At 37.0% G+C, this 57,671-nt stretch carries 54 protein-coding genes (1 of these 54 running past the window's edge); 27 read left to right on the top strand and 27 right to left on the bottom strand.

Annotation, left to right across the window (positions count from 1 at the left end; genetic code table 11):
* Positions 1-1,240 carry the 3' portion of an adenylate/guanylate cyclase domain-containing protein gene (locus ND812_RS00270; RefSeq protein WP_265373759.1) on the top strand. It extends 41 nt beyond the left edge of the window, so the window shows 1,240 of its 1,281 coding nt (coding positions 42-1,281); its start codon lies off the left edge, out of view; its stop codon occupies positions 1,238-1,240.
* Between the two features lie 94 nt (positions 1,241-1,334).
* Here the strand turns inward: ND812_RS00270 and ND812_RS00265 are convergent, their stop codons facing one another.
* Together ND812_RS00265 and ND812_RS00260 are read right to left on the bottom strand one after the other, a co-directional pair.
* Positions 1,335-2,174, bottom strand: a complete 840-nt coding sequence (locus ND812_RS00265; RefSeq protein ID WP_265373758.1) for a hypothetical protein — start codon at positions 2,172-2,174, stop codon at positions 1,335-1,337.
* A gap of 368 nt (positions 2,175-2,542) precedes the next feature.
* Positions 2,543-4,384 carry an SLC5 family protein gene (locus ND812_RS00260; protein WP_265373757.1) on the bottom strand — a complete coding sequence of 614 codons (1,842 nt, stop codon included), beginning with the start codon at positions 4,382-4,384 and terminating at the stop codon, positions 2,543-2,545.
* 109 nt (positions 4,385-4,493) lie between these two features.
* On the opposite strand from ND812_RS00260, the gene ND812_RS00255 reads away from it, so the two are divergent.
* The 4 genes from ND812_RS00255 to ND812_RS00240 all read left to right on the top strand — a co-directional run bounded on the left by ND812_RS00255 (position 4,494) and on the right by ND812_RS00240 (position 7,559).
* The gene (locus tag ND812_RS00255) at positions 4,494-5,657 is read left to right on the top strand and encodes an LLM class flavin-dependent oxidoreductase (protein ID WP_265373756.1); all 1,164 of its coding nucleotides are present in this window, start codon (positions 4,494-4,496) and stop codon (positions 5,655-5,657) included.
* Positions 5,657-6,559 carry an aldo/keto reductase gene (locus ND812_RS00250; RefSeq protein ID WP_265373755.1) on the top strand — a complete coding sequence of 301 codons (903 nt, stop codon included), beginning with the start codon at positions 5,657-5,659 and terminating at the stop codon, positions 6,557-6,559. Before ND812_RS00255 ends, ND812_RS00250 begins: the two co-directional genes overlap by 1 nt.
* A 143-nt stretch (positions 6,560-6,702) precedes the next feature.
* Positions 6,703-7,047: an ArsR/SmtB family transcription factor gene (locus ND812_RS00245; protein ID WP_265373754.1), complete on the top strand. Its 345-nt coding sequence runs from the start codon at positions 6,703-6,705 to the stop codon at positions 7,045-7,047.
* Complete coding sequence (locus tag ND812_RS00240; protein WP_265373753.1) at positions 7,044-7,559, top strand: SRPBCC family protein; 516 nt, start codon at positions 7,044-7,046, stop codon at positions 7,557-7,559. Before ND812_RS00245 ends, ND812_RS00240 begins: the two co-directional genes overlap by 4 nt.
* A 53-nt stretch (positions 7,560-7,612) precedes the next feature.
* On the opposite strand, the gene ND812_RS00235 is transcribed toward ND812_RS00240, so the two are convergent.
* Positions 7,613-8,317: an SDR family NAD(P)-dependent oxidoreductase gene (locus tag ND812_RS00235; RefSeq protein WP_265373752.1), complete on the bottom strand. Its 705-nt coding sequence runs from the start codon at positions 8,315-8,317 to the stop codon at positions 7,613-7,615.
* Between the two features lie 54 nt (positions 8,318-8,371).
* On the bottom strand, positions 8,372-9,442 hold the full coding sequence (locus ND812_RS00230; RefSeq protein WP_322113633.1) for an alpha/beta hydrolase: 1,071 nt from the start codon (positions 9,440-9,442) through the stop codon (positions 8,372-8,374).
* Positions 9,443-9,501: 59 nt separating this feature from the next.
* On the opposite strand from ND812_RS00230, the gene ND812_RS00225 reads away from it, so the two are divergent.
* The 6 genes from ND812_RS00225 (at position 9,502) to ND812_RS00200 (ending at position 16,436) form a co-directional block, all read left to right on the top strand.
* Positions 9,502-10,668 carry an acyl-CoA dehydrogenase family protein gene (locus ND812_RS00225; protein WP_108960839.1) on the top strand — a complete coding sequence of 389 codons (1,167 nt, stop codon included), beginning with the start codon at positions 9,502-9,504 and terminating at the stop codon, positions 10,666-10,668.
* Positions 10,669-10,895: 227 nt separating this feature from the next.
* A complete protein-coding gene (locus ND812_RS00220) occupies positions 10,896-11,366 on the top strand; it encodes a GNAT family N-acetyltransferase (protein WP_265373750.1) in 471 nt (156 codons plus the stop codon).
* A gap of 233 nt (positions 11,367-11,599) precedes the next feature.
* Entirely contained in the window at positions 11,600-13,411 is a 1,812-nt protein-coding gene (locus ND812_RS00215; RefSeq protein WP_322113666.1) for a PAS domain-containing protein, read from the top strand.
* Positions 13,412-13,458: 47 nt separating this feature from the next.
* Entirely contained in the window at positions 13,459-14,046 is a 588-nt protein-coding gene (locus ND812_RS00210) for a DUF6962 family protein (RefSeq protein ID WP_265373748.1), read from the top strand.
* A gap of 40 nt (positions 14,047-14,086) precedes the next feature.
* Complete coding sequence (locus ND812_RS00205) at positions 14,087-15,100, top strand: sensor domain-containing diguanylate cyclase (protein ID WP_265373747.1); 1,014 nt, start codon at positions 14,087-14,089, stop codon at positions 15,098-15,100.
* Positions 15,101-15,185: 85 nt separating this feature from the next.
* A complete protein-coding gene (locus ND812_RS00200) occupies positions 15,186-16,436 on the top strand; it encodes an NADH:flavin oxidoreductase/NADH oxidase family protein (protein WP_265373746.1) in 1,251 nt (416 codons plus the stop codon).
* An 11-nt stretch (positions 16,437-16,447) separates the two neighbouring features.
* Here the strand turns inward: ND812_RS00200 and arsB are convergent, their stop codons facing one another.
* From arsB to ND812_RS00165, 7 genes are all read right to left on the bottom strand, one after another.
* On the bottom strand, positions 16,448-17,482 hold the full coding sequence (arsB, locus tag ND812_RS00195) for an ACR3 family arsenite efflux transporter (RefSeq protein WP_265373745.1): 1,035 nt from the start codon (positions 17,480-17,482) through the stop codon (positions 16,448-16,450).
* Positions 17,483-18,043: a DUF6428 family protein gene (locus ND812_RS00190; RefSeq protein ID WP_265373744.1), complete on the bottom strand. Its 561-nt coding sequence runs from the start codon at positions 18,041-18,043 to the stop codon at positions 17,483-17,485.
* 10 nt (positions 18,044-18,053) lie between these two features.
* A complete protein-coding gene (locus ND812_RS00185; RefSeq protein WP_265373743.1) occupies positions 18,054-18,470 on the bottom strand; it encodes an arsenate reductase ArsC in 417 nt (138 codons plus the stop codon).
* 1 nt (position 18,471) lies between these two features.
* Positions 18,472-18,813 carry an ArsR/SmtB family transcription factor gene (locus ND812_RS00180; RefSeq protein WP_265373742.1) on the bottom strand — a complete coding sequence of 114 codons (342 nt, stop codon included), beginning with the start codon at positions 18,811-18,813 and terminating at the stop codon, positions 18,472-18,474.
* A 106-nt stretch (positions 18,814-18,919) separates the two neighbouring features.
* Complete coding sequence (locus tag ND812_RS00175; RefSeq protein ID WP_265373741.1) at positions 18,920-19,726, bottom strand: hypothetical protein; 807 nt, start codon at positions 19,724-19,726, stop codon at positions 18,920-18,922.
* A 29-nt stretch (positions 19,727-19,755) separates the two neighbouring features.
* Entirely contained in the window at positions 19,756-20,718 is a 963-nt protein-coding gene (locus ND812_RS00170) for an NAD-dependent epimerase/dehydratase family protein (protein WP_265373740.1), read from the bottom strand.
* Positions 20,715-21,893 carry a DUF445 domain-containing protein gene (locus ND812_RS00165; protein ID WP_265373739.1) on the bottom strand — a complete coding sequence of 393 codons (1,179 nt, stop codon included), beginning with the start codon at positions 21,891-21,893 and terminating at the stop codon, positions 20,715-20,717. Before ND812_RS00165 ends, ND812_RS00170 begins: the two co-directional genes overlap by 4 nt.
* A gap of 285 nt (positions 21,894-22,178) precedes the next feature.
* On the opposite strand from ND812_RS00165, the gene ND812_RS00160 reads away from it, so the two are divergent.
* The gene (locus tag ND812_RS00160; RefSeq protein ID WP_265373738.1) at positions 22,179-25,907 is read left to right on the top strand and encodes a Cna protein B-type domain protein; all 3,729 of its coding nucleotides are present in this window, start codon (positions 22,179-22,181) and stop codon (positions 25,905-25,907) included.
* A gap of 42 nt (positions 25,908-25,949) precedes the next feature.
* On the opposite strand, the gene ND812_RS00155 is transcribed toward ND812_RS00160, so the two are convergent.
* The gene (locus tag ND812_RS00155) at positions 25,950-26,732 is read right to left on the bottom strand and encodes an ABC transporter ATP-binding protein (protein ID WP_265373737.1); all 783 of its coding nucleotides are present in this window, start codon (positions 26,730-26,732) and stop codon (positions 25,950-25,952) included.
* On the bottom strand, positions 26,725-28,197 hold the full coding sequence (locus ND812_RS00150; RefSeq protein ID WP_265373736.1) for an HDOD domain-containing protein: 1,473 nt from the start codon (positions 28,195-28,197) through the stop codon (positions 26,725-26,727). The genes ND812_RS00155 and ND812_RS00150 overlap by 8 nt, the downstream gene beginning before the upstream one ends.
* A 134-nt stretch (positions 28,198-28,331) precedes the next feature.
* On the opposite strand from ND812_RS00150, the gene ND812_RS00145 reads away from it, so the two are divergent.
* Positions 28,332-28,511, top strand: a complete 180-nt coding sequence (locus ND812_RS00145) for a hypothetical protein (protein ID WP_265373735.1) — start codon at positions 28,332-28,334, stop codon at positions 28,509-28,511.
* On the opposite strand, the gene ND812_RS00140 is transcribed toward ND812_RS00145, so the two are convergent.
* Together ND812_RS00140 and ND812_RS00135 are read right to left on the bottom strand one after the other, a co-directional pair.
* Positions 28,508-29,734 (bottom strand): 6-hydroxymethylpterin diphosphokinase MptE-like protein, encoded by a 1,227-nt coding sequence (locus tag ND812_RS00140; RefSeq protein WP_265373734.1) that lies wholly within the window; start codon positions 29,732-29,734, stop codon positions 28,508-28,510. The genes ND812_RS00145 and ND812_RS00140 overlap by 4 nt on opposite strands.
* A 203-nt stretch (positions 29,735-29,937) precedes the next feature.
* Positions 29,938-30,411 carry a DNA primase gene (locus ND812_RS00135; RefSeq protein WP_108960852.1) on the bottom strand — a complete coding sequence of 158 codons (474 nt, stop codon included), beginning with the start codon at positions 30,409-30,411 and terminating at the stop codon, positions 29,938-29,940.
* 146 nt (positions 30,412-30,557) lie between these two features.
* Here ND812_RS00135 and ND812_RS00130 point away from each other — a divergent pair, with 146 nt between their 5' ends.
* Genes ND812_RS00130 through secA form a run of 3 tightly spaced genes read left to right on the top strand, consistent with a single transcriptional unit; the run spans position 30,558 to position 34,595 of the window.
* Positions 30,558-31,139, top strand: a complete 582-nt coding sequence (locus ND812_RS00130) for a TlpA family protein disulfide reductase (RefSeq protein ID WP_265373733.1) — start codon at positions 30,558-30,560, stop codon at positions 31,137-31,139.
* Positions 31,136-31,825, top strand: coding sequence for a type 1 glutamine amidotransferase (locus tag ND812_RS00125; protein ID WP_265373732.1), 690 nt, complete (start codon positions 31,136-31,138; stop codon positions 31,823-31,825). Before ND812_RS00130 ends, ND812_RS00125 begins: the two co-directional genes overlap by 4 nt.
* Before the next feature lie 10 nt (positions 31,826-31,835).
* The gene (gene secA / locus ND812_RS00120) at positions 31,836-34,595 is read left to right on the top strand and encodes a preprotein translocase subunit SecA (RefSeq protein WP_265373731.1); all 2,760 of its coding nucleotides are present in this window, start codon (positions 31,836-31,838) and stop codon (positions 34,593-34,595) included.
* 120 nt (positions 34,596-34,715) lie between these two features.
* Here the strand turns inward: secA and ND812_RS00115 are convergent, their stop codons facing one another.
* The 4 genes from ND812_RS00115 to ND812_RS00100 all read right to left on the bottom strand — a co-directional run bounded on the left by ND812_RS00115 (position 34,716) and on the right by ND812_RS00100 (position 39,786).
* Positions 34,716-35,573, bottom strand: a complete 858-nt coding sequence (locus tag ND812_RS00115; protein WP_265373730.1) for an LIC_13355 family lipoprotein — start codon at positions 35,571-35,573, stop codon at positions 34,716-34,718.
* Between the two features lie 56 nt (positions 35,574-35,629).
* Positions 35,630-36,211, bottom strand: a complete 582-nt coding sequence (locus ND812_RS00110; protein WP_265373729.1) for a hypothetical protein — start codon at positions 36,209-36,211, stop codon at positions 35,630-35,632.
* 356 nt (positions 36,212-36,567) lie between these two features.
* Positions 36,568-37,509, bottom strand: coding sequence for a cytochrome-c peroxidase (locus tag ND812_RS00105; RefSeq protein WP_265373728.1), 942 nt, complete (start codon positions 37,507-37,509; stop codon positions 36,568-36,570).
* Between the two features lie 237 nt (positions 37,510-37,746).
* Positions 37,747-39,786 (bottom strand): methyl-accepting chemotaxis protein, encoded by a 2,040-nt coding sequence (locus tag ND812_RS00100; RefSeq protein ID WP_265373727.1) that lies wholly within the window; start codon positions 39,784-39,786, stop codon positions 37,747-37,749.
* A 116-nt stretch (positions 39,787-39,902) separates the two neighbouring features.
* Between ND812_RS00100 and ND812_RS00095 the strand changes: the two genes are divergently transcribed.
* A complete protein-coding gene (locus ND812_RS00095) occupies positions 39,903-40,349 on the top strand; it encodes a hypothetical protein (protein ID WP_265373726.1) in 447 nt (148 codons plus the stop codon).
* A gap of 95 nt (positions 40,350-40,444) precedes the next feature.
* Here ND812_RS00095 and ND812_RS00090 read toward each other — a convergent pair whose 3' ends face one another.
* The 6 genes from ND812_RS00090 to ND812_RS00065 all read right to left on the bottom strand — a co-directional run bounded on the left by ND812_RS00090 (position 40,445) and on the right by ND812_RS00065 (position 45,125).
* Entirely contained in the window at positions 40,445-40,918 is a 474-nt protein-coding gene (locus ND812_RS00090) for a hypothetical protein (RefSeq protein ID WP_407658410.1), read from the bottom strand.
* A gap of 4 nt (positions 40,919-40,922) precedes the next feature.
* A complete protein-coding gene (locus ND812_RS00085) occupies positions 40,923-42,440 on the bottom strand; it encodes an outer membrane beta-barrel protein (protein WP_265373724.1) in 1,518 nt (505 codons plus the stop codon).
* Between the two features lie 179 nt (positions 42,441-42,619).
* Complete coding sequence (locus ND812_RS00080) at positions 42,620-43,915, bottom strand: CCA tRNA nucleotidyltransferase (protein WP_407658408.1); 1,296 nt, start codon at positions 43,913-43,915, stop codon at positions 42,620-42,622.
* On the bottom strand, positions 43,897-44,319 hold the full coding sequence (locus ND812_RS00075) for a Fur family transcriptional regulator (protein WP_100727306.1): 423 nt from the start codon (positions 44,317-44,319) through the stop codon (positions 43,897-43,899). The genes ND812_RS00080 and ND812_RS00075 overlap by 19 nt, the downstream gene beginning before the upstream one ends.
* Positions 44,320-44,352: 33 nt before the next feature.
* Positions 44,353-44,715 (bottom strand): hypothetical protein, encoded by a 363-nt coding sequence (locus tag ND812_RS00070; protein WP_265373722.1) that lies wholly within the window; start codon positions 44,713-44,715, stop codon positions 44,353-44,355.
* Positions 44,712-45,125, bottom strand: coding sequence for a ribonuclease HI family protein (locus ND812_RS00065; protein ID WP_265373721.1), 414 nt, complete (start codon positions 45,123-45,125; stop codon positions 44,712-44,714). The genes ND812_RS00070 and ND812_RS00065 overlap by 4 nt, the downstream gene beginning before the upstream one ends.
* A gap of 207 nt (positions 45,126-45,332) precedes the next feature.
* Between ND812_RS00065 and ND812_RS00060 the strand changes: the two genes are divergently transcribed.
* Positions 45,333-46,319 (top strand): class I SAM-dependent methyltransferase, encoded by a 987-nt coding sequence (locus tag ND812_RS00060; protein ID WP_265373720.1) that lies wholly within the window; start codon positions 45,333-45,335, stop codon positions 46,317-46,319.
* Between the two features lie 7 nt (positions 46,320-46,326).
* Here the strand turns inward: ND812_RS00060 and ND812_RS00055 are convergent, their stop codons facing one another.
* Both ND812_RS00055 and ND812_RS00050 read right to left on the bottom strand, forming a co-directional pair.
* Positions 46,327-47,070: a motility protein A gene (locus ND812_RS00055; protein ID WP_265373719.1), complete on the bottom strand. Its 744-nt coding sequence runs from the start codon at positions 47,068-47,070 to the stop codon at positions 46,327-46,329.
* A complete protein-coding gene (locus ND812_RS00050; protein ID WP_265373718.1) occupies positions 47,067-49,250 on the bottom strand; it encodes a hypothetical protein in 2,184 nt (727 codons plus the stop codon). The genes ND812_RS00055 and ND812_RS00050 overlap by 4 nt, the downstream gene beginning before the upstream one ends.
* A gap of 120 nt (positions 49,251-49,370) precedes the next feature.
* Between ND812_RS00050 and ND812_RS00045 the strand changes: the two genes are divergently transcribed.
* The 9 genes from ND812_RS00045 to ND812_RS00005 all read left to right on the top strand — a co-directional run.
* Positions 49,371-50,912, top strand: coding sequence for a cellulose synthase family protein (locus tag ND812_RS00045; protein ID WP_265373717.1), 1,542 nt, complete (start codon positions 49,371-49,373; stop codon positions 50,910-50,912).
* 78 nt (positions 50,913-50,990) lie between these two features.
* Complete coding sequence (locus ND812_RS00040) at positions 50,991-51,269, top strand: hypothetical protein (RefSeq protein WP_002973362.1); 279 nt, start codon at positions 50,991-50,993, stop codon at positions 51,267-51,269.
* 168 nt (positions 51,270-51,437) lie between these two features.
* Positions 51,438-52,436, top strand: coding sequence for an ATP-binding protein (locus ND812_RS00035; RefSeq protein ID WP_265373716.1), 999 nt, complete (start codon positions 51,438-51,440; stop codon positions 52,434-52,436).
* Positions 52,437-52,448: 12 nt separating this feature from the next.
* Positions 52,449-53,339, top strand: coding sequence for a hypothetical protein (locus tag ND812_RS00030; protein ID WP_265373715.1), 891 nt, complete (start codon positions 52,449-52,451; stop codon positions 53,337-53,339).
* 35 nt (positions 53,340-53,374) lie between these two features.
* Positions 53,375-53,836, top strand: a complete 462-nt coding sequence (locus tag ND812_RS00025; protein ID WP_265373714.1) for a PTS sugar transporter subunit IIA — start codon at positions 53,375-53,377, stop codon at positions 53,834-53,836.
* Positions 53,837-53,888: 52 nt separating this feature from the next.
* Positions 53,889-54,731, top strand: coding sequence for an ABC transporter permease subunit (locus ND812_RS00020; RefSeq protein ID WP_265373713.1), 843 nt, complete (start codon positions 53,889-53,891; stop codon positions 54,729-54,731).
* Positions 54,721-55,491, top strand: a complete 771-nt coding sequence (locus ND812_RS00015) for an ABC transporter permease subunit (protein WP_265373712.1) — start codon at positions 54,721-54,723, stop codon at positions 55,489-55,491. Before ND812_RS00020 ends, ND812_RS00015 begins: the two co-directional genes overlap by 11 nt.
* A complete protein-coding gene (locus ND812_RS00010; protein ID WP_265373711.1) occupies positions 55,481-57,124 on the top strand; it encodes a PEGA domain-containing protein in 1,644 nt (547 codons plus the stop codon). The genes ND812_RS00015 and ND812_RS00010 overlap by 11 nt, the downstream gene beginning before the upstream one ends.
* 93 nt (positions 57,125-57,217) lie before the next feature.
* A partial coding sequence (locus ND812_RS00005) for a GNAT family N-acetyltransferase (RefSeq protein WP_265373710.1) occupies positions 57,218-57,671 on the top strand: 454 nt, incomplete at its 3' end.

Genomic DNA, 57,671 nt, shown 5'->3' with positions numbered 1-57,671 from the left:
TTGGTATTTGGTAGAACTTCCTAAAATTGATTCTCCGGCTGTTTTATTCCATTCTTATATTCAATACTTACAATCTTTAGGTTTTGATATTATGAGAGGGAATATGGGAACAAAAACTTTACACCCCCAAGTCGAGACGATGGCATATCTTTGGGCACCAAATTCCCAAAAAGAACTATTTGATGTTCAGGTAAATTCGTTATTCCATTCAAGTTCACTTTACGAATTTCCAGATTCTTCCATTCGAGTCACCAAATTTAGATTAGGTTCTATACAGTCTTCACAATTTACAGCAAGTCCTATACATTATGTTTTAACTTCCAAAAAAACATATTATTATCAGTTTGATCCTAGTAAAAAAGGCGATTATCCTTATCCTATTTTGGAAGAATTAGCACCTTTAGGTGGAACTGGGTATTTGGCAGTACCTGTCATCCAAAAAGGAAATAGTTATGCTTTTTTAAGTTTATTAACGAAAAAACCAAATGGATTTAATGAAACAGAAGTAGATTTTTTAACAAAATCTTTAAACCTAATTGCGTTGAAGTGGTGGACTTTTATCCAATCAGAACTCACAGAATCCTTACTCAGTATTTATTTGGGGAAAAGAACTGGTTCAACAGTATACTCTGGCAAAATTTATTTAGGTGAGTTAGAGAATATCCAATCAGTAATTTGGTTTTCAGATATTCGAAATTATTCTGGCATAAGTGAAACCCTTCCACCTGAAGAAGTTATCAAGTTATTAAATGATTATTTTGGTGTAGCGATTCCTCAAATTGAAAGATTTGGGGGAGAAGTGTTAAAGTTGTTAGGGGATGGTGTCCTTGCAGTATTTCCCTACAATGAGAAAAACAAATTGGTTGTAGGCAAAAAAGTGTTACTCGCAATTCGTAAGTTAGGTGAATTGTTAAAGCAATTAAACCAAGAAAGAGAAAAAGAGGGTAAAATTTCAATCCATCATGGTGTCGGTTTGCATTCTGGTGAAATCTTGTATGGAAATATCGGATCTATGGATCGTTTGGATTTTACTGTGATTGGAGAAGCTGTTAATTTGACGAGTCGGATCGCAGGTATGTGTGGTGAGTTAGGAAAAGCAGTTCTTGCCTCCGAAAACTTGGCCAAACAAATTCCGGTTAGGTGGGAAGAGCTTGGCGAACATAAATTGAAAGGAATTAGCTCTCCAAAAAAAATCTATGCAATTTCGGAGAAGAAAAAATCAGTTCGGGAATCAAACTAATCTTAAGCTGAGGGAGAAATACATTTCTCCCCTTGGTAGTACTTTTTAGATAGGTTCTTATTTCATGTAATTTATCATCAATGGAAATAAGATACTAACGAACAATGACCCATTTCCCTGCAATCCGACTCAAATAAACGGGAATCGCTGCACCTTTTTTGGAAGTGATAATCGGGTCTCCTTTTTTGTTTGTGATTTCAAGAATTTGATTGTTACAAAGTAATTTAAATTGAGTTTCTGATGGATTGAGTTTCCATGAGGACCCGATTGATTTAGTCATTCCTTGAATTGATTTTAATTCATCAGCTTCATTATAAGGGTAGTATCTAACTTCGGATGTATCTTTTGCTCGAAAGGAAGTCGCAGACAAAATCTTTTTTGCATCTTTTGTATTGAGTACTTGGGTGAATTCTTTTAAAAAAGAGATAGCGGAATCCTCCAATTCTTTTGATAGACTTAAAGTTTCTGCTTGTTTCCACAGCTCACTAGGTGGGGAGAATGGGGTTTGAAACGGAATTTCAATCCATAAGCCCATTTGTTTTGGATTTGATTGGTTGTGTTCAACTTTTTCAAGTAAAACACCTTCATCAGGGAATTGGCCTTTCTGACCAATGATGAGTTTTACTTCAGCTTCACTTGGTAATCCTGAAGTTTGTTTTTTATTTTGTTTTCGTTCTGTGAATCGGATTCTAATTTTATTATCGCTAGGTAAGATCCAATAGTTGATATCAGCTTGTCCTGATGAATCCTCGTTCGATAAACCACTCCGAACATCATATCCATTCACTTGTATTTCTAAATTTACGGAGTAGTTTTTATAAGTGATGATGTAATATCCTTCCTTAGGTGGACCTGGTGGAACAGGTTTGTCTTCCGATAAAATTGGTTGTAAGCTTAAAATCGATAAGAGTAACAAAGTTGCGATTCGTTTCATTCTTTAGTCTCCATGAATGGTAAGGGAGAATTTTACTGAAACACTAAGTAATTGTCGATGTAAAAAAAATAATAGAACAAGAAATCTAGGTGGTGTTCCCAATTTTTTGCAGTTATGGAAGGAATTTTTTACCTTTTCGATCAAAGAAAAAATTGGTTTGGACGACGTTACAATGGAATCTTCCATATTTTTTGGCAGGGATCGGGTGGTTACAAGAAGGGCAAAGAACCGTTTTGTTTTGGAATGTAGTCAATCGTAAATTATGTTCCAGTCTATCCAGATGCTCAAACTAAAGTAGATGGGCACATCTTTGAATGCTATTTTTCAAATACTAATGTATTTTACTTGCAGCTGTTAGATTATTTTTTCTAAAACCATAAATAAAAGAAGAATGTGAAACCTAATAAAATTCCATACAACCATTCATCTCGTTTGCGAAATACAGAAATAAGGGTTTGTTTCTTTGATTTTTTGCGATAGGTAAGTATCAAAGAAGAGAGGATAAATAGTAAAAATCCCAATACCGCGATCAGGAATTTTGAATTAGCGAATTGGACACGAAAAAAAATAATGAGAAAAAATAGGATGGAAAAGACGGAAAGACTAATCAAAAAGAAATGTTGATTTTGTTTTTGTGGGTTTTGGTTGAATGGATTGAATTGAATCAGTCCTTGGAGTGAATTGTCCTTTGGATTCTTTTTGTATTGGAGGAATGCGGCCAATGCTAAGACAAAAAAGGCAAAGTGAAAGATCAGAAAGACTCGGTGTAAAAAATTTAATTCTTCGCCAAATGTGAGTTTAATGAAATCAGGTGCATAGTTTGTATATAGATAGGGGCTTAATAGGGAAAGGAAAGGAGTGAGAAGGATTGTCCCGCAGATTGCTTTGGTGTTGATTTTAACATTAAAAATTCCAAGTAAAAAAACAACCAGTAGAGCTGGTGTGAAGTGAGAACTTTGATTGGATAACTCAATAAAGAAATTTTTCTTAGAATTGGGATCAATGAGAACGATTGCAAACACTGTTACCAAAAAAGAAAATAATAAAAGAAACATTCTACCCGATTTCATTTGTCTTTCATCAGAAAGTGATTCTCCTTTTTTTTCAAAGAGTGGTTTGTAAAAATCAATGGTGAATAATGTAGCCGCTGAATGTAACATGGAATCAATACTTGAAAAGATTGCTCCTAATAATCCCGCCAGGATGACTCCAATGAGTCCGTAACCAACAGGAACAACTAATACAACTAATTTGGAAAAAGCTTCATCAGGAGCTATATTTGTCGTTTCCCCAAGGGAAGACCAAATTTGATACGCAGCAATCCCGGTTAAGATCGAAAAAAAAGGGACGGTGAGTTTTAATAGTCCACCGACTAAAATCCCATAACGTGCTTCCCTTAGCGATTTTCCTCCTAATGTTCTTTGTACGACATATTGATTTGTATTCCAATAAAATGTATGTAATAAAAATAACCCACTCAGCGCTCCCGTCCAAGGAAGAGTAGGGTGGTTTGGAGGTAAGTACAAATTCATTTTACTCAGTCCGTCCATTCTACTTTCTTCTTTTGTAAAAAGCTCAAGTAACCCACCAACTTCGGGTCTTGTAATCGAAAGATAGGCGAGTACAAGACCCGATGCTAAAATTAAAAAGGTTTGGATCACATCTGTGTATACTACTGATTTTAATCCACCAAACCAAGTGTAGATGGTAGAAGTAAATGCAATCCAAATGACAAGTTCCGTGTAAGTAACCGACATACCAAGGTTTTGCAAAAATGGTAAAAAACTACGTGCTCCGATGTACAAGGCTCCAGTCAGTTGGATGGTAATGAGAATCAGCGAGATAGCGGAGTATATTTTTGCTGTTTCTTTTCCAAACTTTTCCTGTAAAAATTGGGAGAGAGTAAAAAACTTTTTTCTTCGGAATAGAGGTAAAAATACAAATGCCAAAAGTACAATTGCTGGAATGGATCCGAATTCATAATGACTTTGTGCAAACCCCACTGAAAAACCGATGCCTAGCATTCCTACCAAATGGTTTGCCGAAATATTCGTGCCAAAGAGAGAACCCGCAATTCCCCACCAGGGAAGGCTTCTTCCTCCAAGGAAATAGTCCTTTGATGAGGATTCTTTTCTACCTGCAACCATTCCTATCCCAAGCACAAGTAGGAAGGTAAACCCAAAGAAAAGGATATCAATTGTTGTGATCATTGTCAGGAATGGAACCGCCAGAATCGATTTTTTCTAAAAATAAAGCAAGCGATAGATTTTTTGAAATCCCTCTTGTCGTTTCTTGGTATCTCGGTTTCTATTGGCAACAATGAATCCGATTCCCAAAGCACCCGCCATTCGATCCGAAGACACGTCTGTGGAAGTTGCCTGGTTTTGTGACCTATGCAATGGAGATTATGAATTTTTAGGAGTTCCAGATGGGAACTTACGTTCGAGTTTCGAACATTGTGCCGACATCATCCGCATAGCAGATGAGTTGGGGTATCAAAATATTCTATTACCTTCTTCTTACCAAACAGGACAAGATACTTTAACATTTGCTGCTGCAGCATCTCAGTTTACAAAACAAATTTCTCTCCTAACGGCGATTCGGTGTGGAGAAATCCATCCTCCCATGCTTGCAAGAACCCTCTCCACTTTGGATCATATGCTAAAAGGAAGGCTCAACATCAATATCATCTCTTCTGATTTACCTGGAACAGTCCGTGATTCCAAAACGAGATATGAAATCTCAAAGGAAGTGATCCAAATCTTACAACAAGGTTGGACACGGGATCACATCAACTTTCAGGGAAAACATTACCAATTGGATTTAACGGCAGATCCAGTGAAGTCATACCAAACAAATGGTGGTCCCTTACTTTACTTTGGTGGGATTTCAGAAGATGCACGAGCATTATGTGCTGAGTTTTGTGATGTGTTTTTGATGTGGCCTGAAACGGAAGAGAAACTCGCTGAAACGATGAAAGACTTAAGTGAGCGTGCAGATAGTTTCGGGCGCAAAATTGATTTTGGTCTACGGATCCATTTGATTGTCAGAGACACTGAAAAGGAAGCAAAAGACGCCGCAAAACGTTTGTTATCAAAAATTGATATTGAAAGAGCTAATGATATCAAACATAGAGCACTTGATTCAAATTCCGCAGGTGTTTTACGTCAAGATGAATTACGTAAGTCTGCAGATTCTGATTTGTTCATCGAACCTATGATTTGGTCAGGGATAGGACTTGCACGATCTGGTTGTGGTTCTGCGATTGTCGGAACACCTGAACAGGTGTATGAAAAAATCCAAAGGTACATCCAGATGGGAATTCGCGCATTTATTTTTTCCGGTTATCCGCTCATTGAGGAATCAAAACTATTCGCGAACAAAGTGTTACCAAAATTAAAAACAGTGAATTTTGCAGAAGCACAAGGAAGGAAACCCAAGGGTATTCCTGTCACACCTCTGACAACAGGAGAAAGAAAATAATGGTTCCGCAAATTAATTTTCCCAAACATAATTTATCCATTTCTCGTTTGGTATATGGGATTTGGAGGTTACATGAAGACAAGCATGGGTTTGGTGAAGATCGAATTTATGAAAAAATCAATTTATGTTTGGAACTTGGGATCGATACATTCGACCATGCAGATATTTATGGAGATTTTGAAAATGAAGAACGTTTTGGAAAAGTATTAAAGAAACACCCAGACTTAAAGAATAAAATCAAAATCATTACAAAATGTGGGATACAAGTTCCAGGTGCCAAATATCCAACCAAACATTATAATACATCGAAAGAACATATACGATATTCGGTGGAACGATCTTTGCGGAAGCTGCAAGTTGATTCTTTGGATGTGGTGCTCATTCACAGACCCGACCCACTTATGGATCCAACTGAAATGGCAGAAGTTTTTGATTCTCTGGTTCTAGAAGGTAAGGTCAAACATTTTGGAGTTTCTAATTTTACTCCTACACAATTCCAAATGGTCCAATCAAAATGCAAACGTCCTCTTTTCACAAACCAGGTGGAGTTTCATCTATTTTACACTGAACCTATGTTTGATGGAACCTTTGACCAAATGATTGAATCTGGCATCCATCCTATGGTATGGTCTCCTACCGCTGGTGGAAAGGTATTCTCACCGCAAACGGAAACGGAAATCAAAACCTCAAACAAAATACAGGAAATTGCAAAACGATTAGGTGCAAGTATCGACCAAATTGTATATTCATGGTTTTTGAATCACCCTGCAGGACTTGTCCCCATTTTAGGAACCAATGATTTGGAACGTATCAAATCTGCAGCAGCATGTTTTTCTTATCCATTAACGCGAGTGGATTGGTTTGCCATTTTGGAAGTGGCAAGAGGTAAAGAAGTAGCTTAAACCCATTTGATTCGAAAAACAAAATTTCTGAGTCACTGAATCGAAACAAATATTTTAAGATCGTCAATTTTTTCATTTTCTCTTTAAAAAGGAGTTTGACATTTAAGTAATATATAACCAAATATTTATATAACTAATTAGATATGCAAACTCTGGACGCAACATTTTCCGCACTGGCTGACCCCACAAGAAGGGCCATTTTGATGCATCTGGCAAAAAAAGACCTAACGGTGATGGAACTTACGAAGCCGTTTCAAATGAGCCAACCAGCCATTTCGAAACACCTTAAGATATTAGAAGAAGCTGGACTCATTACAACAACAAGAAGGGCTCAGGAAAGGCCACGTAGGTTACAAACTGCCCCTCTCAAAGAAGCTGTGGATTGGATGGAGAAATACCGACAAATGTGGGAAACACGGTACCAGGCACTCGACGGGTTATTAGACGAATTACAAAGAATACAACCAAAAGGGGTGAAGAAAAAATGAATTCAAAACAAAATGAAGTGAAGATGATTCGGAAAGGTGACAATGAGGTTGTTTTCCAAAGGTATTTCGATGCACCTAGGGAATTGGTATTTGAGTGTCACACCAAACCTGAGTTAATGAAAAAATGGCTCATTGGACCAGAAGGTATGGTCCTCGATACTTGTGAACAAGACCTAAGAGTTGGTGGGAAATACCTTTATCTTTATGCAGATGAGAAAGGAAATAAATCAGGTGTGTATGGAACCTTTCGCGAAGTTGTTGTTCCAGAAACCCTCGCCAACACAGAAAATTACATTATGGATATGGCAACATTTGATGCAAATGCTCCGGAAGATCCAAATGCCACTTTCGAATCACGCACATTCACAACAGAAGGAAAACGAACTCTGATGACACATGTCTGTCGATACGCTTCACCTGACATTTGTAAAATGATGGTGGAATCGGGTGCCGCAGATGGGATGGCAGAATGTTATTTGGAGTTGGACAAATACCTCGCAACAATTACGTAGGGAAAAACTTTTATTACTAAAAACCAAGGCATTGGGAATCCCTTGGTTTGATTTTACCAAGGGATCTCTTTTTTATCACGAAAGAATTTCCCTGTGGGTCCACCATCGGGTAGGGTCGCTGCCCATACTATGGTTTCAGCACCTTTTTCCACTGGCCTAGTTGCATTTGTCCCACCCATATCGGTTTTCACCCAACCAGGGCAAACGGAATTGATTTTGATATTTTTTCCAACACCTTCTGTACTGGAAAGGTTTGTCAAAGCATTGATGGCCGTTTTGGAAATTCTATACGCTGGATAACCACCACCCATATCAGAAAGTTGTCCCATCCCAGAGCTAACATTGACTATACGACCGTAATTGTTTTGGACCATCATCGGTAAAAAAACTTGGATCAGCCGAAATGGACCAAATAGATTTACCATTAAGGTGCGGTGTAAGTCTTCCGAAGTGGTTTCAAAAAAGGAACCTGGGTCTGTAAAGATCCCTGCATTGTTAACTAAAATATCCAGACGACCAAAACTTCCGGTAATGATATCGTGAACTTCATTGATACTCTGTTCTTTGGAAACATCGAGAGAGATGATCTCTCCTTTGCCAAAGGATTTTACTTGTTTTAAAGTATCTTCTGCATCAGAAACATTTCTGGAAGCAATGAGAACATAAATTCCTTGTTTTGCCAAATCAATGGAAACTTGTTTCCCAATCCCTCTGTTGGCACCTGTCACAAGTGCAATTTTTTCTTTACTCTGGTTCATGGGAAACTCCTTCAAATCTTGTTTCGCGATCTACATCAAAAAAAGTTATTTAACTTATTTAGTTTTCAGTAATTCTTTTAACCAAACATCTATTTGTGATTCGATAAACACTTTATCAGTGATCACCCATTTAGACATAAGGACATGCATTCCGTTTTCGACTGCGACTTTTTTATTGAGTGGATTTGGTGTTTTATCTAAGCCAAAGTTGGCATAACCTTCCAACATTTTGGGAACACTTGCTGTTGGATCTTGTTCTTTTTCATTTTTGTAATAATATAATAATAAAGCGGGAGAAGTCACCTTTCGATATACATCTGGAACTGCTGCATAGTTTTTGAGATCATTTACTCCCACAAGTGCAGCAAAGTATTGTTCCGGATACCAATAGTTGTTTCTTTCAGGAAGCACTTTTGGATTGTTATGTGATGAAGCTCTTACTTTTCCTTTGAGTAAATGGATGAAACTAAGTCCACCTGGATAATTAAGAATATTCAAACTTCCATCCACAGGTGCATAAAAGGGATTGGCAAGTACAAGTCCATCCACTTCTTCAGGGTATTCGGATGCAAGCCATGTCGCAAGTAGTCCTCCCATAGAACTTCCAAACACAATTACTTTGTCTCCTTGTGATTGCATCATATACAATGCTTCACGTGATGCATCCAAGTAGTTATTAAAATTTTGGTCTCTTTGGTCTTCTTTATTTGTTCCATGACCTGGTAGCCTGAGTAAGTAAGTGTTGGCCTTATACTTTTTTGCCAATTTTTCCATTACCTCCTCACCTTCTGCACGAGACGCACCAAATCCATGGATGTATAAAAATGCGAGAGGAGTTTTTTTCCCAAAACTGATATAACGTTCTTCGTTTCCAGGTCTATGGTTTTTGCGTTTACTTTCGTTTAACTTTTCTTGGAAGTATACCTCAAAGTTCGCATAACTTAAGTTTGCTTTCGGTTGGTAATTGGGTCGTCCTGCGCAAGAAACAATCGCAAAGGTTATTGTGATAAGGAGAACAGAAGTGATCTGTCTCAGGTTGTGGAATAAAGAACACGATTTAGCCATACAAATGGAAAATTTTACAGTGTATTTGCTTTCTTGTAAAGAGAGAAAAACCCTTGGCACAGGAAGGGTCGTACGAAAAAAGGTAGTAAATACCCCATTCTTAGAAGGAACATCCCGGAATGTATAGCCAATTCACAGAGCAACAACTTGAAATCAGAGATTTAGTTCGTAACTTCGTCAAAAAAGAAATCCCGCATGAAGTAGCCTTGCACTGGGATGAAAAAAACCAACACCCAACTGAACTCATCAATAAAATGCGTTCCGAACTTGGAATCAACGGTCTGGTGATTCCAGAAGAATACGGTGGATGGGGACTTGGAGCCATTGAGCAGTGTTTAGCCATCGAGGAATTGTCTCGTGGATGCCTTGGAATCGCTCTAGGGTTTGCTTACACTGGTCTTGGTATCCTTCCTATCCTAAAAGGTGCTACTCACGAACAAAAACTCAAATGGCTTCCAGACATCGCTGAAGGTAAGTTCGGAGTTTCTTTCTGTTTATCAGAACCAGGTGCTGGATCTGACGTTCCAGGAATGACCACTCGTGCCGAGAAAAAAGGTGACAAATGGGTCATCAACGGTGCAAAACAATGGATCACTGGTGCATCTGATGCCCAAGCTTTTACTGTATTTGCTTATACTGATAAAAACCGTGGAACACGTGGAGTTTCTTGTTTCTACGTGCCACGTAATACAAAAGGTCTTACAGTCGGTAAAAAAGAAGATAAACTCGGAATCCGTGCATCTTCTACACACCAAGTTATTTTTGAAGATTGTGAAGTGAGCGAAGAACAATTAGTAGGAAAAGAAAACCTCGGTTTCGTTTACGCACTCCAAACATTGAATGCTTCTCGTCCATTTGTAGCAGTAATGGGTGTGGGTGTGGCGCAAGCAGCACTTGACCACGCAGCACGTTATGCTCGTGAAAGAGAGCAGTTCGGTGTGAAAATCGGAACTTTCCAGGCAGTACAACACATGTTAGCTGATATGTCTATCAAAGTTGAAACTGCAAGAGAAATCACTTACAAAGCAGCTCGTCTTTCTGACGCAAATGACCCTAACCTTCCAAAATACTCTGCAATTGCAAAAGCATACGCATCTGAGTGTGCTGTTCAGTGTGCAACTGATGCAGTTCAAATTTTTGGTGGATACGGATACACAAAAGAGTATCCTGTTGAGAAATTAATGAGAGATTCAAAAATCCTCACGATCTTCGAAGGAACAACTCAAATCCAAAAGAACGAAATTGCAGCTTACGTAATCAAAGAAGCAGCTTCGAAAAAAGACTAAGAGTTTCAAACCGAAATTCTGTTGAAAGGGAGCCTCCAGTGATGGGGGCTTTTTTTTTGGGGTGGTACAGGTTGGATGTAGGTATCCCCGCCCTGATTGGGTGGGGTGTGTCCACCCGCCACCCAATGACTCCCTCTTACACCACCCGCCGAATTCCTCTAGCGAAAAATTGAATTTGCAAATTTCTATTTTTAAAAGTTCATCTTTTGGCAATGAAGAAACCAAATATGAACTTCCGATGGATAGTCACACATGATTCAAAATCCCAATCTTGTATGGACCAACTTTGGTTAGAAATCCAAAATCGATATGGCTTCCAGGCACCAAATCCAATGGTATTCTCTGATTTTTTACCACCCAGAGGTAGATTCCTTTTAGCGGAAGAGTTGGGAACAAATGCGGTAATGGGATCTGTCGCCTATACCAAGTTTAGTGATACACAATGTGAATTGGATTCCGTTTTTGTATTTCCCAGTTTTCGTAAATTGAAAGTCGCATCATCTTTGTTAGTAGAGTTGGAAAAACAATCTGCAAAAGATGGCTATACTTCCATGATTTTACGTGCAGGTTCTCCGCAACCAGAAGCAATTGCGTTATATAAAAACTATGGTTTTTATGAAATCCCTGCCTTTGGAAAATGGACCACTGATCCAACGGCCATTTGTTTTGAAAAAAAAATTTCCCAAACAATTCTTTAAGATTCTGGCTGCCCGGGCGGGCTCTTACAGGGTGCGCTCACGCTCCCGTCCTTAGTTCGTTACCACTCACCAAGGACTAAACCCTCCAGATCCCTGGCAGGATAACCATTCTTATGAACTTTTTTTCCTAAATTCTATTTCTGATTCGGTAATCTGTAAAAAAGTGGCTGACTTAAGACTTCTTATATTAGAAACTCTAAGTCCCATTTGGACCGGTAATCAAAGTGACTAGTATCCCAAAAGAACCATTCCCTGGAAAATCGCGAAAAGAAGATCATTACCTTCGTATCCTTCGCCAAATGGAAACATTAGGGAAACTGGGTCATTGGGAATTTGATTTTATCACTCAAACCATACATTGGTCTGAAGGTATTTTTGTTATTTTAGAAATGGATCCAGTGGAAATGCCCATCTCACTTGAGTTAGGTTACAACTATGTCCATCCCGACGATCGAGAAAAAGCAAAACAACATATGGAAGATGTTTTTAAAAAAGGGATTCCATATAATTTAGAGTGTCGCCTTGTAACAAAAAATGGCACAGTTCGAACCATTCACAGCCAAGCAGAACTAGTTCGTGATGATTCGGGTAAGCCCATTCAAATTGTGGGAATATTCCAGGACATTACTGACCGAACTGAATCCTACATACAACTCAAACAACAAGAATTACGACTCAGTTCTATCTTACAATCTGAACCAGAATGTGTAAAGGTTGTTTCCCCTGATGGAATCCTCATTGAAATGAACCCTGCTGGGCTCAATATGATTGAAGCAGAAATTCCAGAGGATGCGATCGGAAAAAAAGTAGAAGCATTAATTGAACCATCTGACCTTAGATTCTACCGAAGTCTTCATGAAAATGCGTTAAAAGGAATCAAATCAAGTGCTCGTTTTCGGATCATTGGTATGAAAGGAACACATCGTTGGATGGAAAGTACCGCAGTTCCTCTAACAAACCAAAAAGGTGAAATTACATCCGTATTAAGTTTAACTCGTGATATCTCTGAAAAAGTGATCAATGAAGAAAAATTAATTCGTATCAAACGAAACCAAGAAGCACTCATCAATGGAACATCGGATCTCATTTGGTCTATTGATACAAACTTTTGTTTGGTGGCTGCAAACCAATCTTTTTTAGATGTCCTCAGTTTTTTACAACAATACCCCGCTAAGGAAGGTGATTCTGTTTTAGTAAAAACTGCTGGCGAAGAATTTTATTATAAATGGAAAGAATACTATGAAAGAGGACTCTCTGGTGAATCCTTCACTTCTTTTGAAAATTTCATAAGTCCAATCACTCATGAAGAAGAACATAGAGAAGTTTCATTTAATCCCATACGAAATGTAGACGAAAAAATAACTGGCCTTGCTTGTTTTTCTAAAGATATCTCCAGTTTAATGCGTAAGAGTAAGGAACTGATCTTAAATGAAAAAAGGTTCCGTGTTTTAGTAGAAAATGGAGCAGATGTCATCATGATTCTCAATCCGAGAGGCCAAGGGAAATATGTTTCTCCATCAATCACAAAAGTAATGGGTTATACAGAAAAAGAAGCGTTAAGTCTCAATTTGTTTGATGTTGTTCATCCAGATGATTCGCCAAGACTTAAAAAAAGATTATTTGATGTATTAGCATTACCTCTTGGAGGTTCTTTGGCAAGTGAAACCTTTCGTGCCAAACACAAAGATGGATCTTGGAGGTATGTGGAATCAACACTTACTAATATGTTATCTGATGAATCGATAGGTGGGATCGTTGACAATTTTCATGATGTGACCGAAAAAGAAACACAACTAGAAGCGATCAAAACTCAAAACAAAAAACTAAAATCAATTGCATGGACACAGTCACATGTTGTTAGAAGCCCGTTGGCAAGGATTATGGGTTTAACCCAACTCATTCGGACTGGAAGTTTGACAAAAGAGGAAGAGGATAAAAGTTTAGGTTATTTAATAGATTCTGCTAATGAGCTAGACGATGTCATTGGGGAGATCGTAAGAAAGTCCCAAGAAGTGATTCCTCCAGAATTTAATTCTAAAACATAAGGATTTTCACTTGCCACTCTTCTGAATTTGGTTCTAATTCTGTCACCATGGTTCTTTCCACATTTTTATCAGATTTGTTTTTGTCCTTAGTTTCGCTCAGTGTAGCGTATCGTTTTTTTGGTAAATCATCAATCCCATCTCGTTCCGCATTGTATGGGTTTGCGATCATAGGTATCTCCGCAGGACTTGGTTCCATTCACTTTTTAGGCATCAATACACTCGATCCAATCTATCGTTTTTTTGTAGGCCTCTCTGGTTGTCTCGGTGTTCCACTCATCGGGCTTGCATTTTTTCATTTTTCCTTTCGTTCCATTTCGGAAAAAACTTTTTTCCTATTCATTGCTGTCTTTTTTGTTTTGTATTTGGTCTTTGCTTACTTGGCTCCTCTGCCAATTTATTCGACAGTCGTCGGTGGAATTGCAATGGTCATCGTACTTGTCAGTTCCATCATACGTTTTCCGAAGCACAACCAAGCAGCTACGATGGGCATCGTGGGAGCAGTTTTGTTTATATTAGCAGGATTAGTGATTGGTACGAAGGGGTCATCAGGACCTTTCCTGAACGTTGATATCTTTCATGTGTTACTTGCGATTGCAAATTATTGTATTGGTGAAGGAATTCGAAAATTAAGCTAGATCAATATTGATCCTTTCTATAAGGTAACTCTGAAACGATATGGCCTCATCTCCTTCAGAGTCAACCTTAGAAAAAATACTAAAGATCCAAACAGAGCTTACTGCCGCTAATCCAGACATTCCACTTCTATTAGATCTGATCACACTACGATCCAAGGAACTTGTTTCAGCTGAAGGAGCAGTATTCGAATTAGTTGAGGGCGATGATTTAGTATACCGTGCTGCGAGTGGTTCTGCTTCCAATCAAATTGGATTAAGACTAAATGTTTCAGGAAGTTTTTCTGGACTCAGTTTACAATCAAAAGAAATTTTATACTGTGTCGATTCAGAAGAAGACAACCGAGTGAATCGTGAAGCTTGTCGTGTTGTGGGCTTACGATCCATGATTGTAGTTCCATTATACTTCGATTTGGAAGTGTTAGGTGTATTAAAAGTATTCAGTTCAAAAGCTGCATACTTTCATGAAAACGATCTTCATACGCTTAATATGTTATCGGGAACCATGGCAGCTGTACTCAGAAATGCATACCGCTGGGCAGAACGAGAAAAAAGATTACAATCCATGGCCTACTTAGCAAGCCATGATACATTAACTGGAATTTATAATCGTTCTGCATTTTATGACTATTTAAGGAGAGGAATCACTCGTTTACAATCCAATCCAATTTCACTGACTGTTGCGATGTTTGATTTGGATGGTTTAAAACAAGTGAATGATACATTTGGACATGCAGCTGGTGATTTTTATATCGCACAATTTGCAAAACGTTTATCTAACTTGATCCAAGACCAAGATGTATTGGCAAGGTTAGGTGGTGATGAATTCGGATTAATTTTAATGAGTCCAGATCCAAAAGAATCAGTTTTATCGTTTTTATCCAATATTATGAAAATCGTAGAAGGGGAAGTTTTATTTGAGTCCCAAACCCTTCAAATCAAAGCAAGTGTTGGTGTTGCTCATTACCCAGAAGATGGAGCTGAACTGGAATCCTTAATTGCAAAGGCAGATGAGAGGATGTATGAGAACAAACGACAAGGAAAAAAGAACCAATAACCTTAAGGTTCATTCTCTACCTCCCACGTTTCTTCCCTAAATTTTTCTTAAGTTAGTTATCACTTCTTCTTGTCTAAGGGAAAAGATGAATTCAAACTCCCCAATATTTACAACCCTCACATTACCAAATGGAATCATACTTCCGAATCGATTGGTGAAAGCCGCTATGGAAGAAAATTTATCCAATGAAAATTTAGAACCAGATTCTGCACTTTGGAATTTATATGAAGCATGGGCAAAGGGAGGAGTAGGGACAATCATTACTGGAAATGTAATGGTAGATCATAGGTCTATGACAGGGCCTGGTGGGGTGGTCCTTGAGGCTGGGAGTAAGTTAGAAGGATTTAAAACCTGGGCGAACAAAGCAAAATCTTCGGGTGGAAAAATCATTATGCAAATTAACCACCCTGGTCGGCAAATATTAGCGAAGTTAGGTGGAAACGTTTGGGCTCCCTCTGCGCTTGCGGTAAATATTGGAAATCTTTCAAAACTTTTGGGCAAACCGAAAGCAATGGATGAATCGGAAATTCTTGAAACTATCCAAAGGTTTGCACTGACTGCAAAACTCGCGGAAGAAGTTGGTTTTGATGGCGTACAAATTCATGCAGCCCATGGGTATTTGATTAGCCAATTCCTTTCACCTTTGGTAAATCAGCGAACAGATATTTGGGGGGGAAGTCTCGAAAATAGAGCAAAATTTTTAATAGAAGTGATTCAATCTGTTCGTAAGAGTGTAAAACCGAATTTTATAGTATCTGTAAAAATCAATTCTAGTGATTTCCAGAAAGGTGGATTTCAATTTGAAGATGCAACGACTGTCATCAATATGATACAAAAGTTAGGTGTTGATTTTATTGAAATTTCTGGTGGGAATTATGAAGCTCCTGCCATGCAAGGTATTTCAAAAGATGGTTCCACCTTAGCAAGAGAAGCGTACTTTTTGGATTTTGCACGAGAAGTGACAAAAGTAGTATCTGTTCCCATAATGGTGACTGGTGGAATTGTTAGAAAACAAATTGCGGAGTCTGTCTTAGAATCAGGCGTGTCTCTCGTTGGGATTGCCACTGCCTTGGCTTTAAATCCAAATTTACCAATGGAATGGAAGGAAAATCAAGAATCCATTTTAAAATTGCCCATTCCCAAATGGAAATCTAAAACACTTACCGGTCTTGCAACAATGGCAATGGTGCGTTACCAACTCCAACGACTGGCGATAGGAAAAATGCCAAATGTAAACCTTACTCCCTGGTTTCGATTAATGATGGACCAAATCCGTTTGTCCAAATTGACAAAACGATACAGGCATTGGTTAGATCAAAAATTAGCTTCGTCTTAATCGGAGCTAACTTACATTTTTGGATAGAATCGGTCCCGAAAAGCAAGCGCCACTTTTACAAGTAGAATTAAAGTTGGAACTTCAATCAGGGGACCAATGACTCCAACGAAGGCTGCTCCGCTACTAATCCCAAATACTCCAATTGAAACTGCGATCGCGAGTTCAAAATTGTTTCCAGTAGCTGTAAAACTGACTGCTGCATTTTTTGAATAATCAACACCTAGTTTGTATCCCATCCATAAACTTAAGAAAAACATGATGATAAAATAAAAGAGTAATGGTATGGAAACTTGTATTACATCTTCCGTTAGTTCTAAAATCATTTCACCTTTTAAACTAAACATCACAATGATCGTAAACAAAAGTGCAATTAAGGTGATTGGCGAAATTTTAGGAAGGAATTTTGTTTCATAGAATTCCTTTTTGTTCAATGATTCAAATCCAAAACGTAATAAAAATCCAATTAGAAAAGGAATTCCTAAATAAATTCCTACTGTTTTTGCTATCTCGGAAATTTCAATTGAGACATTCGATGACGTGATACCGAAGTAAGGAGGTAAGATGGTAATGAATAAATAGGCATAAAAACTATAAAAGAACACTTGGAAAATGCTATTCAAAGCAACTAGTGCAGCTCCATATTCTCTATCTCCATTTGCTAAATCATTCCAAACGATCACCATAGCAATACACCTTGCCAAACCAATGAGAATCAATCCTGTTCTATATTCAGGTTCATTTTGTAAAAAGAGAATCGCTAGAATGAACATGAGAATTGGACCAATAATCCAATTGAGAAGAAGTGAAAGAAAAAGTAACCTTCCATCTCGAAAAACCTTTCCCATTTCTCTGTATTTCACTTTAGCAAGTGGTGGAACCATCATGAGGATAAGGCCAATAGCAATCGGGAGATTTGTCGTACCACTATTTAAAGAAGAAATGAAACCAACAAAGTTTGGAAAATAATTTCCAATGAGAACACCCAAGAGCATCGCTCCAAAAATCCAAACAGTCAAAAATCGGTCTAAAAAGGATAAATGTTTCATTTAGCAACAACCAACTTTTTCTAAACTGACATCAGATGGTTTTTTATTGCAACATGAGTTTTTTGACATTGGTTTTTCACTCACAAATTCTTCATTAAGAATAGGTAAGTTGGAATCTCTTTTGACACCACAACTTTCGGATGCCTTACATTCTGTTTTTCCATCAACCAATTCCATAACAAGCTCAGTACCAACAATCTGTAAATTGGAAACAAAATATTGCCTCATTGCAGATTTGGAATTTCCAAATTCAATTCTCAGGATTGCATCATCTGGAATCGATATTTGTTTAGAAACTTTTGTAAAAATTGAATTTATCTTTTTGAGTTCCATTGAACTAGTTTCGATTTTTTCGTTTGGCTCCAATACTTGTAATATGATTTCTTTCCAAGTATCATAGTTCCCTCCACAATCCACTGATTCGATCGTGGCTAGTTTAAATTCAGTGATATGGTAATTTGGATAGATTCTTTCTTGGTTTTGGTATAAAAATGTAAGTTGTTGTTCAGGATACAAATCCAAATTCTTTTTGAATTTAAGCCATGTCATTGATTGGTTCATATATTCCTCGTTAGTTTAATTCTTCGTTTACAAAATTTTCGCAATACTTTCGAATTTCTTCTCTAGTTTGTGCGAAGGCTTCTTTGATTTCGGATTCAGTTCCTATCTTTTTAGATGGATCACTGAAGTTGTGGTGGAATCGTTTTGCATCACTCGGGAAATAAGGACAGTTTTCTTTGGCGTGATCACATACAGTGATCAAATAATCAAAGGTAATGTCTTTGTATTCGTTGATATGGTTTGAGGTATGATTGGAAATATCAATTCCAACTTCCTTCATGGTAGAGATCGCTTTTGGATTCACTCCATGAGTTTCGATACCTGCACTGTACACATTGGCTTTCTCTTTTGCATAAAATCGCATCCATCCTTCAGCGATTTGGCTTCTACAACTATTACCAGTACATAAGATTAAAATATTTTTCATTTTAACAACAGCTCCCATTTTCCTTTTGGAATTCTTTGATCGTATTGAGTGATAAAATAAATGCGTCTGACATTTGATTGAAGTTTTCCCAGTTGATACAATAACAGGAACTTGTACCTTCAACTTCCCCTTTTACTAGTCCACCTTCCTTTAATTCTTTAAGGTGTTGCGAAACAGTTGATTGAGCGAGTGGAAGTTCATCAACTATCTCTCCACAAACGCAAGTTTGGCGTTTGGCCAATACTTCTAAAATCGCAATCCTTGCTGGATGTGAGAAGAGTCTGGCAAAGGAGGCAAAACTCTGGATGGGAGTCGGGAATTCTGTTTTTTTGTTCAACGCCATAGTATATCGTAAATATACGATAAATATTGTGAGCGAAAATCGGTCAAGGGAAAAAAACATCCATTCTCAAATTTAGCTCGAAAATGGATGATTGTTAGTCATTAGATTAGATTCCAGAACCGTCCGGGATGACCACTGGATCATCAGAAGTGGGAGTGTCTGGTTTGACATCGGCTGGGGTGTAGTTTTGGTCACTTGGTTTTGGTCTCGATTCAAATTCTGTACCATTTGGTTTATGGTTTCCTTCAACTGAAAATAACCAACCATCATCCTGTTTTTGAGAGATACCTTGTTCATGTGGAAAAGTTTCAATTGGACGGATTGTGATAGAAATATACTGGATGAGTCTTTCATCTTTGACAGGGTCGAGATACGCCAAACTATCGTTACGCCATCGATTCTTTGACCGAGGTTCCCTTCGAAAACTTTTCATCACCATATCTAAATCTTTGGCATATTTAGAAAACAAAACACGAGTGGTTTTGGCCTGGATTACATAATACATTCCACCTTTTCGGTGGAATAAAAAACGGTTTGAGATTGTTTGTTTATTTTCTGTATAATGCAAAACAACAAATGTTGATTCATCAAACCCAGCAATTTCATTTTCCAAAACCTTTTCTCGAACTAGTTTTAGATCAGGGTATTTTGTTAAAAACGTATCAACCGTTTCTTCAATAAAGCGATCGATGTCATAATCTTTTGTTCTGCGAGCCACATCAATTTGCAAAATGGCTTCTCGATTTGCTTTCGCAATTTGGATCCGAACCGTGTCCGTATATCGTAATACAGACTTTGCCCAACCTCTCGGGTATTCAAATGCAAATCCGAGTGAGTCTTCAACCCAAGTGGCAGCTTCCAATCCCGTGATAGTAAGACATAATATAAATACTAGGCAAAGTCGCTTTTTCATACTGAATATATCGGCTAAGTCTCCTACCATTATTGATAGTCAAGTAACCCTTTTCGTAAATCTGATTTTGGAAAAGTTCCAATCTTTTCCCAGGAACTCTCATCATAAATTGCCACAGATTCGAGAAGTGGTTGTAGGGGAGAACCGTGGTAAGGTTTTTTTCGGATCCAACTCATCAAACGAAAGACAAGTTCCACCAGTTTGGACCAAACACCCGAAACAGGAATGGGTAATAATCGTTTTTTTGTGATCCCTAATTCTTGGAAAGTTTGGATCACACCTTGGATCGTCACAAATTCAGGATGGGAAAACACATAAACTTTCTCTGGTTTTTTCCCAGCTAAACATTGTTTGGTCCAAAGATAAATTGCCTCAGTTGCATCCTCAATGTGTAAAATTGATTTTTTACGTACGGGTGGGATTTTCGGATACACTCCTTTTTTCATCAAGGATTTGAGTTTGGAGACAAAACTTTTGGTACCTTTTCCATAAATACTTGCCAGTCTCAGTACGGAATAGTTCTCACCACTTTGGAAAACAAAATCTTCGGCCAAAGCTTTTGTTTTTGCATAAATAGTGGTTCCATGTCTTTCACTCTGCAGATTTAAATTGATCTCTTTGGATCCATACACAGAAATACTACTCACAAATCCAAAGTGTGGGATTTTATTTTGAACTGCATAAGAGACAAGGTGTTTTGTAGCATTCACATTAATCTGGTAATAAGTAACTTCGTCTACCTTTGCTCCCGATACAACAGCCGCTAAATGGAGGATGAGATCAATCGATTCTGAAAGATTAAAATCTTTTGGATCATTGATCGTTGCTAAATTTCTTTCATAGAACTTAAAATGTTTATGATGCCGTATGGATTCAGGAAAATTGGCGTAGTTGGTTCCAATCGCTATGATTTTGTAATCAAGGATTAACTTTTGTATCAAAGCTTTGCCAAGGACTCCACTTCCACCAGTGATAAGAATTGTTTTAGTCATATAATAAATACCATTTGAAACCATCCAACAAGAGCACCAAGAGCTGCTCCCACTAGTATCAGTAACATTTCGTCTTCTTGGAATGCCGAACGTAAGATGGATTCAAATTCTTTTGGGGGAAGAGCTGACATTCGATCTCCCATCATTGTTTCAATCTGCAAAGATTCACCTAAGTACGATTCTAAATGGAAAGCATTTTCGATCGCATTATCCGCCATCGCCACAGCGATCCTTTCTTTTGCAGAATCAAATTCATTGATTTTACCAGTCGCATACAGAGCAGGTTTTGCAAGAAACGTAACTGTATCCACATGGCTACTCACTTCTTTGCGAATGATTTCGATGATTTCCTTGGAAGCTTTTCCAAAAATAAGTTCCGATAGTATATTTTTAGGTGTAAGGATTTTTTGACTTACAAGTTTTGCATACAACCTAGATACTTCATTTTGTCGTTTTAGAAACAATCCCTGGTAAGTCCAAAGCCCCAAAAATTTTTTTGGTAATAGTGGCCTAAAAATCATTTCAAGTGCTAAGTAATTTGTTAGGTAACCAACTATCACTCCTTGGATGGGAAGAGTCCATGCCATAGGAAAAAAAATCATAAATACCATTTGGACAAGGCCAAGTAAAAAACCAAAATAAAAACCAGATCGTTCAATGAATCGAAACTCGGGGGCACCAACTTCTTGGAAAAGTTCTACCACCAAACCTACGTTATTACCAGAAAGTTTTTTTAATACCAATGCTTTTACATCAAATAAGGAATCAATGTCTGCTTGGAGTTTCTTGATTACCTTTCGAATGGTAATCCCACTTTCTCTTCGTACTTTATGATATATTTCTTCTTTGACAATGTCAGGAATGATTTCCCAAAGTTTTGGATCTAAACTATCCGAAAATTCTTTTATCGTATAACGAATGCTTGAGTCTAGCGCTGGTAAAAAAACAACCTCTGCTTTTTTCGGATCTACTTTAAGGAAAACTTCTTTGATGTTGAGAAGGCGTTCTGTGATCACATCTACAGACTTACTGGCCATTTTATGTGCTTTTCTGGGTATGATCCCTTGCCACCCCAAATAGGGAGGAATTCCAATGAATTGGATTGGGTAAAAAGTCATTTTGAGTGCCAACCAATTGGTCACCCAACCCACAAACCCATAAGTGAATGGGATCATGAGTAATTTCCAACCGCCTACCGAAAGCCAAAAATCCCACATATTTCGCTAGGAGTAGGCTTTGTGGCGGAAAGGAATGGGCAATCGAAATTCATTTTCCTGTCTATTTTTGGCTCAAAAGCGATGAAAATGGAAATTTTTATCCGATACCCCTAAAAAAGGTTTGCTTTCTGTACGAAAACAGACTACAAATGGTACACTTTGGGAGCTCTTAGGAATTTCCCGAAGTCATTTGAAAGGAAGTGGCAAAACGCCACAAAGCGAATTTGATTAGAGGGTAAGTCTATGCGCGTTCGAGGGTTGTTCACCATTCTCGTACTCATTTCTGTTGTCTCCGTGGGTTGTTCTCGTAAGAAAAAATCCATGCCATTCTGGTTGTTGTTAGGTACCGGCGGTGCCGTTTCTGATAACAGTGGACAAACTGATCTCCCTCCCGATTCCAACGGTGTTCCCCTCCCTCCTTCTGGTGGTTCCATCATCGTCACAGATCCGGATGAAGTTCCGAGTAATGGTTCCGAACAAGAAGTTCCAAACCATGGACCAGCACGAGTCATTGGTTCGATTGTTCCAGTGGTGGCAGGAGTTCCTGCCAATGTGATCTGTGGTAATCCTGGAGCACCTGCCATTCCAAATTGTGTTGATCTCACTTTAATTTCTGTCCGCATCGAAGTAGCGAATGGGGATGTAAGCACACTTGTTGCCGCAAAATTTGCAGAAGCAAATGGAAGTTTCCAATTTGACTTAGCTGATCTTCCTAATAACAATTATCGCGTTCTCATTAACACTGGTTATGGTTTAAATTATACCTACCAAGACTTTTCATATGTGTATAACCCAACACAAACTCCATTTACCTTAGTGAATGTAGGCAATTTACTTGCAGAAAGAATGTATTATGCCCAAGGACCAGCACAGTTCACAGGTGTTGTCACAAGCCCTGGATTTTCTGGTGGTGGGGTAACAGTTCCATCTGGACCTGTAGCAGGGATTGTGGTGAATATCCTTGACTCCAATGGAAACACAGTTGGGACGGGGATTACAAATGCCAATGGGCAATATGTGATTTCGATAAGTCCCCTCCCTAACGGAAATTATACGATTGTTTATGTTGGAGATTCTGTTGTAGTTTCTGGCCAACCTTATGCAACTACACAAGAAAGTGTACATTTTACCTTTCCTGGTACCAATCCAAATACAGTGGCTGTCATTGATTTAGGAGTTACCAATTTACCTTGGATGGCGGCAACAGAAAGTGATCTTTTACTTTCTGGACTGATTCGTAACGGAGCATTGTCGAATGACCAAACTTCCGTTTTTACCATCAAACTAAAAAATGAGCAAGGTGCGATTTTACAAACAGTTCAAATCACAGGAAATGGAAATTTCTCCATCGAAGGATTTGAATTAACAAATGGAGTCTATTATTTAGAAGTTTCTAACCCTTCTTTTTACACAGTCACCCAATCCTTTCTTTTCACAGCAGCTCCTAATGGTGGTACAAAATCTGTAACTATAAATGATCCAATTCTCATTGTTGCAAAACCATCCTTAGTGGTTGGGTATGTAAAAGATGCAAATAATGACCATGTTGCTGGCGCTGTGATCAACGTTCGACCATCTGCCAACCAAGCACCATCTAATATTGTCTATTTGAAAGATGATGCAATTTTAGGGAATGCAATCAAACTTTGGATTCTTGAATCCTTAAGTGCCGTTGCAGGGACAAATTGTGCATTGAATCCAACGGGTTCTATTTGTTCCTGTGCTATCAATCCAACAGCTTCTTGTTTGGCAAATGTGCAAGGGAATGGTCCATGGACTTACCAAACATATGCAAACAAGGTTTATGAAGTAAATCCAACTTCCAAAGAAGTGTCCTTCCTAGGTGCGAGTGGACTTTGGGCATATTATATTTCTGCACCAGGATTTGAAAACTATTGTGGCAATCATCCGACTCCTTGTTCTTCGAATCCATTACAAGTGAGCCTAAATGGCGCAACGTACAATGCAGGAACGATTTCGATGACTTCAATCGCTACTCGATCGCAGATTGCCGGGTCCATTTCGGTTCGGGATGCTGCACCTAACGCAAACTCACTCCATACAACTCAATCTGGATTGTATGTTGTGATGTTAGGAAATACGAATGATGCAGGTGCATCACTTGTTCACATCACAACAACAAACTCTGGCCAATTTAGTTTTGGTGGTAGTTCTTATGTTGTGACATTACCACAAGTATTACCAGCTCCTTTCACAAATGATGATGCAGGAAAAGTAACCTATGCGCTTTACCAATTGGGAACTGGATCCGCAACGACACTCGCAACGACTCCGAGTGTTGCACGTGCGAATGATAATACAGCTTCTGTCGACATCATTGATGGAACCGATTACAATTTCCGACAAAGTTCTTACCAAATCATTGTTGTGGACCGAGTGGCTCCATCGTATCAGTCTAGTTACTTGTCCTCTAATAGCCTTCGTGTTGACACTTCATCAGTTGCAACCAATTTATACGCTTCCAATCCTGTTGTTTACCAATTGAATGGTGTTGTCCTCCATAGCCCACGTGCAACAGTCACTGGTGTTGTTACCGATGCGGTTTCAACTTCCGTTGTCAGTGGGGCAACGATCACATTGGGTCGGTTAGTTGGTGGAAATTTCACTCCAGATGTGAAAAGAGACTGCTCTGGTGGGTTTGATGCTCCGAATTGTTCGGTCTCTTCCACAAGAACTGCTGGTAATGACCAAACAGTTGGATCTGTTTCTTCCCAAGCAAACGGTAGTTATAGTTTTCCTTTCCTTTCCCCAGGTTCTTACCATTTACGAGTCGAAAAAAATGGAATCACCACATACTTCCCAGTCGAAGTAGGAACAGGTGGCGGAACTGTTGTTGTGAACACTCCAGTGATTACAAATGACGGACGCGGAAACCTTTCTGGATCAGTGCGAACTCCTGGTGGATTTGCTTTCCTTGGAACTTATTCTTTGGAAATTGTAGATCCAAATGGAGGAACATTACGTCCATCTGCAGGTGTCCAACCAGCATCCATCGCAACTGGCTCTACAATTTTCTCAAATTCAAGCCAATACACAATTTTTAATATCAATGCGGGTCGTTGGAAAGTTCGATTTGTATCGGCTGGATACCAAACCGTAGAAGGGATTGTAGACATCCAAGCGGATGTAACAACTAACTTTGATATCATTACCTTTGTTCCTGGAAGCCAAACGAGTGGAACAGTTTCTGGTCGAGCTTTATCTGCCCTTTACAATACGGGAGTTTGTAACCTAACAGCACGTATCCGTCCAGGTGTGAATGTGAAGTCGGGCCCTTATGCGATTGATGCCAATGGAGTGACAATTCCAGCTGTCAAAACCTCGACGGATGGGTCCTATGCCATTCCATCAGTTCCTCCAGGAAACTATACTCTCGAAGTATCAGGTGCTGGAAAACGTGGTGATTGTACTTCTATCCAAGAAAACTATTCCACAACTTACAGAACCGTTGTTTCCGCTGGATCGGAAACCCCAGCTAACCAAAACATTTTAGTCACACCAATCCTTGGTGATAACGAGATGAGAGTTGTCCTCTCTTGGGGTGCAAAACCAAGAGATTTGGATTCACACATGCAATATGGAAACCAAGCCAACGACCGCATCGTATGGAACAATAAAACTCCGTTAGGTGCAGGGAATGGAAGTTTGGACTATGATATCACAACTGGATATGGTCCAGAAACCATTACAGTGCAAGGTTCTATATGGAACCAACCAAATCGTTATTACAGCGTTTATAACTGGTCAGGTGAAGCAAGTATGGGAATCTCTGGCGCAACGGTTAGAATCTTCAAGGGAAGTGTTGGTGAAGTGAGAAATTATTCAATCGCACCAAACTATTCCAATCGTTGGTGGAAACTATTCTGTATTGCACAAGACAAATCTGTCACTGATGTTGGGGTTGGAAGTTGTAAAGCAACCAATTTCATTGAAAGATCGATGTATCAATAGAGAGCGATTTATCGTCTTATCATTAGCAAATAGAGTGTAACATTATGAAAGGACAGTAAGTTGATACTGTCCTTTTTTTTCGCTTACAGCGAGATTTAAATCATACAACTTTGAAAGATTTGCATCCGTAAAAACGGATTGTTTTTCTCCAAAAGCCAAAACCTGTCCTTCTTTTAACAAAAGAATTTTATGAAAATCTTCTGGGATTTCTTCGATTCGATGTGTGATCAGAATTCTTGTGAGTTTCGGATTGTTTTGTTTTAATGAATATAACGATCGGCCAAAATCTACTCTCGCTGTCACATCAAGAGCAGCAGTAGGTTCATCCAATATCAGTAATTCTTTTCCTTCACCAAACGCACGTAACAAGAGAATCTTCATTTTTTCACCAGAAGAGAGTGTTTGGTACTGTTGGTGGGCTTTATTCTCTAAACCAATTGATTTTAATAATAAGGATGCAGATTTTGATTGTTCCGATGTTGGTTCTTTGTACAAACCTAAAGTTCCAATTACACCTGTTAGCACCATTTCAAATGCAGTGAGTCTTTGTAGTAAAGTTTCCTGGTGTCCTGGTTGGACAATGCCCATTTTACTTTGTAAGGGAGCCATGGGTGTGTCACCATATGTTTCACCAAAAGTTGAAACATTCCCTGATGTAGGCCATAGGTAACCAAATAGTAAATTGATGAGTGTTGTTTTTCCGGCTCCATTACGCCCAACGATTGCCAAGGACTCTCCTTGCGAGAGTGAAAAGTTGACATCCTGTAAAATGGTTTTATCATTTCTAACAAACGAAACTGACTGAAACCGTACCACCTCACTCATTCGTTTTTTTGTACAATACCTCTACCTTATTCACCGCTGCTGAAAAAACATCGATGTTGTCTAAATTAAACTTAGCTAACAAGTTTTTGTCAATGGCATAAAACCCTTTTTTCTGTTCATGGAAATCTGCCATCATATTGGCCATGTAGATCACTTCGACCAGATCTCGTAGTTCTGGTGGAGCTAAAAATGGTTTGTGGTGGTATTCAATCGCAACACGTAAGTCTTGTGGAAATTCCCACTTTTCAGCAAGTAATGCACCAAGTTGTGGATGGCTAAGTCCAATTGCCATCTCTTCTAGAAGAGTTGAGTTTCCGGAATCAGCACCTCTTTGGTAGGTTTCAATTTTTTTGAAAAACCCTCTATCAACAGATAACAATAAAAATTTTCCTATATCGTGTAACAGTGCACATACGGCAATGATATCCGCAATTTTATTGGTATGATTGTTTTCTGTTGCTAGATAACGTGCATAATAACTGCAACGGCTGGAGTGTTCCCACACATCCATCATTTTGCCGTACTGGCCATCCATAATCTTTCGAACACCAGAAACATAAAGAAGGTTACGGAGGTTTTTTAATCCAACTACTTTCACTGCTTGTAAAATGGAACTCACTTGGCTGCGATTCGCAAAAAAAGCAGAATTGGAAAGTTTGAGTAAATCAGCAGACAATGCAGGATTTCTTTCAATTTCTTGTGAAATCATATGAAGGTCTGAATCGGGATTGTTGCAGAGTTGGATGATTTTGGTCAATGAATGTGGTAGAGGAGGAAGGCCATCTATTTCATTTAATAACTTAGTTTTTAGGTCTGTTTGGATTTCGACTGGAGTTGTAACATCAGGAACGCTGAGTGTAGCGCGTGTTATTTTTTCGTTTGTAAATATTTTAAATTTATCAGAACCGATTCCAGAATTTTTTAAAAGTAATTGGATCAGTACTAATCCTAAACCTGCTGATTCGGTACTATCGGAAACATCAGTGAATGCATCGGATAAATCATTGTAATTTTTAGCGACTTCAATGCGACGATTGATCCTTGATAATTCTTCTTTTGTGATGGGTGCGTTATTTTCAACGGCGAAGTGAATGGATTTTCCTTCCACTTTCATGAGTAAACTTATGTAATAATTTCCACCATCTAACCGCTCTAATTGTTCGTTCCACTTCATGATGATGTTTTCTTGGAACCTTGACATCCCTTTTGCATAATCAGTGGAATTTTGGATGTCTAATTTTTCACGACTAAAGTAATCACGTTTTGCATTTGCCTTATTGGCGTTCATTAGGAGTTCTTTAAGGACTGTGAAAATGACTTCCACTAAATATAATTTGTCCATATACCCCATTACATGGACAAGTAATGCGTATATCTCCTGATTTTGTTCTTCAGTCACAAAATAAAAATTAATTCTGGATTCTTTGGAAGTTTCTAATTGAGAAATGATATCTTTAAAATTCACAAATGATTTTTCCCGTTACACTCTTATAAATTAAATTCCTTTGGAGGCAATAGATATTTTTTTCCAAAGCGGTTTCTATTTTGTCCCCCCCATCTGGTAATCTGTATTCATCAGTGGAGGAAAACACAATGGATATGTTAGACCAAATGAATTTACATTTGATGATGGAAGAACGGTTGGAAAAAATCTTAGAAGACTTAGAGAAAAGACCTAAGGGAAAAGCCAAAAAAACAAAAGGATTTGATAGGATCCCTGCGAATCGTGAACGCGCTGAATGGAATTTACAAGAAATACCGATTCTATTCGGAGCTTAACCTAGTGAAAACCGCAACCAAACATTGAGAGTTTTGGAATGGATGATACCAGATTGGTCTTGGTTTGCCCACTTAGCCAAATCGGAAATCCTTGGGGGAAAACCCTGAAATGAATTGAGTTCTACCGTTTGTTCGAATGGTTTGTTTGTATTGAATGCTGTTAACTCTGAATAATTTTGAATGTTCTCTGATGTTTTTGCAGATAACAATTCATCCCACACCTTTTGATTTTTTCCTTTTCTAACACCAGAATACAGACGTTTGGTGAAAGATTCCATACTTTGTTTTCTATGCAACTGAGGTAAATAGTATCGTTCGTATCCGGTGCCACCACAATGTGACTTCCCAAATTCTGATACAAAACTCACACCACTTAAAACTAAATTCCGATTCAATATTCCCTTTGTGATGGATATCATCATACCTAGTAAATTTAAACTTGGGTTTTGTATATGTGGCCAATGGAAACCCTTTTCATTTTCAAAATAAAAAGATACAATTTGGTCCAAAGGATGGCCTGTATTGACTAAAATTTTTGGATTCGGTAGTTCAAATATATAGGGAGAACCACCTAACCAAGTGATAATGGGTATTGAGGTCGGCAAATCAACTAAAAAATGATACAAAGTGCCTCTTCCAGAATCAAAGGAAAGAATATAATCGGGAAGAATGGAATGTTTTAAAAGGTAACCAATTGATGTATCACTAGCAAATAATGTGAAGGTATGACGGTGTTTTTTGATCGATTCTATGTTCCGTTCTAGACCTGGGCTGGCTCCTAAAAATAATACATTGCAGTTAGTTCCGCGAAAGGATTGAAACCAATGGATGGATGCTTTTGTTTCCTCGATGGTCACTTTGTTTTTTAAATAATTATGAGTCCATACTTTACGAAAGTGTTGGATTGTATTTTGATTTGTGTTTTGCGATTGAAACTGGGAAAGAAAGTTTTTCCGGCAATCTTCGATCAAATTTGGGAAATAACGCTCATAACTCGGTGTCACATACAAAGTCCATTTCACATTGGTTGGTACTTTTTCGCGAGTAGAGACAGATAGTTTTTCTTTGATTTCGTTCCAATTTGGAGTAACGCCAGTGACAAGAACCAAAGTGAAACCATTCTCTTTGGCTTTTCCCGAAAGTTTTAACATTTCTGTTTGGAATGCGGGAAGTTCAAATACCTCAGGCAGTGGTTCCCAAACAATGACAACTGGTTGGCCCATAGGTGATAAAACAAGGGAACGAACAGAATGTAAGGCACCTAATCCCAGAATGATGGGAATGGAATCTGATTGGATTTGGTTTAAGAATCGTAAAGCCTCCTTTTCAGGGGAGACTTTTGAGTGTAAATAAAATTGATCGGGGGTTTGGAAGTTGTAGAGAAGGTTGTTTTGAAAGAGGGGATGTAGAGGAATGGGGCTAACCTCTAATCCTCTTCTTCCTCATCTGAATCCTCTTCGTCATCAGAGTCGTCGTCGAAATCATCGTCGTCATCATCCTCTTCTTCCTCTTCAGTATCATCACCAAATTCATCTTCATAACCATCTTCAAATTCTGGTTTTTTAGCTTCTTCTTCAGGGATAAAATCTTCTTCGATGTCTTCTTCTGCATGAGGAGCAAATGATGTTCCCGCAGTGGATGTGACACCTGCAAGTTTGTCTTTTTCTGCTTGGAGGAGTGCTTTTTCTTCGGAAGAAAGGTATTTCCATTGCACTAAGTCGTTTGTGAGTGCATAAAGTGCTTGGACAGTGAGTTTACGATTTTTTAATTTTTTAGGAAGAGTGATTTTTTCGATTTTGTCGATCGCACTGAAACCGGCCACACATGTTTCGTATTTTTTTTCCCGGCAAAGTTCTATTAAGGATACGATATCGAAGTCTTCTTTCTGTGATTGGCTCATTTTTTATAAATTCCTGGGGAAGAGAGTGGAACGTTAGACCAGAGTGGGGCATGCGGGTCATATGTCAAGGGAAAGTTCGAAAACGGACTTTACAGACGTTCTCCTAGTCCAAACCATGGGGATGGACCGTCCAAAATATGGGATTTATGAAGACCCCCCTCAGTTTATTGATTAGTTTATGTCTCATTACTTGCGCACCTGCGAAATCCTCCTACTACGGAGAAACTTCGTTTGTTGGTGTCACCGCAGATGGGGAAGAAATCACCTTTGCAAACTTGGCAAAAGACCAAATTGCAATGAATGTGTATTCTCCAGACTGTGTGCCATGTTGGAAAGAAATTCCCGCATTGAATTTATTATACGCCGAAATCCAAAACAAATTTCCTACAAAAGCAATTTATATGGTCGTTGATCCATACCAAATTGTTCCTGATGTCACCGACGAACTTCCGTTTGGTCAAGTGTACCAATTGGCAAAAGAAAGAATGAAGGTTGAAATCAAAAATCGTAATATCCAAATTCCTATCATCTTTATGAAGAAACCTTTTCGAGTAAAAGAAGGTGGCCTTGTGACAGGAACACCCGAAACATTGCTTTTCGAAACAAAACCATTGAGATTGTATTATAACTTCTTAGGTTCAATCTCGGAGCTTACAACAAAAGAAACGATAGAGAAAGATCCTAAATTCAATTTCTTTCGTTACCAATTCGGAATGGAATCTATATGAGAGCAGTGATTATCAGATTCATTGATTGTGAAGGTCCTGGAATTTTAGAACCACTTTTACGAGGAAAAGGATATCGTATCAGTTACCATAATGCTTATGATTCTCGTGTCCATTTGATGCCAGAGATTCATTTGAATTTTGATTTGATAGTCATGTTAGGTGGTCCGCAGTCAGTTGCCGATCCTGATAAACAGGAATTTTTTAAACCATATTACGAAATTGTTGAAAATGTAATCTCTTTACCCAATAAAAAATTAATTGGAGTTTGTTTGGGGTCTCAAATCATAGCACGGGCATTAGGTGCAAATGTGAGGCCTGGAACAAAGGGTCCGGAAACAGGTTTTTCCGAACTTCAAATTTTAAAACCAGAACATCCTATCTTTTCTGGAATTCAAAAAGAATCTATCATGGCATTCCATTTGCACGAAGATATTTTTGATATTCCTGTTGGTGCCGATCATTTACTTGCCAGTGAGTTTTACGCAAACCAAATGTTTTCATACAAAAACAAAGTTTTCGCTTTCCAAACTCATTTAGAACCAACGTTGGGAATGTTACAAGTTTGGCAAAATGTCCATAGGGAGTTTATCTCTAAGGGCAATGGAGATTTTTCTAACATCGATTCTAAACAGAAAATCATGGAAGAAAATGCCAAAATCATATTTAGCAATATTATAAATTTATAACGGACAATACATGTTTCAAAAAATCTTAACTATACTATTCGGTAGCAAATACGAAAGAGATTTAAAAAGGCTCAATCCAATCGTAGAAGCAATCAATTCATTTGAAGTTTCAATCAAAGCGATGGACGATGAAACACTTTCCTCTCAAACACTTAAGTTTAAAGAAAGATTGGCAAACGGGGAAACTCTTGATGATATTTTACCAGAAGCATTTGCGACTGTAAGAGAAGTTGCGTATCGTACATTAGGTATGCGCCATTTCGATGTTCAGATGATGGGTGGAATTTCTTTACATTGGGGCAATATTTCTGAAATGAAAACTGGTGAAGGTAAGACATTGACATCTACACTTCCCATTTATCTCAATTCACTTTCTGGTGAAGGAGTACATGTAGTTACCGTTAACGACTATTTGGCGAAGAGGGATGCGAATTGGATGCGTCCTGTTTTTGAATTTTTAAAAGTGTCTGTTGGTGTCATTCAACATGATATGGATCACGAAGAACGTAAAGTGGCCTATAATTCCGATATAACTTACGGAACTAACAACGAATTTGGTTTTGATTATTTGCGTGATAATATGGTGAGTTACAAAGAACACCGTGTCCAAAGACAACATAACTTTGCCATTGTGGATGAGGTTGACTCTATCCTAATTGATGAAGCAAGAACCCCGCTCATAATTTCAGGTCCAGCAGAAGAATCCACTGACAAATACCTGAAGGTAAATAAAATCATTCCTAAGTTAATCGAAGGAGAAGACTTCGAGATTGATGAAAAGGCAAAAAATGTAATTTTGTCAGAAGCTGGTGTTCATCATGTGGAAAACTTATTGGAAGTGGAAAACCTATACCACGCTGAGAATATTGAGCTTGTACACCACGTACAACAGGCTCTAAAAGCACATAAAATCTTTTTTAAAGACAAAGATTATGTAGTGCAAGATGGTGAAGTGATCATTGTTGATGAGTTTACAGGCCGTCTTATGAAAGGAAGACGTTACTCGGATGGTTTGCATCAGTCATTGGAAGCTAAAGAAGGTGTTCCCATTGCACGTGAATCACAAACATTAGCATCCATTACCTTCCAAAATTATTTCCGCATTTATAAAAAACTAGCTGGTATGACAGGAACAGCTGATACGGAAGCCGAGGAATTTAAAAAAATCTATAACCTAGATGTCATTGTAATTCCATCTAATTTAAAAATCCAACGTCAAGATTTACCTGATCGTGTATACAAAACGGAACGAGAAAAGTTTGATGCAGTCGTAAAAGATATCCAAGAAAAAGTTTCGAGGAAACAGCCGGTGTTAGTTGGAACAATTTCAATTGAAAAATCGGAAGTTTTATCTAAACTATTATTCTCACATGGAATCCAACACAACGTTTTAAATGCAAAACAACACGAAAGAGAATCAGAAATTGTAGCCAACGCTGGTAAACCAGGAGCCATCACAATTGCTACGAATATGGCAGGTCGGGGAACAGATATTGTTCTTGGTGGTGCTCCTAAATACAAAGATGATTTAGAAAAATTAGATGATAAATGCGATTCATTAGGAATCAAAAACAAAAATGAATTAGAAGTAATCTATAGTTTTCGTGAATGTCTCATTAAACAAAAGTTTGATGAAGCAGAAGGAAAAATTGCGGACGTTCGAAATGAAACAATCAAAAAAGAATGTCTCAAAATTTTAACAGATGCAAAAAAATGGAAAGTAGACCATGATTTTGTCATTGGAGCAGGTGGTCTTCATATCATTGGTTCTGAACGACATGAATCAAGAAGGATTGATAACCAACTTCGTGGAAGGTCAGGTCGACAAGGTGATCCAGGATCCTCAAGATTTTATTTATCGTTACAAGATGATTTGATGAGAATTTTTGGTTCTGATCGTATCGCACGTATCATGGACACTTTAAAAATGCCTGAAGGTCAAGAATTGGAACACAGTATGGTCTCCAATGCAATTGCAAGGGCACAAAAACGAGTCGAAGGCCACAACTTTGATATCAGGAAACATTTGTTAGAGTATGATGATGTTATGAACCGCCAAAGAATATATATCTATGGGATTCGTAACGAATTATTGGACAAAGGAAATATGTCCAAAACCATCGTTGATTTTTTTGACGAAGTCGTGGAAAACCAAGTAATTCTATATTGTGAAGGTAATAATGTTGATGCTTGGGAAATAGGGTCTCTCAATGAGTGGTTACAAAGTTTAGGCATCGAGCATACCATAGAAGTAAAAGATTTCAAAAAAGAATCTAATCCACAATTAAAAGTATTTGAAGTTGTATCTAAATTAGTAAAAGAACTTTACGAATATAAAGTTTCTTCTATTGGAGATGATATTTGGAGATCGATTGAAAGGAATGTTTTCCTAGATATTTTAGATCATAGATGGAAAGAACACTTATATGCAATGGACCATTTAAAAGAAGGGATTTGGACTGTTGGATATGGTGAAAAAAATCCACTCATCGAATACAAACTGCAAGGTTTTAAGATGTTTGATCAACTGGTTGAAAATCTTAAAAACGAAGTAGTTTCTTTTTTACTAAAAATTGAAGTAACTGATTCGGATAAAAAACAAGATGATTCTTCGCCAAAAGAGTACAAAAAAATTGGGCAAGAACAAAGAGCAGAAGTGGACATGTTCGGCAACGAGTTAAAATCCAATAAAACAAAACCACAAGTGTCTTCAACCACTAGTTCTGGTGGAGGTTCGGAGAGAAGGTCTAGCCGCCGTAACAAGCGTTAGGATTATTGATTGGGAAGTATTCCATCCTATTCAAATTATCTCTTGTTATCTCTAAAAAAAACTCAAGTAATCTAATTACTTTCTAATTAGATTACTTGAGGTTACCAATTGAAAATACCCTTATTCTATATATTTTGCAACAACACCATCTATATCAGATCCATTGTCATACGAATGTGGATAGGTGTATCCATTCCCTGTGTTTGGGTTCGTCACACCTGATGCGGAAATCATTTTTATATATTTAAATCCATTGGTTTGAATCATTGATCGAGCAGATGAATCACAGTTGGCACCTGGTCCGCCAACAATTAGATCATCTAAATTGAAGCCATCTCCACCACCTAACAAAAATCCGTTCCCTGTTGGAGTAAATAATTCATTTAAAGTAAAGGGTTTCGTGGCCATATTGTAAATCACTGGTCGAAGTCCCGCAAAACCAGGCCAAGATGATATTTTATTACTATCAGATACACTCGGATTATAACCGCTTAGATCAAATCCACAGTATTCGGTTCCATTAAAAGAAACCTGTACTACCATTGGATCAAAAGCATAACGATTGCTAGATTCTGAAACTCTGAATGGATTTTCATAGACGATAAAATCAATACCAATTACATTCTTAACTGTTTTTCCTGCCCAAGATAAAATCAAACTAGCACCTGGCCCCGTTAAATTTAAGGCATATACATCTAGGGATCCAGAAAACTCTCCGCCACCACAGATGCCATTGATCGCTTTCGTCGGATTGTTAAATCCACTCACAGTTGAATTGGCGGAGACAACTGTATTTGCAATTGGGACGTCAGTCGGTAGAGACGTTGGTGGACATGGAATTCCAGAAGAATTATTTACCTTTGGAATTGCGAGTAACGATAATAGAATATCATTTTTATTTTCCTCTTCTTTACATTGTAAAAAAGGAAAGGTAAGTATGAATATTAATAGGACTGATTTTAATTGGTAGTTTCCCAAGTTGGTTCTCCTATATGCCTTCATTCGATATAATAATGAAGGCAAAATTTTGTTTCTTAAAAAGTTCTCGTTAGAAAATTGAAGGCAAAGGAACCATTACATCCAGCAGACTTTGGATTCGAAGTATAAACTGTTCCTGATGCTTTTCTTGAATTAAGGTCTGTTTTAGTTTCAGCTAACGTTGGTTTGCCATTAAATACATCACAAATTAAAATTTCTTTCGCATCTGTAATCGTCCATATGAGTGCAGAAATATTTGCGCTATTTTTAGGTTTGTAATACAAAACTCGATCGGTATTGCTAAATTCTACAATTTCTGCATTAACTCTGTAAGTTGACGTTCCGGCGCCATTTACATAATCTACATATAAATATCCAGTTGTAGTTCCAAAATTGGATTGGATTGTAACCGTATTGGAGCCCGGTGTATTGCAAGAACCAGCAGAACAACTTGCTTGCAAATATGTTCCTCTAATTTCAATTTGCCCAGCTTCTCTTGACGATGACTCAACGGTTTTTAATAAACCTAATGCTAGATTATTGTCCGCAACTGATTTGTCTACTTTGCCAGTATCTGCACATGCTGAAATCACTAGTGCAAATAACATCACGAGTGTTAGTTTGATTAAAGTTTTCATTTAGATTCTCCTAAATCTTTTTTGAAATTTAGGGGAACGCGAAACGGAAAGTCGATACAACATGAGTGTATCCATGTGTATACCAAATCTAAAGATAATAATCGAATAGTTTTGTTTTCCATACGGGTGCCCCGAATTTTCCTTCGGGGCCCCTTTATGCTCTCTATTGAAAATAAAGAGTATAAGTGTGCAAAGTTCCCAATCCACGAGAAAACATTGCGGGGAAGATCTGGCTCAACAGAAAAAGGTATTATCTATTTTCTGTATTACAGTTGCGGGTCAGCACAGGATTCTCACCTGTTTCCTCCCTGAAGGTATTGTCACATTTGTCTGTGCATTATTTTGCGTCAATAGATTTAATTAGATTTAGTTTTATCAGACAGAGTTTTTAAGAATACAATCAGCAAATCCATTTCTGAACTTGCCAATCGCCTGTTCAAATTGTACTCATTCATCCTTTCAATTGTCTCTTTAAGCGATGTTACACTTCCATCATGAAAATATGGTTGAGTTAAAGTAACATTTCTTAAGCTTGGAATTTTAAATAAATATCGATCGTTTGAATCATCTGTTACTTCAAACCTACCAAAATCATTTGGATTGTATAAGATGGCGGATTGAAGCTTAGAGAGATTGTTACCGCCTAACAGGTATCCTGAATGGCAATTAGTGCATCCAACTTCTAAAAAAATATTCAGTCCCTCCAGTTCCTGTCGATTGAAGATCAGTAAGTTACCCATAACAAAATCATCAAATTTTGATTTAGAAACTAAACTCCTTTCAAAGGCGGATAATGATAATCTAACATTGTGTATATTGATGTTTGGGTTTTCTGGGTAGGCACTCACAAAATAATGACTATAAGAGGGATCATTCTGGATTTTTTGTATCAGTTCAGATTCCGATGACAATGACATTTCTAATGGATTGATAAATGGGTCAATTGCTTGGTCATAGAGTGAATTTCTCCTTCCATCCCAAAATAGTACAGAATTAAACCCAACATTAAAAATTGTTGGTGTATTCCGTTTCCCCTGTTGGCCAAAGGTACCTCTTGGAGTTGTTTGACGATCCATACCAGCAGATCTACCATCAATGGGATGGCAGGTAACACATGCTTGGATTTGATTGGCAGACAAATTAATATCACGAAATAGTTTATTCCCCAATTTGATTTTTGCTTCTGTGTCATCTTCTGAACCTGGTGGAGAATTAGGAAGGGAACCAATTTGAATTTTGGCTCTTTGTTGGAGTTCGGAAGCAAATGCGATATCATTAAAAAATTGTATCGAGATCAAATACTGAAATTGATTGTTTTCATTATTGTAAACTTTGAAATTCTGACAATTCAAAATACAAACGAACGTTAGTATTATATAAAATTGAATTAAGAAGTTTACTTTAGTATTGACTTTTTTGGTTACAGTGGATCCCATGATGACCAAAAAGGGAATCCATACAATTTTTTAGCAAACAAATTTCAGAATTGAAAAAATCCTGTATCCGTTAGGTGGTATAATTAAAAAATACCTTTATTAATGGGTACGAAAAGTATTTGTAATTACGGCAATGTTAGATGCAATGTCTCCAATTTTTTGGCTCACTTGGTTTAAATCTTCTGAATTATTGGCAAGTTCTTGGGCATTTCCGGATAATGTATTCACCGTATTAACCATATCCTCCGATGCTTTTTTCTGTTCTCTACTTGAGAATTCGATCGTTCGCGCCATCTCTTCCAATCCATTGAGTTCGCTTGTAACGCTCAGTAAACTTTTGGATTGAGTTGTCATTTCTTCTTTTAAATGATTAACAGCATTATTCATCCGTTTTGATTGACCCACAATCTCACTCAGTGCATTCACAGCTTCCATAACATGGCTGGAACCTTCATTGACAACGAGATGACTTTTATCGATTAACTTTTTTATACTTTTCACTGAAGATTGTGTTTTGTCTGCAAGTTTTGAAATCTCTTCTGCTACTACTGCAAAACCCATTCCAGCATCACCAGCGCGCGCTGCTTCAATACTTGCATTTAATGCAAGTAAGTTGGTTCTTTCGGAAATTTCTGTTATCAAATCAATGATCCCAGTGATTTCCTTCGTCACAGATCGGATTTCAGTCATTGTTATATCGGTATTTTGTATCGATTTATTCCCCGAATTTGCAAGAGACGTTGATTGATCCGAAAGTTCCGTTAATTGCAATAGAGCCCTTTCGATATTTGCTATAGAGCTTTTGATCGTTGTCATTTCTTCTGTAATTTTTACTATATTCTTTGTTTCATTCGTGATGAATTCGAACATAATTTCAAAAGATGTGGTCAACTCTTCCAACGAGGCTGCAGATTCTTCAGATACAGAAGCAAGCGATGTTGCGTTATCAGAAACAGAAATTGCATCTTGTTTTAATTTTGATGATACTTTTTCAGATTCACTAACTGACATTTTCAATTGGTTCATGATCTGGTTTAAATTTTCTAAAAATAAATTGATAGAATAAGTAATTTTCCCAATTTCATTGTTCCCAAAGTCTGGTAATTTATTCGTTAGATCAGCCTCACCACTTGAGAGTTCGTCTATTTTTACAAGTACTTGTTTTAAGGGATCATTGACACTTTTGAAGATAAAATATACGAAAACACTAGATATCAGTAAGGAAATGAATACCAAAATGATGTTAAAATTTCGTTTCCAGGTGAGTAATTGCACGCGGTCGCTTATCATTTGTCCGAGAAGGATATTTGATTTTTCCTGGATGTTGGCTGCGATAGTGGTACCTTCGTGGATAGTTGTAAATAGTATTTCAGCTGATGGTGGCTTGATTTGATTTTGTAAAAGAGTTTTTTTAAGTTTACCTATGTATTCGGAACAAGAAATCTCTGCATTCTTTTTCACTTCTTCCAATTCGTTTTTGTATTTTAGGGTAGCGTCATATGATTTTTTATACGATTTACTAATTTCTCTGCAAGTTACTTCAATTCCATTGATAGTTAAGATGGCTTTTGTAAGGCTTTCATCTGAAAAGCTTTTCGATTTTGCATTTGAACCTAAGTATTCATTTCGGATCATTTCCTTTAACAAAGAAATGTTTTGGTACAAGGATGGTACGCGGAACAATACGATTTCCATTTGGTAATAGGAATCTACTTCTGGATCTAAGATTAAATTTGATAGGTCTCCAACTTTTAATAATAGTTCCTGTGTTTCATTTAGAAATTGGAGTGTGGTAGTCTGATCAAATGAATTCATTTTTGTATATTTATCAAGATTAGTTACTTCATCTGCATTTATGTTAATGATCTCAGTTTCTAAGATTTGTTTTTTGATCTCTTGAAGAAGAGGAATTAATTCCTTGGTAGACTCTTGCCCAATTTTTAATCTACGTAAACCCTCTCGGTATGTTGCAGAAATAGGTTGGATGATTACCAACCCAAGTTGTTCTTTTCTAGAAAATTCTAGGGTTTCGTTTTGTGATTGGACTAATAAAAATAAAATAAATAGTAATGAAACAATGAGAGGAAGAGGGAATAGTAATAGTCGACTTTGGATAGAAATTTTTGACAGAAATCTCATTAGTGATAATCTCATTTTAATGGTTCAGACGATTTTTTATAACAATTTATTTCAAAAGGATAAATGATTTCCAAAATTTTACTCTTTTCATTTCTTAGAAGATCTACGGAGGATTTATGAAACAATCCCTAGTCATTCCCATCCTACTTGTCTCTTTGCAGTGTGCAAAAACTGTACAGGTAAAAAACCAAGAAAACCTTTTTGAAAATTGTATGAAAACGTTCCAAGATGAACAAAAGTGCAAAGAATTTATGTCGAACTCTGTTAAAGACATCCAAACAGATGAAGAAAAACGTGAGGAAGATCTTGCAAAGTTGACACAAGAACAACTGGCTGGTCTCAAATTACGTAAGGAAATCAAGGATACCCTTCCTGGTAAAAATGGAATTTTTGTAAAAGAGTTCATTGGTGTACCTGATGAAATCAAAAGGGGAGGAGACAGAGAGTATTGGATTTATAAAAGACCTATTTGTAAATTTGATGGTGAGTCTTTGCCCGATAAAGAAATCACGGTCATCTTTAGAAGGTCCTTTGTAGAGAGAGTTGAACATAAAAAACCGTAATGGGTATCGCTTCATTTTTCTTCTGGTCGTCAAGTAAAGGAAATGATAAGAGAGAAGGAAATAGTCAGGAGTGTTATCTCCTGACTGTCAGTGAGTTATTTGTAAACTAGGTATCCTGTCAAATCTACCGTTGTTCCGGCAGCTGTCGTATACGAAGCGTTACATGCAGAAAAAGCACCAGCAAGGGCTTGTTGTGCAAGAGCATATTTGAACTGAGGTAAGTTGCAAGGTTGTACTGTATCATTGACTTTTTTAAGGACACATTCTTTCAATGCATTCAAGTCATCAGTCGTTTTTCCTTCCAATTTTACTAGAGAACATCCGATTCCAGGGTTAAAGAATTCAGTTCCTCCTACACAAGAGTTCGCTGCTGTATAAGTTCCCAAACAGATACTTTGCACTTGATTTAAGCTATTAGGATTATTAGCCAAGTAAAGTAGGATGTTCGGATCTTCTTTCTTTTTAGCACCTGACTCTGTGCAACCAACGAAGCTGGTTGCTAAGAGAAGAGCCAAAGAGATTCCAATTAAACTTGATTTCAAAGTTTTTTTATTCTGATTCATTTTCATCTCCTTAGAATTTTGCTACCATACCAACGATGATACCGTTTTGGTGTGACGCTGGTCTTCCAGATGTATCTACGAATTGTTGGCCAGGACCCCAATCTCTTCTTAAATCCACTTTTACTTGAAGGTTCTCTGTGAGATCAAAAGTTGGAGTGAACGTTAGAGTTTTGATTTGTCCATAGTTACTTGTAGCTCTTGCACCGATAGCATCTTGGAATTTAAGATCGTAACGGTTTGTAGGAGTCACAGCAAACAATGGAGGGTTTACTACAAGAGATCCACCGTATCGTTTGTCATCCAAATACTCAAAACGGAAACCTAAAGCAAAGAAGTCAGTGAATTGATACTTCGCTTGCACTTGGTATGTTTGGTAAATTCTTTTGATTTTGTTTTCACGAGAAAGATTTGTGTCTTGGTTAATACCAAGTGCAGTCAGGTTCGCAGGTAAATCTGGAACAAGACCAGCGCTCAAGTTGTCGTCTAACTTCTTTTTCGTGATTCCGCCTGGCTCATATCCAAAAGCTGCTGTGTTAGTTTGACCAGTTCTTTCACCGTAAGTATAGTCAAAGATTGTTGTCAATCTATCAGTTGGCTTGTAGATCAAAATCAAGTTTTGGATCATCCAATGGTCTGTTTTGAAAGCAGATTGTTTTGGAAAAGAAGTTCCTGTAACTTGTTCTAAGTAATAAAGATTGTTATCTTGTCTTCCTTTGATGTTGTCGTTAGCTTGCAATGTGTTCCAAACAACTTGGAATTTATCAGGAACAACATCATATTTAACTTGTGTTCCAATCGCTCTAGTTGGGTTTGGACCATCAGCATAAGCATGTTGTTGAGTGCTTGTTAGACTTGAACCACCAGCCGCATCACCGTAAGGAGTTACTCCTACGTAACCGAATTGTTGTCCATTTCCAGTGTAACCAGTTCCCTGTGCACTGTTGTAGAGGTAAAAACCGGTTGACAAACGATCGTTAACTTGAAGGTTTGCTCTCGCACCAGTATGGATAAAGGGGATTGTGTTAAAGAACACGTAACCAATGGTGTAAGCGATGTTGTCTTTCGAATCTAGTAACTCTAGTCCGATGTGAGTCGCCATCTTACCAGCATCAACGGTTAATCCTTTTAAGACTGGGAAGTAAGCTGAAACATAAGCTTGTTGTAACAATTGCATGTTATGGAGAGAGTTAGTTGTTTGGTATGGACGCTCTTGGTACATGTTGTTCTGTCCATTTTGCATATCCAATCGAAATCCCCATGGGCTTTCCTTATCCGCTAACTTTTCCATAGACAGTTTCACAGCGTTTACAGCAAATTGTTTGTTGTAAGTGTGAAATGTTCCTGCAGTATCTTGGGTTGCCCCTTGCCGGTTATTTGAAGTATAGTTATAGTATACATCCACATACCCAGAAAAATTTACCAACTCATACCAAGGCTTATCTTTATCCTTTTTTGTCTGAGCAAAAAGGGAAGCCTGGGAAAATAAGGTAGCAACGATCGTCGCTAATAGAGTGTATTTATTTCTCATTTGCCATTTCTCCTATGTGAACTTGATGTGCAAGTTGTGTACCAGGTTGGCAATTGGTTGGGTTAGAATTGGAATAAAAAATGGGGGGTTTTGATTTTAGGGGAGAAAATCAGGAAAAAAAGGCAAATTTTGATTAAAAAGAGAACAAAACGTCCGGAGGTATTCTTGTTCTGTTGGAATTATTTGGACAATTTGTTTATAAAATCAGCAGTATGATTGATAAGTCTTAGATATTCATTTTCTTTAGGCGTTTGCAAAACAATGTCCAAAAGTTGGTTCAACACCTCTCCAAATTTAGTTTTTGGTAAGTTTGGGAAATTTTCACTCAAATGGTTGCCGTTCATAGCCAAATCGGAAAGTAATAAGGGCGGATTTTCATTCCAAATCGTGATCATCGTTTCGATATGATCACCAAAAAGAGGTTTTAATTTTTCAAAAAAGTTACGATTCAATTCATATCGATTTAAAAAATGTCGTTTAACGAGCGCTAAATATTCTTTTTTAATCGAATATGAAGAGAGAGAACTTGTATTCTCAATTTGATTCCATTTTAACAACAAATCAAAAAACAAAATTGTATCTTTTATGTTTTGTCCTGAAAACTTGAGAGTACGTAAATGTGTTTCCAATTCTTTGAGTGTTAAGCTGGGTAAAATCGAATAAAAAGCAAAGGCAAGTTGGAACCCAATCAAATCATTTGGAATTTGGTTGAGCATATTAAGGATCGTATCGTTAGGTTTTAGGTCTTTTGGTATAGTTGGAAGAAAAATCTGGAAAATATTTTCTTCTGCTAACAATTGAATCATTTTAGCAGGATTTTCACCTACAAATGATTTTAATATTTCGTCTTGGAATCGTTCCAATGAAATTTTTTGAGTAATGTGTTTTGTTAGATGGATTGCTTTTTTAGTTTCTTCTTCAATTGTAAAGTTAAGAGTGCTTGCAAAACGAAGGGCTCTAATTGGTCTTAATCCATCTTCTGAAAATCTTTGGATAGGATTACCTATAGTTCGTATTGTTTGATTTTCTATATCAACTAAGCCTGAATGATCATCTATTAACTCTTCAGATTGAAGATCGAATGCTAAGGCATTCATTGTAAAATCTCTTCTTTTTAAATCTTCATGTAATGTTGTCCCAAATTCAACATGACCAGGCCTTCTACCATCAGTATAATCTTTATCGATTCTATACGTTGTTACTTCATAGTTTACCTTATCAATCACAATTGTTACTGTACCGTGTTCGATGCCCGTATCTATAACAGTTCTGAATAACTTTTTAACTTGTTTTGGTTCTGCATTTGTAGTGAGGTCATATTCTTTTGGAATTTTTTTCATTACCAAATCACGAACAGAACCTCCTACCAAATAACATTCAAATCCTGAATTTTTTAAGGTAGAGTCGATGAGCTCTAAATGATTTTTATGAAAGGTAGGAATGTAAGAAGAAAGGTTTACTGGCAATTTCGACATTTGCCTCGAAAAACAATTTCAACTGATTCTGTCGTAAAACCTTTTAGTTGTTTTGAGGAAGGCATGCCATTCCAGGGATCGTCGATACACTCAATTTTTCCGCAAACATTACAGATCAAATGGCCATGTGCAAGAGATACAACATGATTCCCATCCGATTTCAATTCAAAGTAAGTTACACGATCAGCTGAATGTAGGGAGTTTAGTAGATTTTTTTCTTCTAAATCAGAAAGTGCACGATAGATCGTAACTCGATCCCAAGATTCTTCTTTCGGAAGTTTTTCCATGATTTCTTGGTGGTTGAGTGGTCTTTGGGATCCTTGTAAAATCGATAAAACTTGTTCTCTATTTTTCGTAACCTTGAGTCCAATTTTTTTGAGAATTTGAGAAGGATCGCCAGCCATATAAAATGGTTATCGCAATATGGCAGAGATTGTCTATTCTAAAATCACACTCGACTTCCAGATTTCCCAATAACGGATCCCCATTTGTGTATGTACTTTTAAAAATTCCTCGATTTCTTTCCCTTTGGATTTCTCAATGATAACCGGTGCAATTCCTAAGTCTAATCGACGATTGATGATGGAATCAATTTCCTCTTTCGCCTTTTTTGTAACCTCGATACATTCTAACTCTCTTTCCTTTAGATGGACTTTATTTTGTTCACAAAATATCGCAGACTGATAGATAGTTCCCTCTTCTAAGATTTTATCCAATTGTTTTGTATAGGAAGGTTTACATCCTAATGCCATCCAAAAGGAAAGTAGTAGTAGGACAAATTGTTGAATGAAAGTTTTCATCCTTTGTTGTCTTGCGCAAGATTTGCAAGTTGGTCAGCACGTGCATTTTGTTCGCGCGGTATATATTGAATTTCAAAACTATCAAATGAATTTCTGAGCTCTTCGCATTTATTTTTGAATATTAAAAGATCTTTGTTTTTGACTTTGTATTCACCTTTCATCTGTTTTACGACAAGTTCTGAATCCAATCTAAACTTTATTTTTTTGATATTTTGTTTGATTGCTTCTTCCATACCTCGAAATAAGGCATTCCATTCTGCGATATTGTTAGTAGCATTTCCAATTTTTTCAGATAGGGACAAAAATTCATTTCCATCATTATCTTGAAAGGAAACTCCTATCGCAGCTGGACCAGGATTTCCACGGGAACTTCCATCACAATAAACAAAAGTTGTATCTTTTGAGGACATATAGCCGACATGATTTTTGATTACGAAACTATCACCAATCAAAAACATGAACCTCTTTGAAAAAAAAATCTTAGAAATTGAATTAAAGAGGACTTTTTCGGTAGGTATGTTATATGGAGCGTATTGGGTGGCGGGTGGATAACCCCACCCAGTCTCTAGTAGGGCGGGGAAGTCTACCCAAAAAGCCCACCAAATAAGGAACTAACTATGACGGAACGAGGATTAGGTGCCCTCATAATGTTTGAAAATCGCTTGCGCAAATTAAAAAAAGAGCGCGAAAAATGGGCGAAACGCGAAAATATAGAATGTTATCGGATCTATTCCGAAGACATACCCCAAGTTGCGTGTATTTTGGATCGATATCCAAATGGATTTGTGTTGTATGATAAAAGTTCGTTACGATTCCAAGCAGAAGCAGATCACGAAGAACGATTTGCACAAATTGCCGGAATTGTGAAAAATGTATTTCAAATATCAGATGATACTCTTTTTTTAAAAAGTCGAAGGAAACAAAAAGGCACAGATCAATACGAAAAAATAGCAATTGAACGGAACGATCATTGGGTAAGGGAAGATAACTTAGAATTCCGCATCAATCTTTCTGATTATTTAGATACAGGGTTATTTCTTGACCATCGAATTACACGTAAATGGTTAAAAGAAAAATCACAAAATAAATCTGTTCTTAATTTATTTTCATATACTGGTGCTTTTTCCGTATACGCCGCGTCAGGTGGTGCAATTAAGACAAAAAGTATCGATCTTTCAAAAACATATTGTGAATGGGCGAATCAAAATTTACAACGAAATGGCTTTACTGGCCAAAATCATCAGATTATCAATGCCGACATATTGCAATGGTTAGAAGGTGAAGCAAAAAACCCTAACCGAGAAAGATATGATTTAATTTTTCTCGATCCACCAACTTTCTCAAATAGTAAAAAAATGTACGAAGAATGGGATGTGCAGACGAAACATAGAAATATACTTTTATTATTGTTAACAAAATTTCTAACCGATCAAGGTGAAATCTGGTTCTCAACTAATTTTCGTAAGTTTAAAATGGAAGTTGAAGAAGAAGAATGGAAGGAAAGAGGGTATCTCTGTATGAATCGTACATTGGAATCGATACCATCAGACTTTCGGGACCAAAAGATCCACCAATTATTTTGTATCTTACCAATCTCGAAATAAACTTATCTCATGATTGGTTGACAAAAGGATCGATTCGTTCTGCTAAAATTCTGCGATTTTCACCAGATTGTAAGGATAAAATTCCTCTCATAATCGCCTGACGTTCGTTACTTTCTCGTTTTGCAACTACTTTTAATTGGTTGGAAATAGGTAACAAAATTAAATTCGCAAAGGAAATACCATAAAATGTTGCAATAAATGCAGTTGCAATCCCTTGGCCGAGTACCTTCGTTCCACCATCCAAATTTTCTAAAACCGTTACGAGTCCAAGTACAGTTCCAATGATTCCAATCGTAGGAGAAAAACCAGCGGCTGTTTCATATACTCTTGCAGACTTTAAATCTTCTTTCTCTTTTTCTTCATGTGCTTCCCAAAGGATTTCTTCAATCGTTCTTGGATCAGAGCCATCTACTATTAATTGAATTCCTTTTTGTAAAAATGGGTTATCCAATTTTTTGGATTCTTCTTCGAGAGAAAGTAATCCATCTTTCCTTGCTTTTTCCCAAAATCGAAAGAATAAAAGTTTTAAATCTGTTTCTTTTCGTTTTTGCAATGCAAATCGAGTATCTCGAATGGCTTTTGAAATTTGTGAAATCGAAAAAGATGCAAAGGTAGCACCTAACGTTCCACCAACGATAAGAAACATGGCAGGGATATGGAAAAATGATCGTAATGATGCACCTTCAATTAAGATCGCAACAAAAACGGATAAAATTGCTGCTAGGATACCGAGTAATGTAGAATGGATCATTGGATTCTTGCCTCTTTTGCATCTGGTCGTATACTGATACGTCTAAATGAGTCTTTTTTTTCGATTACTTCATTTTTCAATCGTTCCCAAATCACAGAATTGGGATTTTCTCTTAAACGTGCAGAAATAATAGGTTCTACTTCTTTCCAGTTCTCTTGGTTGATGTATAACCTAACTCTAGCTAGTTCAAGTTCATTTGCTTGTTCAATTTGATTATTTATTCTGTAATACTTTTCTAAAAATCCCATTGTTTTTAAAGCATTATTCCAATCTCCTAAAGATTCAAACATAGGAATGAGAGAATTCCAAGCAAACTCTTGGAACTCTGAATCAATACTCAAATCTTCGAGAATTGGAATGTATTCTGCTTCAGGTGTAGTGAATTTTAAACTATTAAATGCTATTCTAAGCAAATCTGGTTTCGGTGATTCAAATTTCCTGGCATATGCAATCGCATCTAAACTTAATTTATTTTGGCCAATATTATGATAAAATTTTGCATATGCAGCAAATGATTCATAATATAAATGTTTGATTTCCAATGCGTCTTTTCTTAAATCACCTGAAGAATATTTTAAAACAGAATCCAAATGGTTCACTACTTCTTGGAAAGAAGCATTATCAAGTTTTTCATGAAAATACTTTAATTTCCAATCATTAGGAAGTGTTGGTGCAAATGTAATTTTTTGAATCATATAATTCGGATAGTATATGTCAAAATTCCAGTATGATTTTCTACTTAGTAATGACAGTGCATTGATATGATGAAATTGATTGGTTTTGTTTCTAGTCGTAATGATTAAAAATGGATGATTTTCTTCACTTAGTCTTTCGATATAAGATATAATTTGTGATTGGTTGGAACTCAAACCTAATACAACGATTTTATCTTTGATTTCTGATCTTTTTGGCAAAAAAGGATTAGAAGGAAAAGGTAAAACAGATTTGTAAAAAATATATTCTTCTTCATTAAAATTTAGATTTGTGATGGCAAATGGGATCGGATCAAAGTTCTCTTTTTTTGAAAATGGAGAATTTGTTCGGATCGTAGGTGGAGAAAAAAAGAAGATCACAATCAGAATTGCGCCAGCTAACATTAAAAGGCGAGGCAATCTAACAATGTGTTTTTGCAATAAGTAAGGATAAACCAAAACGGGAACAAATAAAAGTGCAGTAAATGTGCGAATGCCCATTGGTAAATTCCAAAAATATAAAAGGAAAGAAAGTCCCAAGTATATTCCTGTTTCCATACCAATCATCATATATTCTTTGTAAGGTGTTTTATTAGGTTTAAAAAAGCCAACAATTGTACCTCCAATGATACAAAGGGCAATGTAAAATGAACTCCAATAAGTTTGGTAAATAAAGAAGAAAAAAGCAAACAATAATGCAACTCTACCTATTAAGAATACTGCTTTTGTCTCTTTTTTTAAGCCACCTAATAGTGATAATACTCTTCCGAAGGTCACGGAGAATGATATAGAAAGTATTAATGGTATTTTGGGTCCAGGTTGGAAATATAAATGGAGAATACAATAGGCGATGAGTAAGGATAAACTTGATCGATAAAAAGGCGAAAATAAAGGGTGTTTCCCAATTTTTGATCTAATTTTATAGAACTTACTAGAGATTGGATTTTGTTGGAATAAAGTACTAAAAAAATAAAACGACAAAAGTATATACAAGATGGCTAACAGTATTTTTATCGAATAGTTTTGGTTAGGTTCAAAAAGGGAGTAAAAGGTAAATACTGTTACTCCTAAAGAAAAACTCAAAAACCTGAAGTCACGTAAGGATCCGCCATATATACCGACTGAAAAAGCAGATAAGATTCCACCTATCAAAACTAATTCGAATGAAAAGATATAGTCGATTAAGAATTCGGAAGTGTTCCCCAATAAAAGCCAAATCACTTGACCGATTGCAAGTGTGAGTAGTGCCAAACTGAAAGCAAATGGAAAGTTTTGTTTGTATTTCCTATAGATAAAACCAGCTGCAAAAAAAATAGCAATGAGCGCTTGTAAGATGGGATAAGCAGTGTCTGTCCTATCAATTAAAGATAATTCTGACCCAGCAACATAAAAGAACAGAGACAAAACATAACCTATCGAGAGGCTAAGGCTAAATTCGAGAGAGGGGAAGAGGCCGGTTTCCCAGAATCGTTTCCATTGAGAATCCATAGAATTGCAACCAATGTTGTGGTATGGGCCTTGATCGCAAACGAAAGAAATTCTATTTTTATTTGGCGGTGCACAAAATGTTTGACCAAAACCCCCTATTTGCCGATTTTGACTATAACTATGCTCACGTTTTTATCTATATCCTTTTTGGTTCTTTACGGTTTCGATATTTTAGTTCTGTTCTACTTCGGGTTACACACCTACCTCATGGTGTTTTTGTATAGCAGATACAAACAAAACTGCGCAGAGGATGAATCAAAAATCCTGTCTTTGAAGGACAAAAACCTACCAACAGTTACGGTCCAACTTCCTATTTTTAATGAATTTTATGTGGTCGATCGTTTGATTGAGTCCGCTTGCAATTTACAATACCCTGCTAAAAAACTCCAAATCCAAGTTTTAGATGATTCCACTGATGAAACTATTGAGAAGGTTGCGACTCTCGTTTCTCAGTACAAGAAAAAAGGAATTTGGATCGAACACGTTCATAGAACGAATCGTAAAGGCCACAAGGCTGGTGCATTGGATGAAGGTATGGCAAAGGCAAAAGGGGATTATATCGCAATCTTTGATGCTGATTTTACTCCAGATCCCGATTTTTTACTCCGTACGATGGGATATTTTGATGATGAATCGATCGGAATGGTCCAAACACGTTGGGGCCATATCAACGAAACTTATAATATTTTAACCAAAGCCCAAAGTTTTGGAATCGATGGTCACTTTATGATTGAACAAGTGGCACGAAATGGTTCAAGCCTTTGGATGAACTTTAACGGGACAGCTGGGATTTGGAGACGTTCTTGCATTGAAGATGCTGGTGGATGGGAACATGATACCCTCACAGAAGACTTTGACCTATCTTACCGCGCTGAACTCAAAGGTTGGAAATTCCGTTATATCAAAGATGTAGTTTGTAAGGCAGAAATCCCTGCAACAATGAATGCATACAAGGCACAACAATTCCGTTGGTGCAAAGGCTCCATCCAAACGGCAGTCAAACTCATCCCTCGCATTTGGAAGTCCAAAGAATCTTGGAAAATCAAAGGTGAGGCGATCACTCACTTAATCAATTATTCAGTTCATCCACTGATGATCATCAACATCCTTCTCACAGCCCCTCTCCTTCTGATGGAATATTGGGCAGGATTTAAAATGGATGACCTCCCTATGGAAATTCTATTTGGATCGGCGGCGGTTCTTTCCGTTGGCTCCATGGGACCTGTTATTTTTTACGCGTATTCCCAAAGAGAAATTCACAAAAACTGGAAATCTAAATTGGTTTACCTTCCCATCCTTGTGATGATCGGAACTGGTATTGCTGTGATGAACACTTATGCCTGGGTAGAAGCTGTTTTTGGTGTCCAATCGGGATTCAAACGCACACCAAAGCTCCGAATTGAAAAAGAAGGGGATAGTTTACAGGACAAAATCAAATATGTGGTTCCTGTTGATTACCGAGCTTTCCTCGAATTTTTTATGGGTGCTTATTGTGTATTTTGCATTTATTTATCCTTCATGGTCGGAAAACCATATATGATCGGTTTTATGGTTCTCTATTCTATCGGATTTTTCTATGTCTCCTATCTTTCTGTGGCAGAGTCGTTCTGGAAATTCAAGCCAGCCACCAAAGCAGAAAAAGAACTTCGTGCCGTCGCTTAAGGAAGAGCGATGGTACTTACTTGACGAAACCTTTCCTTCCAAAAAGCTGTAAATTCAACCTAGGTCCAGGGGTCATCCATGAGTGAAAAAGTCTACTGCGCGAACTGTTTGCATTGTGTTGTGGTTCGCCAATACGAATCGGAGCAAGATAAATACATTCTTCGAGTAAAATGTAACAAGAAGAAATGGTCAAAACGTTCCGGTGAAGAAAAACTTTATAAATACTTTACCGTCGCTCGTCGTATGCAAACAAATTGTGAATACTACGAAGAAATGGGAGAAATTTTACCTTACATCAAAAACTTGAAAAAAGAGCTCCCAATCAAAGACGAAATCTACATGGTGAAAGCCGTCTAAATCATTACTGGCGTGTTGTTTCCCAGGTTACCTCGCGCCTTCGCTCGTAAATTTCATAAAACTGAAAATAAAAGAGAACGGACGATTCAGGGTCAATTCCTGATCCCCGTTCCTGCGGGCAGCGAAATTACTGATTCCTATCCTACTCGAGTGACTCACGGGCAAGTTATGCTCTCGCATAACGGTACTAAGGTACTTGCACCTGTAAATGGAGTCGCAACGTTAACTGCTGATCAAAAATTTTTCCAAATCAAACAAGATGGTTCTTGGTCAACCAGTTCAATTTATCAATTTAAGAGTTATGATTTTTCATCACTCATAAATGCATTTGATGAAGGTGCCTTGGCATCTCTTGATATCGATGAAATGCCACTGAAGGATTATTTCTTAAAATTTAAATCCAATCCTTCCTTTCAAATTGTCTTATCTCCCTTCTCAAGATACCAACATTTAGATTTCGAAGAAATGATTTTAACTTCAATGAAAGAAGCTTATTCCAGTTTCATTGAATTACTAAAAACTACTTTTCCCAAAGTAGAAGTTAAAAACTTTTTTGAGATCCCTACATTAAAGTTTGCACATCCTATTGGTATCCCTGAATATTTTTTGCATAAACAATTCCAATGGGATGTCAAAAAGGCAAAAAAATCTCTTCAATCAAATGAGATTTTATATTTGGGTGCAGAGACAATTTATCACATATTGCGTAAATTGTATTTCGGTGAACCATTCACCAAACGACACTTAGCTGTCTTTTTAGTGGACCGTAAAGGCCGAATGGATTTAGAACCTAGACAATTTTTTTTGACAAATGGTCAATCCTTGGCTTTTATCCCTGCGAATTTGGACAAACGTTATAAGATTGCTTCTTTTGATACGGTTTTCGAAGCAATTCAGCCGATGGATGTGAATTCCTTAGGTTATTTTAATATCTATGAACATTATGCAATTACATTGTACGAAAAACTCCCAGCAGTTAGGAAAGAGTTCAGTTGTATCGATTGTTTGGAATGTAACCAATATTGCCCAACTCAGGCAAATCCCTTCCAATTGATTAAAGGAAAAATCGAAGAATTCGATAAAGAAAAGTGTGTTAGTTGTGGAATTTGTACAGTATACTGCCCAGCAGGGATTGATATTCGAAAACGAATCGAAGAGGTTGTTTAAACAAAATTTATGATGTTAAAAAACCTTTATATACTTTCTGAAAATAGTTGGGGGATTAAATCATCAGAAATTTTTGCTGATCTATTTTATTTTTTAACACTCATTATTTTTTTAGGGTACTCTTTGGCTTTTGTAACGCCGTTACCAATCCTCCCAATTGTTTTGGCTTCGATTCTCACTTTCCTTTATTTAGGTGTATGCATACGCAATAAACAAACTCCATATTGGATCGGTCTGATTTCGCAATTATTGATCATCTTACTGATTATTCCTACTGCATGGCTAAACCCAGTTTTATTATCAGTATCTATGGTATTTGCTTTTGTGGCTCACTTTTTCTTCATACAACATTATTCCTTACGGTTGCCAATTTCCATTTTTGTCATTTTGTTTTTGTATATATTTGATTCCTCATTTTCTCTTATGGGGTATCAACTTAGATCAGAATATAATTTGGCATCTAGTGTTGGTTTGCCTATTGAGACAAGTTTACTACCCATATCTTTACCTTGGATTTCTGATAGTTCCTCAAATTCAAAATTCTTCCTATCAATCGCAGAAAGTTTAGGTATATTTTTACTAGTAAGTGTTGCATGGGTTTCGTTTCGCCGCACTATACTTTTAAGTTTCTTTCTTGCTTGGTTCCTTTTATTTTTTGTTTGGGGAATTGGTGTTGGGTTAACTGGTTATTCTTGGAACTTGTCCTATGCTTCTTTGGCCTTTTTCATTCAATTAGCACCTGGAAGGAATTTTTACGGTTCTTTTTATGTGACAATTGTCAGTTTCCTTATTTTACTCCCGATTGCTTTTTTTGTAGGAAAATTGGGTATAAGTGGTATATGGGTAGTGGTCGTTTTTTTTCTGATAGAGTCTCTATTTGTAAGGGTTTTTCTTGGAAAATAAGTCGAGTTTGGAAATGTGGGAGTAAGTAATACCAAATGAATCAACTTCTGGAGATTCTGGATCCTAAAAATATCATTTTCGACTTTAAAGCATCAACGAAAGAAGATGCAATTCGAAAAATGATTTCGCATATGGTCGCCACACAAACGTTAGACGCAGTTCATGAAGACGAAACTGTTGCTTCCTTGATGAATCGAGAAAAATCAATGTCAACTGGCATCGGAAGTGGTGTAGCGATTCCTCATTGTTCCGTACATTACGTAAATGAATTAAAATGTGCAATGGCAATTGCACCTAGTGGAATCGATTTTGATGCTTTGGACCATGGCCTTGTACAAATTTTTATCATGTTAATAGTTCCTAAAAACAAATTTCAGGATCACATTAAGACATTAGCTTTAATTGCAAAAACTCTAAACATCCCAGAGGAAAGGGAGAAACTGATTAAAGCCAAAAACTTCGAAGAAATCCAAAAGGCATTCCTTTCCAAAAGTTAACTCTGTGAAGTCGGAAGTTTTCCGTTTTCTTTATTTCCTGCTACTATTGTCAATGATTAGTAGTTTTGTATCAGAATTTCATACAAAAGATAAATCCTATTTGTATGCAGATTCTGGAATTTCCAATGTCGAAACTTCTGAAAAAAATATTTTAACTTCTTATCTAGAATTTTGGAAACGATTATTATTGGAAGCTGGTGGCAAAACACAAAATGGTGAATCTGTTTATGGACATATCTCAAATCGTTTTTTTGCAACGATTCATTTAGCAATTTTTAGTATTTTATTTGGCGCTACATTTGCGTTTGGAATGGCTTTGCTTATAGTTTATTTTCGTTCTGATCGATTGTATGTATTTGTTGAAACAATCTCTAATTTTATATTGTCAACTCCGGTCTTTATTGTCGCTATACTTTTGTTAATCGTATTTTTCTATAAACTTGAGTGGTTTCCTCCAGGCGGATATGAGATAGGGAACACTTACTTCATTGTCTTACCAGGTATTACATTAGGTTCTCGAATTTTTGCTAGATTGTCACTGTACCTTTTGCCAGAAGTCATAAAAGAATCTAAATCTAAATACGTTCAATTACTTTTGACTCGATCTTATCCTTGGAGTTACATCGTAAGGGTTGAAATATTTTTAAAAGTATTACCAGTTTCATTCATACTTTTGGTATTGGATTTTGGTTCTTTGTTATCTGGCGCCATGGTGGTTGAAGAAATTTTCTTTTTTCCGGGAATTGGAAAATCTTTATATTACTCGATAAAATCCATGGATACTTATTTGTTATCAACTTTACTTATGTATTCAGGGATTTTATTTTATAGTTTAAATCGACTTGGATACCATTTACAAAATTATTTCTCTGGGGAGTATCGAAATGCTCCTTAATACAATTCGTATTTTGTTTTTTGGAACTATTGTTTTTGGGATTTTAATATTACCAGTTCCTTCTTATGTTGATCTAACCAATAATAACTTACCAATTTTTTCAGATGGATTTATGTTGGGAACAGATCGATTGGGAAGAAATAATTTAGCTTTGTTTTGTTATGGATCGATGTCGACTATACTCATCGTTGTTCCAGCAAGATTACTTACTATTTTGTTTTCTTTTATAGTCTCAACGTTAACTTTAGTTTTTCCAAAACGATCTGATTTTTTTCTATCGGGTTTTGTTTCTGTTTCACTTGCCATTCCTTCCTTATTGTCTGCACTCATTGTGATCAGTATCCTTCCCAATAATCCAATTTCGATTATGATCGCAATTTTAGTATCTGATTGGGCAGTGGTTTACGAATCATTAACTGCTAAAATCAGAGAGATTCAAACAAGTCCTTACATAGCGGCTTCGCTTTGTTTTGGTGCCAAACCTTATCATCTGATAGTTCTACATTATCTTCCTGCACTTCGGAGTATGTTTCGGTTTTTATTTTTTTCTGGCTTACCGACTGTTGTAATGACGACGGCATTATTTTCTTATTTGGGAATCCAAACTTCGGTAGGGGACACGGGGCCTGGATTAGGGGAACAAATCTCATTTTCAAAAGATTATTTCGATAAGTCTCCTTTTTCCGTTTTGCTTCCCATCATCGCTATTTTAACTTTGGTTTATTCATTGGGGTCCCGCAATCAAAAACATGAAACATAAAATTTCTGCTGCATTGCTAATTTTGGGACTACTTGGGAATACTCTTCCTTTATTTTCCATTGATGATTATTATAATTTTCCCAGCCAATCTTACAAAGGTGGAGTTACTTTTGAATCAAGTAGAAATCTTTGTATTTTCCCATTTGTTGCAATTAAGGAGGATGTTACAAAGGAATATCTAATGAAAGGGATACCTTCTGTATTGCTTTCCTATCTTAGAAATTTAGAATATACTTATGTAGAATATCCTAGAAAGAATGTAATTTATCATTCTTTTGGTGAAAATCCTGTTTCAACTTTGCAGGAAAAAATTGATGCAGAATCTCCGAATGCAAAAAGAAAAAAGAAAGAGATTAACGACGAAAAAGATTTAGAAGATGTAAGAATCGGGAAAAAACAAGTTTCTCCAGAAAAAGATCCTCGGTATATAAAGATTACGATCAAACAGATGTGGGATAAAAAGCCATTGCGAGTTGATGAGGTATATGGAACTGCATCCAAATATGGTTGTGATTACCTTTTGTTTGGATCATACGAAGTGGTTGAGAATTCTTTACGTACGAAAGTTTATTTGTTCGATGATTATGAAGGAAAAACAATTCCTTTTGAACACCAAACTTCCGTAATTCGAGCATACCAGGAAATGGGCCCACTGGGTGAATCCATAAAGGAGAAATTACAAGGAAAAGAGACAACTTCATTTAATTTAACTACAAATGGAGAAGAGGGTGCTCTTGTTTATTTGGATGGAATTTATTTAGGTAAAACTCCACTAGCGGAAAAAAAGTTTCCGATCGGAAGGCGATCGTTATTTATATTTAAAGAAGGATTTCATCCTTATAAGTCTGAAGTCATCCTTGAAAAAGGGAAAAAATTCGAAATCGAGGCCAAACTTTCGATCAAGTTGAGTAGTTCTTTTATTTCAATCACTTCAAATGTAGAATCAGATGTTTACTTAGGGATTCAGTATTTGGGAAAAACACCGATTCAACGAATCTCCATCCCAACAGGAATGAATCGACTTCGATTATCAAAAGAAGGTTATATTGATGCTTTTCGGTTTATTGATGCAAAAGAAGACGAAGAGACTTCTTTGGATGTGCAAATGCGAGAAGGTCAGTCTGAAGTTTATTATAAAAATAAACAAAATGTATTTTTAGATCACACCTATAAAGATTTTACGACATACTCCCTATATGGTGCGTTATTATTTTATGCAAGTTATGCATATTTGAACTATGCATCTAGGCAAGCATATTCGGGAGCACGTTCTCAAATAACTTTAACGAATGGGCTTGCAATCACATCGTTTTACCAAAACAATCCAAATGAATTCTTTTTTTGGTATTACACTCAAAATCAAGTGATCGAAAATGCAGAATCAAAAGGTAGAAATTTAAAACTGATTGCTGGTACGTTACCAACTGAAAACCGAAAGGATAGAAAATTGGTAGCTGGTCCAATGGTGATTTTAATGGGTCTTATGTTGGTATCTGCTGCTACCTTTTACTATTTGGGATTGGACCAGGAAACAATCGAAATTGGTTATTTGCCAATCAATCCAGCATTTGCTAACCACGGTCAGTCGGCAATGGAAGGGTATAGTTATATGCAATTCCATCTTCGCTATTAAAATTATATCTAGGCGAATTCTGCACCTTTTTGAATTGATTGATTCGTCTATTGGATTAAACGGTGATGCTTTATTAGGAGTGTAATCAATATTTTGAGTCAAGTTGAGTTCCGAATCCTATCGCCTCATGATAGTGAATTAATTTCAGTCATAACTAACTGGTATCTTGAAGAGTGGAAAATACCTTTAGAAAAATCTTTAGCTAAAATAAATTCCGTGTTGGGTGATGAAACACAGTTACAAGTTGTTATGACAATCGATTCCGTTCCAATTGCAACGGGAGGCATTTATAATCATGTAGGTCTTTTAGACCTTCAGCCAAAGTTTAAAATTCATAAACATTGGTTAGGTTTGGTGTATACAATTCCTAAGATGCGTCATAAAGGGTATGGGGCATTACTTTGTAAGCAGTTAGAATTTTTGGCAAAGGAAAAAGGATTTTCTGAACTATATTTGTTTTCGGATACTGCTGTTAATCTGTATGTTCGGCTTGGTTGGGAAGAGGTGGAAATAGTTCCGTTTGGTAGTCGTTTGGTGACTGTCATGA

Origin of the sequence: Leptospira limi (genome assembly GCF_026151395.1) — a bacterium.
GTDB classification, from domain to species: domain Bacteria; phylum Spirochaetota; class Leptospiria; order Leptospirales; family Leptospiraceae; genus Leptospira_A; species Leptospira_A limi.
Note: the sequence above shows the minus strand (reverse complement) of the source record. Positions and strands in the feature narration are given on the sequence as shown.

Coding starts and splice junctions, on each gene's coding strand:
- ND812_RS00265 (WP_265373758.1), bottom strand. CDS start 2,174: ATGAAACGAATCGCAACTTTGTTACTCTTATCGATTTTAAGCTTACAA.
- ND812_RS00260 (WP_265373757.1), bottom strand. CDS start 4,384: ATGATCACAACAATTGATATCCTTTTCTTTGGGTTTACCTTCCTACTT.
- ND812_RS00255 (WP_265373756.1), top strand. CDS start 4,494: ATGAATCCGATTCCCAAAGCACCCGCCATTCGATCCGAAGACACGTCT.
- ND812_RS00250 (WP_265373755.1), top strand. CDS start 5,657: ATGGTTCCGCAAATTAATTTTCCCAAACATAATTTATCCATTTCTCGT.
- ND812_RS00245 (WP_265373754.1), top strand. CDS start 6,703: ATGCAAACTCTGGACGCAACATTTTCCGCACTGGCTGACCCCACAAGA.
- ND812_RS00240 (WP_265373753.1), top strand. CDS start 7,044: ATGAATTCAAAACAAAATGAAGTGAAGATGATTCGGAAAGGTGACAAT.
- ND812_RS00235 (WP_265373752.1), bottom strand. CDS start 8,317: ATGAACCAGAGTAAAGAAAAAATTGCACTTGTGACAGGTGCCAACAGA.
- ND812_RS00225 (WP_108960839.1), top strand. CDS start 9,502: ATGTATAGCCAATTCACAGAGCAACAACTTGAAATCAGAGATTTAGTT.
- ND812_RS00220 (WP_265373750.1), top strand. CDS start 10,896: ATGAACTTCCGATGGATAGTCACACATGATTCAAAATCCCAATCTTGT.
- ND812_RS00210 (WP_265373748.1), top strand. CDS start 13,459: ATGGTTCTTTCCACATTTTTATCAGATTTGTTTTTGTCCTTAGTTTCG.
- ND812_RS00205 (WP_265373747.1), top strand. CDS start 14,087: ATGGCCTCATCTCCTTCAGAGTCAACCTTAGAAAAAATACTAAAGATC.
- ND812_RS00200 (WP_265373746.1), top strand. CDS start 15,186: ATGAATTCAAACTCCCCAATATTTACAACCCTCACATTACCAAATGGA.
- arsB (WP_265373745.1), bottom strand. CDS start 17,482: ATGAAACATTTATCCTTTTTAGACCGATTTTTGACTGTTTGGATTTTT.
- ND812_RS00190 (WP_265373744.1), bottom strand. CDS start 18,043: ATGAACCAATCAATGACATGGCTTAAATTCAAAAAGAATTTGGATTTG.
- ND812_RS00185 (WP_265373743.1), bottom strand. CDS start 18,470: ATGAAAAATATTTTAATCTTATGTACTGGTAATAGTTGTAGAAGCCAA.
- ND812_RS00180 (WP_265373742.1), bottom strand. CDS start 18,813: ATGGCGTTGAACAAAAAAACAGAATTCCCGACTCCCATCCAGAGTTTT.
- ND812_RS00175 (WP_265373741.1), bottom strand. CDS start 19,726: ATGAAAAAGCGACTTTGCCTAGTATTTATATTATGTCTTACTATCACG.
- ND812_RS00170 (WP_265373740.1), bottom strand. CDS start 20,718: ATGACTAAAACAATTCTTATCACTGGTGGAAGTGGAGTCCTTGGCAAA.
- ND812_RS00165 (WP_265373739.1), bottom strand. CDS start 21,893: ATGATCCCATTCACTTATGGGTTTGTGGGTTGGGTGACCAATTGGTTG.
- ND812_RS00160 (WP_265373738.1), top strand. CDS start 22,179: ATGCGCGTTCGAGGGTTGTTCACCATTCTCGTACTCATTTCTGTTGTC.
- ND812_RS00155 (WP_265373737.1), bottom strand. CDS start 26,732: ATGAGTGAGGTGGTACGGTTTCAGTCAGTTTCGTTTGTTAGAAATGAT.
- ND812_RS00145 (WP_265373735.1), top strand. CDS start 28,332: ATGTTAGACCAAATGAATTTACATTTGATGATGGAAGAACGGTTGGAA.
- ND812_RS00140 (WP_265373734.1), bottom strand. CDS start 29,734: ATGGGCCAACCAGTTGTCATTGTTTGGGAACCACTGCCTGAGGTATTT.
- ND812_RS00135 (WP_108960852.1), bottom strand. CDS start 30,411: ATGAGCCAATCACAGAAAGAAGACTTCGATATCGTATCCTTAATAGAA.
- ND812_RS00130 (WP_265373733.1), top strand. CDS start 30,558: ATGAAGACCCCCCTCAGTTTATTGATTAGTTTATGTCTCATTACTTGC.
- ND812_RS00125 (WP_265373732.1), top strand. CDS start 31,136: ATGAGAGCAGTGATTATCAGATTCATTGATTGTGAAGGTCCTGGAATT.
- secA (WP_265373731.1), top strand. CDS start 31,836: ATGTTTCAAAAAATCTTAACTATACTATTCGGTAGCAAATACGAAAGA.
- ND812_RS00110 (WP_265373729.1), bottom strand. CDS start 36,211: ATGAAAACTTTAATCAAACTAACACTCGTGATGTTATTTGCACTAGTG.
- ND812_RS00100 (WP_265373727.1), bottom strand. CDS start 39,786: ATGAGATTTCTGTCAAAAATTTCTATCCAAAGTCGACTATTACTATTC.
- ND812_RS00095 (WP_265373726.1), top strand. CDS start 39,903: ATGAAACAATCCCTAGTCATTCCCATCCTACTTGTCTCTTTGCAGTGT.
- ND812_RS00090 (WP_407658410.1), bottom strand. CDS start 40,918: ATGAAAATGAATCAGAATAAAAAAACTTTGAAATCAAGTTTAATTGGA.
- ND812_RS00085 (WP_265373724.1), bottom strand. CDS start 42,440: ATGAGAAATAAATACACTCTATTAGCGACGATCGTTGCTACCTTATTT.
- ND812_RS00080 (WP_407658408.1), bottom strand. CDS start 43,915: ATGTCGAAATTGCCAGTAAACCTTTCTTCTTACATTCCTACCTTTCAT.
- ND812_RS00075 (WP_100727306.1), bottom strand. CDS start 44,319: ATGGCTGGCGATCCTTCTCAAATTCTCAAAAAAATTGGACTCAAGGTT.
- ND812_RS00070 (WP_265373722.1), bottom strand. CDS start 44,715: ATGAAAACTTTCATTCAACAATTTGTCCTACTACTACTTTCCTTTTGG.
- ND812_RS00065 (WP_265373721.1), bottom strand. CDS start 45,125: ATGTCCTCAAAAGATACAACTTTTGTTTATTGTGATGGAAGTTCCCGT.
- ND812_RS00060 (WP_265373720.1), top strand. CDS start 45,333: ATGACGGAACGAGGATTAGGTGCCCTCATAATGTTTGAAAATCGCTTG.
- ND812_RS00055 (WP_265373719.1), bottom strand. CDS start 47,070: ATGATCCATTCTACATTACTCGGTATCCTAGCAGCAATTTTATCCGTT.
- ND812_RS00050 (WP_265373718.1), bottom strand. CDS start 49,250: ATGGATTCTCAATGGAAACGATTCTGGGAAACCGGCCTCTTCCCCTCT.
- ND812_RS00045 (WP_265373717.1), top strand. CDS start 49,371: ATGCTCACGTTTTTATCTATATCCTTTTTGGTTCTTTACGGTTTCGAT.
- ND812_RS00040 (WP_002973362.1), top strand. CDS start 50,991: ATGAGTGAAAAAGTCTACTGCGCGAACTGTTTGCATTGTGTTGTGGTT.
- ND812_RS00035 (WP_265373716.1), top strand. CDS start 51,438: ATGCTCTCGCATAACGGTACTAAGGTACTTGCACCTGTAAATGGAGTC.
- ND812_RS00030 (WP_265373715.1), top strand. CDS start 52,449: ATGTTAAAAAACCTTTATATACTTTCTGAAAATAGTTGGGGGATTAAA.
- ND812_RS00025 (WP_265373714.1), top strand. CDS start 53,375: ATGAATCAACTTCTGGAGATTCTGGATCCTAAAAATATCATTTTCGAC.
- ND812_RS00020 (WP_265373713.1), top strand. CDS start 53,889: ATGATTAGTAGTTTTGTATCAGAATTTCATACAAAAGATAAATCCTAT.
- ND812_RS00015 (WP_265373712.1), top strand. CDS start 54,721: ATGCTCCTTAATACAATTCGTATTTTGTTTTTTGGAACTATTGTTTTT.
- ND812_RS00010 (WP_265373711.1), top strand. CDS start 55,481: ATGAAACATAAAATTTCTGCTGCATTGCTAATTTTGGGACTACTTGGG.